A 57,671-nucleotide genomic window follows, 5' to 3' on the forward strand; every position below is an offset into this window, starting at 1 on the left:
CCCAGCGTAGAATCTATGACCAGGAAAAAATCCGGGTCATGATTATTTGATTGCCCTTTTTTTGGTTGAGATTTTTGAACAGATTTTTTTTGAGGCGTAACTTGTTTATTGTTTCCCGGCGTTTGTGTGTACCCAATGGATGCTGTACTAAAAAATAGCCATCCAAAAAGTAGCTTTAATCGTATCATATGTCTTTCAAGTTTAAAAGGTGCAGGTCAATAGCTGCTGACGGAGAGGTAATGCCGAAGTGCAGGAAATAGAATCCGTCCGCCCGGCTGACCGCTGCTGGGTAAAGATAAAAAAGATGAGGATATGTACATCGCTAAATAGATAAGGCCAAGCTGGATATGTAGCTGAACAGGGTTACTGCTGTTGAAACACGGCTTCCGTCAGCCTGTATTTTAGCAATTCGAATGTTATGTGTTCGCCCTTCATGCTGGTAAATTGAATTTAATGTCTTTATCCACCGTGGCAGGTTTTGTTCCGGAAGCGTTGGAACAAGGCAGGCTCTTTTGCAAGGTTGGCTTTTGTGTGTCCGCTTTGTGTGCTATACAAATATGCCCGACCTGGTTCGTCGGCTTTATTGAACACCTTAATTTCGGTATGTTCCACACCCCTTTCATTAAAGCATCAGCCAAAACATGGCATTGAATAGATTAAAATAGGGTACCTTAGTCGCAGAATCCTTAAGCATGCAGGTGAGCTTCGACAGAAACACAAATGACAAACTTTTATTAGCACTCATCTCAAATGGCGATGAAAAGGCATTTAATATGCTTTTTGAAAAATACCGTAACCGGTTTTATAACTATCTGGTTAAGATTACCAAGTCAAAAGAAATAGCCGAAGAAGCCACACTGGATGTTTTTTTTAAAATATGGAATGCCAGGCAAATCCTCAACCAGATTGAAAATTTTGAATCTTTCTTCTTCCGGGTAGTACACAATAAGGGTCTTGATTATTTAAGAAAGGCCAAAAAGAGCCGTCTTTTGCAACTGGAAATATGGTCTGATTTGGAAAATTTTGCCTCCTCATCAAGTGCCGATGAGGTGCTTTTGGCTGCTGAAACGGAGTATGCAATAAATACTGCAATCAGCCATTTGACTCCCCAAAAAAAAGAGGCATTTCGTTTAAGCCGGGAAGAATTTCTCACCTATGATGAAATTGCAAAAAAAATGCAGATTTCTCCAAATACAGTCCGGAATCACATCTCCTCTGCCCTTCAATTCATTAAGGGACACCTTGATAAAGGGCCGGAAATAGTTACGATTATTTCCTTATCATTAAAATTGTATTAAAAAATTATTACTTCAATTAGTACCCTGTCAAGCTTCATGCGTCTATAAAGCATGGAGCGTCTTCAAAACCTATTTCAAAAATACTTAAATAACAATATTTCGGCTGATGAATATGCTGAAATGTGGCAGTTAATGGATACTGAAGAGCAATCCGAAAAGCTTACTACGCTAATGCTTAACCTCTGGCAGGAAAATCCGAAGCATACATTAAAAGATAATGATTGGGATGATAAAATAAGACTTTTAAAATCTTCCATTCAGCCCTTGAAGCAAAAACGAACTTCTTTTTGGAAGTATGTAGCTGCTGCAAGTATTATTGTTGCTTTGGGGTCAGGTTTGTACGTCGCTTTAATTAGCAAAAATAAATCCGGTAATTCAGAAATTTCAATAAATGGAGTTGCCGCTAATGACGTTCAAGCCCCGCAAACTAACCGGGCTATGATCACACTAGCTGACGGTAGGCAAGTTTATCTGGACAGTATTTCAAGCGGTAAGGTTGCCCAGGAAGGAAATATTAACCTTGTAAAGTTACCCGATGGACAAATAGTGTATGAAACCGCAAATGGCGATGCACTAAAAGTAATGCAATACAACACACTGCATAATCCTGCTGGCAGTAAAGTGATTGATATACAACTTAATGAGGGAAGTCACATATGGCTGAATGCAGGCAGTTCCATTACTTATCCTGTTGCCTTCATCGGGAAAGAAAGAAAAATTGAAATATCCGGTGAAGCATATTTTGAAATTGCAAAAGACCCTTCTAAGCCTTTTAAAATAAGTGCTGCTGGAAAGGCAGAAGTGGAGGTATTGGGTACTCATTTCAACATCAATTCATACAGTGATGAAGCCATAATCAAAACTACTCTGCTGGAGGGCAGTGTGAAAATAACAGCTGCTGTAAGCAATAAATCACATGTTTTAAAACCTCGGGAACAGGCCCGGATACATCACACAGGCCAGTTTAGTGTGAACAAAAATGTGGATGTGGAAGAAGTAATGGCCTGGAAGAACGGAAAATTTATTTTCCAGGGATTGGATATTCAGTCAATAATGAGGCAAATCAGCAAATGGTATGATGTGGATGTGGAGTACAAAGGGGCAATAACTAAAGAAGAATTTGTAGGTATTATTTCACGAAACGTGAACATATCAGAAATAATAAAGATGCTGGCGAAAACCGGAGCTGTGCATTTTGAAATTGAGGGTAGGAAGATAATAGTAAAATAGCGCTGAAAAAAACGGGGGTGAAGCGAACACCCCCGCTATAGTCAGGCTTTTGAATAAATAAAACGCAACGGATCACTTATTCTTTAACCTAAACACTGCAAAAGTATGAAATTTCTTACTTGCAGTAAGCAGAATCATTTTGTAAAGAAAACCGGTATACGATTTACCGGGCTGCTTACTCCACAAATTATGAAACCAATGAAACTGACTTTCATTTTACTGACAGTTGCTCTGCTTCAGGTATCGGCAAAAGGCGTGTCACAAAATGTATCACTTACATTGAAAGATGCACCGGTTGAAAAAATGTTCAAAGCAATTGAACAGCAAACTGGCCTTGGGTTCCTGTATACAAAAAAAATGCTGCAGGGTGCGCCAAAGGTAAATATCATTGTTAAAAACGTACCCATCGCCGAGGTATTGAAACAATATTTCAAAGTACAGGAACTTGATTTTACTATCCAGAATAATACAATAATTATAGTTAAAAAAACTGAAAGCGTTTCTCAATTGGTAGGCATAGAAACACCATCTCTGCCACCGCCGATAACAGTTCGTGGTTTAGTAAGAACTGAATCAGGAGAATTACTGGAAGGTATTTCAGTATCTGTAAAAGGAACTAATCAGGGTACAAAAACAGGTGTAAACGGAACTTTTACTCTTGAAGGAATAGATGAAAAGTCAGTGTTGGTTTTTACAGGTGTGAATATAGAAACACAAGAAGTGGCGTTAAATGGAAAACCATCGGTTGTTGTAACCGTAAAAATCCGTATTTCTCCTTTAGATGAAATACAAATCATTGGATATGGCAAAAACAACCCGGAGATATAAAACAGGTGCAGTTGCGACTGTGAAGGCAGATGTGATAGGTCTGCAACCGGTTTCCAACCCTTTACATGCATTGCAGGGAAGAATGGCCGGTGTTTCAATAAATCAAAACACTGGTGCATTAGGAAGCGGTACTGAAATACAGATCCGGGGTATCAATACTATTCAGGCAGGTAATCAACCGTTGATTATTGTTGATGGTTCTATTCTTCCGGATCCAAACAGGGGTCTTGGTACTGCTATCGGTTCCTATATGTCATTCGGCAGTACGAATATGAATGCCATTAATCCGGCAGATATCGAGAGTATTGAAATATTAAAGGATGCAGATGCCACTGCTATTTATGGTTCAAGGGGCGCCAATGGGGTGGTGCTGATAACAACAAAAAAAGTTAAACTTGGACCTACACGATTTAATATTGATATAAGTACTTTGTCAAATAGCGCAACTTATTTGCCAGAAAGACTTTCGCTGGCAGCCTACAGACAAATGCGCCGTGATGCATTTAATATGGGCAACCATAATCCTACAACCGGCATTGCCATTAACCCAATAACGCCTACTGTAAATAATGCACCCGACTTGCTGATCTGGGATTCAACTAAAGCTACTGCTGACTGGACAGATTTTGAATATGGCAATACAGAACCATCTATAAATGCACAAGCAAATTTATCCGGCGGTGAAAAACGTTTAAACTTTTATGCAAGCGGTGGATATCAGAAACAAAAAGACATAACAAGAGGAAGCCCATTGTTTGAAAGAATTTCTGGTAACTTAAATGTGAATCATACTTCTCAGAATGACAGGTTGAAAATATCCATCAATACTTCCTACATCACTACAAAATTAAAACCCTCAAGAGGCGGCGGTTCCGGAGGATTGCTTACCAGCGCCCCACCTAATATGCCAATAAAAAACATGGATGGCAGTATCTGGTGGCCCAGTCCAACTATAACACAAAGTAGTTTGCTGATAAGCCCGCTTGCCATGGAAGAGGCAAGAACTGAGAGTAAAACAAGAAGCCTTATTTCTAACCTGGAGGTGACCTACCGTATTTATAAAGGGTTACAGCTTAAAACACTCCTGGGGTATAATGACCAGATTACTACTATAGAAACAGGAACTCCCTCCACTGCTATCAATCCGCTAAACCCGGGCAGTACCGTTCCAAATCTTAACTGGGCGCAAAGCAAATACCAGTCTTTGAATTTTGAACCACAGCTTTTATATAATGGAAAGATATCAAAAGGGAAAATAGAAGCCCTTGTCGGCAGCACATTCTTTGACAGAAAAACAAGCAGTAATGCAATCAACCTAACAGGGTATTCTTCCGACCTGCTACTCTATAGCTGGGCCGCAGCAACATCAGTAGCCAGCCGTTCTAACACATCAACATACTATAGATTTAATTCGGCTTTTGCCAGAGTAAATTACAATTGGGAAAACAGGTACCTTGTCAATCTCACTTACAGAAGAGATGGTTCTTCCCGGTTTGGCCCCAAAAAGCAATGGGGTAATTTTGGAGCTGTAGGTGTTGGTTGGATCTTTACCAACGAAAACTGGTTAAAAGAAAAACTATCCTTCCTAAGCTACGGAAAACTGCGGGGCAGCTATGGTACAACTGGTAATGATAATATAACCGACTACCAATATACCAGCTTGTATGCTTCCAATTTTTATGATGGAGCAGCAGGTCTTGCTGCAAACTACCTTGCAGACTCATCAATAGGCTGGGAAAGCAGCCGTAAACTGGATTTAGCCCTTGAAATTGGCTTTTTTAAAGACCGTGTTTTACTGAATGTAAACTGGTACCGCAACCGTTCTACCGATTTATTAGCAAGCACGCCAATACCTTCACAAACCGGTTTCAATAGTTATATAACAAACATACCTGCAGTGGTTGAAAACAAAGGATGGGAGATTGAGCTAAATACCCAAAACACTAAAATAGGAAGTAAGTTTCAATGGAAAACCAACTTCAATCTTACGTTATTAAAAAACAAGCTGGTTGAATTTCCCGGATTGGAACAATCTTCATTCGCTAACAGGCTAAAAATCGGGTACCCGGTTAACAGCCCAAGAACACTGCTTAATACTGAATGGACACAGGTATTTGAGGGGGTTGATCCGGCTACCGGATTACCTATTTTTAAAGATTTGAATGGAGATGGCCTTATAAATAATAACGATCGTACCTATATAGGGTCAGCCATACCAAGAACCCTTTGGCGGGTTAGGTAACCAATTTTCATTTAAGGGATTTGAATTGGACGTTTTCTTTCAATTTTCACAACAACTTGTTACCAACTGGATGTTCAACAGTACTTATCCCGGGCAGTTGAATAATCCTGCAGTAGCAGATTTTTATCGTAATTATTGGATGAATCCGGGAGATGTATCAAAATATCCAAGGTTGTTTAGTGGTGCCGCCTCTAATTCAACCACCAATCTTTTAAGCAGCGTTTTTCCGCTATCATCTGCCGCCTTAAATGATATTTTCTATGCCCGTTTAAAGAACCTGTCTCTTTCCTATACTTTGCCTATAGGATTTGTTTCAAAAGCAAAAATAAACAAGGCTGTTGTTTATGTAAGAGGACAGAACCTATTAACATGGACCAGCAAAAAAATCTACAAAGATCCAGAGCTTGTACAACTACGCAGTGGCCAGGTATTAAAAACCTGGACTGCCGGTATTCAACTATCATTTTAAACCGAAATCTAATTTATTATGAAACGATTAAATAAAATAGCTGCTTGTTTATTAATACCAATCATTTTTTTAATGATCGCTATTACGGGTTGTAAAAAATACCTGGAAGTGCCATTACCGATTGATCAGCTGGCTACTGATAATGTTTTCAAAACCAAACCAACTATTATATCTGCTGTAAATGGCATGTACAATGCATTTTCAGATGGATTACTTAAAGGAACCTATTACAAGATTACATACTGGTGGTCCGATGAAGGAGAAATAAGCCCTTTGCCAGGTTCAGAAATTGGAGATATTATAGGCGGAAATATCGTACCTGCCAATACACAATTGATGCAATGGGGGTTTTTTTACAGAACAATTTTCAGGGCAAATACCTTAATTGAAAAACTGCCTGCAGTTGGTACAGATATTCTAACCGATGCTGAAAAGAAGCAATTTATTTCGGCCGCAAAATATATAAGGGCAGCTGAACATTTTACATTGGTAACTTCATGGGGAGATGTTCCATTAATTACTTCAACCAGTGCAGAAGAAAATCTGAACAAACCGAGAACTCCTGCAACTGAAGTGTATAATCAGATAATTAAAGACCTGCAGGAAGCAGCGGCAGATTTGCCTGCAACTGTTAATACCAGTAATTCAAAAACGATACACAACAGATTCCAGCCACTGGCTTTACTTGCCAAAGTATATTTATACTTAGGTAGATGGGCAGATGCTGAAGCAGCAGCTACAGAAGTAATTGGCAGCAATCAGTATTTACTAGTAACAGGAGTTAATAACGTATTCAAAAGAGGCAGCAGGGAAGCTATTTTATCTCATGGGGCAACAGGAACCGGGTCGTTGTTTGACAACCGGGCCGTATTGGGCTGGATTACACTTCCTGCATCAAGCGGCAATGCCGCTTCCACTCATTGTGCTATTCCAGCTGCCATGCAATCCAGGTTTGAAGCAGGGGACCAGCGCAAAGTAAGCGGAAACTGGACCATATCCTTATTTGGAAAAGTATTTGCAAATAAATATTTGCATAATGTTACGGCATCAACTGCAACCATAAACGCCAATCCCCAGGATTTTATTTATCAGCGGCTGGCCGAACTGTACCTGATCAGGGCAGAAGCCAGGGCCCAGCAAGGTAATATAACGGGAGCAAATTCTGCTGCGACTGATATAAACCTTGTTCGTACAAGAGCAGGACTTCCAAACACTACTGCCGCCACGCAGCCACAAATGCTTTCGGCGATTGAGAAAGAAAGAGTAACTGAATTGTTTTATGAAGGTCATCGTTGGTATGACCTTAAACGAACTGGACAGTTGCAGACAGTCTTAGGTGCTGTGCCCTATAAAGCAGCAAACTACAAAGCTCATTATAACTTATGGCCTATTCCATTATCGGAATTAAACAATAGTCCCAATTTAACACAGAATCCGGGTTATTAATATAGCACATAGGCCGGAATGAAAGCAAACCATGCGGGTTTTTACTTATTAATCCTATGGTTTGCTTTTACATTTATTAAAAAAAATAATAGAATAATAATGAAAAAAATAGCAAATGTAATGCTGGTATGCTTTCTCGGTTTAGCATCATCATCTTCATTTTCCCAAAAAATAACAGTTTCTGGAAAAGTTACCGGGGATATTGCGAAAAGGGTGAGGCAGGTTCAATTTATACATGATGGCAAACTTGACAGTTTTAATCTGAAGAAAGATGATCATACATTTTCAGGCGATATTAAACTCCTGGAACCTCAATTTGTAGAAATAAGATCAGGCAACCCCAAGCCGCAATATTTTTACTTAGTACCCAATGAAAAACTTGTACTTACTATTAATAAGCCCTCATTGCAGGAAAGTAATGTAACAATCAGCAATAATAAGGTTAATAAACTACAGGATATTTTCAATGCATATTATAGTGCCCTTCAGGAAAAAGGTATAGATACTAAAAGCAGGGATTGGCACCAGCTGCTGTTCAACAAGAATGAACCGCTGTTTTTTGCAGAAACTAAACTAAATGAGCAACTAACAAAAAATGCTGCATTCATTTCCTCCATTCCGAATTTTAAATCTGATGTTTTGCTTTTCATGAAATCATTTCGAAATTATACAATGATTGATAAGATGTCTTTAAACGAAATTGAAAAAGCATTACAGGAAATAAAAGCAACAAAACTTAAAAAAACTGCATTAAACATTCCCTTTCTCAAAGAATACTTAACAGACCTGACCAATGCCTATGCCGCCAGAACACTGGAGAAATATGGAATAAGTATTGATAATATAAAACAAAAAATGTACCCCAGTTTATTGCTGCGGAAGCTATCAGCAAATACGTTTCCGATACAATTATTAAAAGCTCTCTTTTTTCAGAGAAATTGCGAATTGAATTACCAACAAATGGGCTTAAAAATGAAGAGTATGTTTCGTATTTGTATGAAAACTCCTCGCAAACCGTAAAAGACAGCTATACAGAAAAAATAGCACTGCTAAAAGCGAATAAAATACCTGATTTAAATGCAGCCCGAAAAAAAGCATTTAATTTTTTATTACATGATTCTACAGGTAAAGAATACAAGCTGGATGATTTTAAAGGCAAAATGTTGTTTATAGATTTCTGGGCTTCCTGGTGTGCCCCCTGTAAAGCACAGATTCCACATCAAAAAGAACTGGAAAAAGCCTATGCAGGTAAGAACATTGTGTTTGCCAGTGTTTCCCTTGATAAATCAAAGCCGGCCTGGCTAAAAGCAGTAAAAGAAGAAGACCTGCATGGTGTTATTTTGCATGCCAAAGGAGATTTTAAGAATGAATTCCCCAAAGCTTATGGCATTGAGTCAATACCCCGCTATATGCTGATTGATGCTAATGGCCATATCATTTCTGACAATATGATAAGACCAGAAAATAAGAAAGAGATAAGGGGTATTTTTGATGAAGAACTATTTGGCAAAAACACAGAGGAAATTCTGGAAAAACATTTCAAAGCCCTTGGAGCAGAAGTCCTCAAAACCAACGGCCTTTTAATGAATTACCGCCAGTCTGTAATTTCTTTTAATATAAATGGTAAAACTTACTATAGCTATCCCGATAAATTTAAAAATACAAACCAGTTTGAAGAAACTGAACAAATGTTAATGATTTTAGGAAAGGAATATTTTACGGAGAAATATGCAATTATGAACGGCGAAAAGGTATCAACAAATAATCCATCTTTTTCGAACTTAAAAGACACATGGGTAAACAAGCTTTTTGGACTGGAACTATTTCTACGTAAAACGGTTAATAACTCGATCGTAAAGTTTGCAGAAGAAAATGAGACAAACACAGATAGCTGTTATGTATTGAAGCTAAAATATAATAATACAGAAGAACGATATTATATAAACAAGAAGACCTATTTAATTGATAAATTAAAAATATTTACAATTAATCTTGAACCACGTAAAGGAGGAGGCTATTTTGAAACTTTTGTGAACTATGAAGACTACCGGAATATAAATGGGTTAATGATTCCATATAAAATTAACCAGGCAAACTTAATTACCATCAAAGTTCAAAATGCTGAAGTGAAACCACTTGATGAAAAGCTTTTCAATAATTGACCAGTATACCGACCTCTATTTTCAGGTCATTAATAAATAATGTGGAGAGTTTTAAAAAATATATTCAAGAGGACTCATAAAGGGAAAACAAAATGAAAAGGAGTACATTTATTTTGATTTGCACACTATGCACTGCTATTACAAATGCTCAACTGAACAATCCGGTAAACTGGACCTTCACAGCGAAAAAAACAAGTGATAAAACATTTGAAGTGCACCTAAGTGCTACTCTTCAAAAAGGATGGCATATTTATTCACAAACAACAGCTGATGGCGGCCCGGTTCCTACAACATTTACTTTTACCAGTAATCCATTATTGATTATTACTGGCATACCAAAGGAGATCGGAAAGCTGGAACAGAAACATGAACCGCTTTTTGGTGTGGATGTTAAGCAATACTCCCAAAAAGTGGAATTTGTAATTATTGCGAAACTGAAAACTGCTGTTAAAACAAATCTTAGCGGTTCTGTAGAATACATGGTATGTAATGATAAAGAATGTTTGCCCCCTAAGATTGTAACCTTTTCCATTCCTTTAAAGTAAATCAGTGAAGAAAATGAAAAAATTCTTACAGGCATCAGCCTGTATGGCATTTATTGTACTTAGCTCACATCTACATGCTCAGGATACTTTGCCTGTATCATTCAGCTTTAGCAAAGTAAACCTTAATGACACAGTTGTGCAATTAAACATCAAAGGAAAAATAAAAGCCGGAATCAGGCTATATGCCTTGCAAAACAAACCAGATGATGCGGTTTATTCAGTTATCAGATTTGATTCATCTGTACAAAAACACCTCCTTGGCAGCTTGATTGAAATCGGGAAAACATACAGCGGAAATGACAAAGAACTTGGTGCCAAAACAACTTATTATACCGATTCCATTTTATGGCAACAGACCATATCTGCGACAGATAGTACTGTTGTCCGTGGGCATATTTCTTATATCTACAAAAAAGGGGAAGAATTTATTCCCGGAGAAGTACCATTTAAGTTTTTTGTTCAAAATAAAAATGCGCTTATAGGTGCACAAACAAAAGAAACCGGCATGACCAATCATTCCTTATGGTGGATATTTCTGGCTGCATTTGGGGGCGGGCTTCTTGCATTATTGACACCCTGTGTATATTCGATGATACCGGTTACTGTCTCATTCTTTACAAAACGTAGCAAAACAAAAAAAGAGGGCATCTGGAATGCTTTATATTATTCATCATCTATAGTAGTTATTTTTACCGGACTTGGCTTTTTAGTAACTCTGCTGTTTGGGCCTGCGGCGTTAAACAACCTTGCAACCAACTGGATTGCCAACCTGGTGTTCTTTGCACTCTTTTTAATTTTTGGCTTTTCTTTCCTCGGCGCATTTGAAATTTCATTACCATCATCATGGACCAATAAATCAGATAAAAAGGCAGGTACAGGGAATATTTTGGGTATTTTTTTTATGGCATTGACATTAGTACTTGTTTCATTTTCATGCACCGGTCCTATTATCGGTAATTTATTGGTGCTGGCTGCCAAAGGCAGTTATTGGGGACCATTAGCGGGAATGTTTGGATTTTCTACGGCATTAGCTTTGCCTTTCGCATTATTTGCATTTTTCCCATCCAAATTGAATATACTGGGTAAAGCCGGTGGGTGGCTCAATGCTATAAAAGTTACACTCGGTTTTTTGGAACTGGCCCTGGCCCTGAAATTTTTATCCAATGCAGATTTAGTAAAAGGGTGGCGTTTATTAGATCGTGAAATTTTCCTCTGCTTATGGATTGTAATATTTTTACTACTTGGGATTTACTTACTGGGGAAATTAAAATTTCAGCATGACGATGCATTACCTAAGAATGACTTTGGTCTTCCTTATCTCACTGTTATCAGGCTGCTTTTTGCCATTATATCACTTTCATTTGCCGTGTATATGGTTCCAGGTTTGTTGGGGGCGCCACTTAAAGGCATAAGCGCATTTGTACCGCCAATGGGCACACAGGATTTTGTGGCCAACACACCCGGGCATTCATCATACAGCACAGTCACGTCGCATGAAAACACCTTACCGCAACCTATAAAGTACTATGAAAAAATGAAGTTATATGAGCCGGAAGTAGTGGTTACTAATGGTATGGTCACCTATTTTGATTACAATGAAGCTTTAGAAGTCGCAAGGAAATTAAAAAGACCTTTAATGCTTGACTTTACAGGCATCAATTGTGTAAACTGCCGTAAAATGGAAGGACAGGTATGGAGTGACCCAGAAGTAATGAAAAGTTTAAAAGATGATTTTGTCATCGTGTCTTTGTATGTAGATGTGCAGACTATAGACCTGCAGGAAAACGAAATCTATTATTCAAAGGCATTAGGGAAAAAAGTGGAGACACTGGGGGACAAAAATGCGGATATGCAGGTAACAAAATTTGGCGCCAACAGTCAGCCGTATTATTTCTTTTTTGATGCCAATGAAAACAAGCTGATCGATCAGGGGTATGGTTACAACCCCAGCATCACTAATTTTCTTTCGTTATTGGAAGAAGCAAAAAGAAAATTTAAGGAAAGAGGTTTGGTAAAGGTCAATCATTAAGCAATAGCTAACTGAAGATGTTTTTGAAATTCAGCTATGTAATAAAGTCCATTATAATGCTTATGATAGATGTGAAAACAAATAGAGTTCAATCAGTCGGGGTGTAGGCTGTGCGTTGGTAATTTTGGCTCTTTGCAAAGTTGGCGTTTTGTCTGGGTTTTGTATGCCTTGAAATGTACTAAAAATAGCGAAGGGTCGGCAAGGTCATGTTATTTTAATTTAAGTAGGATGCTCTTTAGGGTGACATACAACGTTTGAGTTTATGCAGTGTGGGGTATAGGAGGGCTTAAAAATGTAGCGGAGAGAAATGTTAAGCCCGACCTGCTCCGACCTGTCCAGCGTTACTGAACGAAATTAAGAAATTACTTTTTAATGGCTACACTGACCCCCCGCATTGCATAAACATTTTGTTGTTGGCTGTATGGTTTCTCCTTACTTCATTAGAGTTGTGCCAATGGTCACCTGTTAATTTAAAATACTTTGTTCGTCGTGGGGTGATGGGATTTCGGAGCCGCATCGTCAAGCTACGACTATGGTGCCAAAGATTTCTGCACCACGTCCGCTCCGCTTTGGTAAGATGCAGTTATAGATAGGCTTATAATGCTTTTTATTGCCTAACAATTTCTACTCTTCTATTTAGTATTCTCCCTGCATCTGTTGTATTGGTTGCAACAGGGCACAATGATCCTACTCCCTCTGGCATAAGACGGGAATAATCAATTTTTCCTTTTGTAACCAGAAATTCTACCACCGCTTTTGCTCTTTCTTTTGAAAGGGTAATATTTGACGCAAAAACACCTGTGTTATCTGTATGCCCTACAACGATAATTTTTACCGATTTATTCGAAACAAGATATTCAATAACAGTTTGCAGGGTCTTTTCAGATTCAGATTTGATGGTCGCCTTATTCACATCAAATAGAATACCGTAGAGGGCTATCTTACCATCCCTGTCAATGGCATCTTTCATATCTATCTTGATATCTTGTTGCATAGGTTCTGCTTCTAGCATCTCAACTATATAATTGCTGACATCTGAAGAATTACCTGCTGTAAGTTTTAGAAACACCTCCTTTCCATCAACGCTGGCCTTGAACATGGTTTTATCAGTAGAAAGTTCTACCCCTTTAACTTTCGTAATGGCATTTAAGTAATTATTGAGGATTTGTGAGCTACTGAATTTCCTTGTTTCACCTTCATTTTTAAAATATGTTATTTTGCGATATTTGACTCCCTTCTCAATTTTAATGGCCTTAGCCGGACTGCCCGCATAATATATAAAGCCGGGCTCTTTATATTCACTTTCCTCACAAGAGTTAATCCGATAACCGGGTAAACGATTCATGTAGCTGGGTTCCACGGTTTCACAGCCTTTTTTATCTTGGGCATAACAAAATGACGTACTCATCATTAGTAATGCAAAAAGTAGTTTATTCATAAGTGAGTATTAAAATTTATAATGTCTCGTCCTGAAATTAGTTGACCCGTTAACAATGATAATCCTGCATTTGGTTTACTAAGATAATTCATCCTGAAATAGGTTGAGCAATAAAGTTTGCCGTGCGTTGGCGATAAATATTTTTGTAGCCACTCAGCTAAAGAAAATATTTATTGTTGGCCTGCCGCTTATAATGTTTCCAATTTTTCCTCCTTTGTTTTACGTTTATAATAGTAGTTTTTCCATTGCTTTATTTGTGGCCCTTTTTGGCTGTGTACTTCGTGTGGTATTTGCCAGTTCAGGCTTGCGTGCCTGCGCCTGTAATTGTAAATGGTGATGCAGCGGGCAATATGCCTGGAAGCCGTATCGGCATCGCTGTAAAAACTGCTGATAAGTTCGGTTTTAAGTATGCCGTTTACTCTTTCAGCGATTGCATTTTCATAAGGATCTCCATTTTCTGTCATAGATATCATGCAGTTGTTTTTTTGGAGAAAATCTGTGTATGCTGTACTGCAATATTGAATACCCCTGTCGCTATGGTGAATAACGATAGCATCAGCAGGTTTTTGCGCCATTGCTTTTTTAAGTGCCAGTAATCCACTGCTCACCTTCATATCATCACTGAGGTTAAAACCTACAATCTTTCTGCTGTAGGCATCGGTAATTAAAAACAGGTAAGCATGCCTGTGTTTGAGGGGTATATAGGTAATATCTGCTACCCACAGTTCGTGGGCCTTCATGGGCTCAAAATCCCTTACCAGGTTGGGATACCGGCGAAAATGGTGTTTACTGTTGGTGGTGTACACATTGCGTTTTAGCTTGCGCACAAGCAGTTTGTTTCTTTTAAGCAATTCAAAGAATTTATCCCTTCCCATGATGATTTTATGTTGGGTCAAAAACGATTGCAGTTCAACAAAAAGTTTTCTCCCTCCACATCGTGGTTGCAGCTTTCTTATTGCGTCAATTTGTTGCAGTATCACACCTTCCTGCAATCCCTTTGAAAGCAATTTGTTTTGATGTTTATGATAAGCCTGTGAGGAATAGCCAAGCAGCCGGCAAATGGTTTGCAGGCTTGCAAACGGTTTTGCCTTTTTTATTTCCTGGACTGCCGGCTTCCAGACTTTTTTCTGATAGGGATATTAAGCTTTTCTTCAGCTACATTGATCATAATGTCGAGCGCATCAGCCCGGAGCTTTTCCCACTCAAGTTGCTTTTCTAAGGCAGCAATCTTTTTGAGCAGATCATCCTGGGTGATCTCCTTTTTGGGTGCTCTTTTTTTGTCGGGGTCATTCATTTCCCGAATGTAATGTTTTTCCTGTTTGTTAGTTCTAGGAAGGTCATTAACGCCCTGGTAAATTTGCACCCATTTGCAAATAGTGGTGCGACCGATGCCATACTTGGCTTTCAATTTTCTGTACCCGCAGCCTTGCTCCAGGTATTCTAAAATGATCTGTTCTTTTAAGTCCATAATGGTTGATTTTTAGTCAACCTATTTCAGGACGAGACACTATGGGGCTATCCGGACCAGGTACCCGGTTATGACCCGGATCATTGCTTCGGCAAAGCAGCGTAAATGCCGCAACCTTTTTAAAGAAGCTGTGGAATATGCAAAGCAGGTGATCGCAGACCCGGTAGAAAAAGCGGTCTGGCAAAAAAGGCTCCGTAAGCGTAACGGGGTATTCAATGCTGCCGTTAAGTTCTATATGCTGAAAGAAAAGCGGGAAAAGGAGCGTGCGTTGATGATGACGAACACGTTGCTCTGGCTGGCATTTAAAAATGCAACGGCGCAGGAGATGGCAGAGGAGCAAAGGTGTTACAGAAACCAGCAGAACAGTCCATTACCGGTAGTTTATTCGCATACAGGTTCCAGGGTTATGAACCGCGGCGGAGAAGAACATCCACCCCCATCTTAGTTATGCTCGCTGAGCATGATCGTTCCGGTCGGTGAGGACAGCAACCAGGGGAATGGGACCATGATCATTCCGGTCGGTGAAGGCCCCGGCCAGGGCGTAGGGCGTACACTACATCGGGGTTTCACGCAAGAGTCTTATTATTCAGGGGTATGCTGTGAAAAATCCGCTGATACAAAGCAGCCAAAGTATTCCGGGGAACAGGCCATTGCCGGCAGTAAACAGTTTTATGGATTCAGGGTGAGGGAAGTTTCTTCCGGTTCATCCAAACATTCCCGAAATGAAAAGGCCTTATGTTTTACCATAAGGCCTTTGTCCGGTTATATTTCCTGGTTAATTATCTTACGATCACCAGTTGCTTGACGATCCTGTCGGAGGAGGTTTCAATTATAAGTGCATAAACCCCTTCGCTGTATTTGTCAAGGTTCAGCGTAATGTTGTTGGTACCACGGTTCAGGTTCTGATCCTGTACCAGCACCCGCTTTCCAACCTTGTCCAGCAGGATGATCTTTGCCTGGATGTTCTTGTCAACAGACATATTGATGGTTACATAGCTGCTTGCCGGCATTGGCATCAGCGTAACCTGGGTCTTGTTCACCGACCTTCTTACCACCAGTACATTGCTGTATTTTATTTCACCGCCCTTACCGATCACTTTAAGGCGGTAGTAAATGATCTCATTGCTGATACCGTTTATATTATCGGTAAACCCAAAGCTCTGCTCTTCATTTAATTTTACCGGGTCGCTTACGATACCAACCCTGGTATACGTGGAATTATCAAGGCTCCGTTCCACTTCAAAGTGGTCAATGTCCTTTAAGGTAATGATCGTCCAGCTAAGGGGTACCAGGTTGTTTTGCGCAACACCCGTAAACTTAAGGATCTCTGCAGGAAGTACGGTACCTACAAAACGCCAGTCCCTGTCAGCCTGCGCAGGAATGATTTTCTGTACCGGCGCCCTGGTTCCGGGGGCTGCATCACCTAAAGTAGTACCACCATTACCCATATTGTAAGAAGTACCTTTGATATTGAGTACGGAGTTGAGCGAATCAAATCGGTTATCCAGTCCGTCGCCATCTGTATCCATGCCGGTTAAGGTCACCAGGTCATCTGCAATGCCATTCAGGTTAAAGTCATTGCCTTCAACAATATCCGGTTGGCCATCCGCATCGGTATCCAGGTCACGGTAATCGGGGGTGCCATCCGCATCATGATCATAAATGAATATGCCCGAGCCGCCAAAACCTACGGTGTTGTCATAGGGTGACATAAGCCCGTCGCCATCCGCATCCGTTGTAGTTGGTAACTGGTAACCTACGGTTGACATGCCTTCAATATTATCCGGTATACCGTCATCATCAGAATCAATGTCCAGGTAATTGGGCTCACCGGTGCCATCCGTATTCGGCAGGTTCAGTGCAGCCAGGCCTGAAACAGATGTTGACCAGCCGTTTGCAGCAATCACGCCATCCACGATACCATTCAGGTTTGCATCCGGAAGACCGGCTTCCAGCACATCAACAATTCCATCACCGTCCGCATCCATATCATAGGCATTTGGCCTGAGGTCACGGTCAAGATTTTTATTCGGATAATCGTCTGCCCTGCCATCTACAGGTAACAGGTCAACACCCGTCCTTAATAAGGCAGAGGCGGCAAAATTATTATCGCTTATGCCATCGTAATTGCTGTCTACAAAACCATCGATAAGACCATTATTATTGGCATCCGTTCCGGCTACTTCCACCACATCCGGGATACCATCATTATCACTGTCGGTATCTAAATAGTTAGGGATACCATCGCCGTCAAGATCTGGTGTGCCCCCAACCCGTTACCAGAAACACCAACACCGGTATTATTGGCATCTACGTTTTGAGAGAATCCATCGTTATCCGTATCCACATAATTATCAATAATGCCATCGCCGTCGGTCTCTACACCATATGATTCCACCGCATCAGGTATGCCATCATTATCACTGTCCAGGTCATACTGGTTGATGATGCCGTCCAGGTCCTTGTCTGCATTATCATTTACACCATCACTGTTACTATCGATAAAGCCGGGGAAGGTCGGGTCAAGGTAATTAGGGATAGCATTACCATTGGCATCGGCTCCGTAATCGAAATTATCATTTACGCCATCTACGTTGACGTCTATAAAGCCAGGATACGTAGGATCATTCCAGTTTGGAATTCCATTACCATTGGCATCCTGCAGGGCAACCGGGTTATTGAATTCAACATAATCCGGGATACCGTCATTATCATCATCAATATCAATGCAATTGTTCAATACCGTTAAGGTAACCGGGGTAGGATCTGAATAATTGCAGGAACCTGCGAGGTTCGATGCCGTAGTAGCAACCACCATCCGGTACAGATCTCCGTTGTTGGCAGGCGTGGTGGCTGAAGGAGGCAAAGTATAAGAATCCACAAATTCAAAATATCCTGATATAGGGGTCAGTGTGGCCACACCCGCAGTGCCGGCAATGTCGACCCAGTTTGTGCCGCCATCGGTACTGCGTTGCCACTTGTAATAGATATATACATTATAATAAGACCGTACGGTGTCAGAAATTGTCAGTGTTTGTCCTGCACATACCGTCGGGCTTGCAGAAGGCGAATAGACCATGTTGGGGTAACAGGTACGTATGCTGATATCATCGATCACCCAGTCGTTACCGCCACCACCCGGGGCATTATTCCGGAAAGTAACCCTGAAATTGCTTTGTGTAGAGTCTGTTTTAAATACAAAGGAACGTCTTACCCAGTTGTTCAGGGTATCGGATCCGGTTTGTGTTCCACCAAGGCCCTGGTAAACCAGTTCCCCGGTCGTATAATAATCTACCCCGTTGATCTGCATGGCGATATTGGGCCGTACACCTGCAGAGTCGCCCGCAGCTGTAGGAATATAGCCTGCCGTAGAAGCGCCCCTGCCCATGGAGTCGCAACCGCACTTGTAGCAGATATTCTTAAACCAGGCAGAAACTTCATAATAGGTTGCACCGCATGCACCGGCCGCATTGAATTCAAATGCTACGTCGGTCTTATAAGCTGAATTGATTGCCAGCATATAGCCGCACGGATTTGTTGAACTGATGGGCAGTAATGGATTGCAAGGTAGATTTCCTTTTGCGGTGTTTGTTGAACCGGAATGGTCGCCGGTTATATCCCAAAGTGTAAATACCCGTGCCGCACCGCCGGGTTTGGCCACGGTCTGGTTGGTAGAATTATTAGCACTTGTATTATTGGCTACGCCGTAGTAATAGTCCTGGGGTGCGTTCGCACCAAAAGCGGCATAGGTATAATTTGTGTTGGGAGAAGTACCCCTGTTCTGTGAACCGGGACTTGCCGCCGGGGCACCAAATGTTCCGTTGAATTCATCCCCGATAACATTTGTTGCAGAAACAGCATCGGGGCAGGCGCCGGGGCTTGCATAAATGATCAGGCTGTCGTTGGGGAAGTTGATCGTATAGAACACGCCGGTAACAGAGTCCCTGTATCGGAATGCTCCGCCGCCAAAATTTATTTTTGTATCGTATCCTGCATTTACCGTTACCCGGTAAGTTGCCATGATGATACAGGTATTATTATAAAAAGAAGGCCTGGAGCTGCTTCGTACAATACCTCCATTGGTGGGAGTGGCCCCGGCACCAATATTGATCCGGATCGCCGTGTCGGTACCAACCCCCGCAGTAGTGTAATGGCCTGGATCCGCATCCTGGGCATCTGAAAACAGGGTATATATTTTTCCTTCATTGGTCCGGGTTGCGATGGTACCTGCATTCAGGGCAAATCCCATTCCCGGCGAAAGGGTATCATAGAATGCAACGCTGTCGATGGCCCGGTGCTGGCTGGCAGCATTTTGCCTTACCACCAGGGTGGCCCTTATTTCCAGCACATCGCCTGGGTTGATGGTTCCTCCCACTGCTCCATCTGTTATATTAGCATATGTTTTGCCATAATCTATCCGGGCACTTCCGGTAGGATTCGGGTCGGTGATGCAAATATTAAAAGTATATGTACCAGCAGCAACCGGTGCTGCTAAAGTCTGTGTGGTGATCCTCACATAATATGTTGCCCCTACGGTTAAGCCGGCACCTCCCGGATTTGTTGCCGTATTTCTCGGCGAAGTAGAGCACGCACCTACCTGGGTCAAAGAGCCACAATTGCCGGAGAATAATTGAATACGCGGACCGGCTGTGGTAAGATTGGCACCTACTGAACTGAGTGTTATTACGGGGTAAGCAGACTGGGCCACAAACATATACCATACTTCAGGTGATAATGCATTGCCGCAGGCAGGTAAACCAGCCGTTGCCGTTGCATTGATCAATGTACCCGATACATTGGAACAGGCTACCGCACTGGTCAGTAAAATGGCGCCTGCACAGGCATCATTGGCCGGTGGGGCGGCGGTTCGGGTTATACAAATATTAAAATTAGCTACCGTACCTGTTCCGGAAGGATTTACGTTAAAATTGGCTATGCGTACATAATAGGTTGTGCCATTTACCAATCCCGCTTGCGTAAGTGAAGTACCGGAAACACATGCAATGGAGACCAGCGCCCCGCAATTACCCCCGTATATCTGGATTCTTGGAGCAGTAAAATTTGCTCCCAGGCTGCTTATCGTAACAGTATGCTGGGCAGCTGCCGTTGCTACAAAACTGTACCATACGTCATAGTAAGTACCTGCGGCAAAACAGCCCAAAGGAGTTGCTGCATTTGCTGTAGCCAGGTCGAGTTTTCCGGCTGTGTTAACACAAGATGCACCAGGGGTTAATGCTATGGCTCCCGCACATTCGTTATTGGCCGGTGGCTGCTGCACACAGATATTGAAATTCCAGTCGCTGGTGGCTGAAGCAGTAGGGTTTGAAGTTACATATACCCGTACATAATAGAAAGTACCGATCGTTAATCCCGCAATGGTCATCCGGCCATTGGTAACGGATACCGCCTGGCATCCCAGTGATACAAAACCTGCACAACCTGCCCCGCTCAGCATTTGAATGTAAGTTGATGCGGCTGAAAGGTTAGAACCTAAATTGTTCACGGTAACTGCATGGGTAGTTGAATTGGCCTGGAAGCTGAACCACACATCGTAGGTGGTGGTTGCCGTAGCTCCGCCGCAGGCTCCGGTAGGAGCCGAGTTGGTAGCATAACGAAGATTACCGGTAATGGTATTGCAATTGGAAGCCGATGTTAAAAGCGTGGCCGTATTGCAATTATCGTTGGCCGGGGGAGGATTCGGGTGCGTTATACAGATATCAAAATTTCCGTTGGAAGTAACTGCAGCGCCTACATGGGAAACACGAACATAATAGGTATTGCCGATCGTTAAACCGGTTGCGGTTACGGTTGATCCGGTTGCACAGGCTACCGAAACCAACGCAGCACAGGTACCGCTGAATATCTGAACTTCCGGGTTAGTAAAATTACTTCCCCGGTTACTTATTGTTGCCGTATGTGTGGTACCAACAGCCGTAAAGCTGAACCATACATCATAATGGGTGCCGGCAGAGCAACCGGCAGGAACACCTGCGCTGGCCGTTGCGTTCCGGATGGTATATCCATTATTGTTACAGGAAGTGCTGGATGTACGGGATATGGCATTGTTACATTCGTCATTGGAAGGTTGTGCAAATACCACCGTTGATAAGAATAAACAAAATGAAAACAACAGTACTGTTTTTCTACAGGACGTATAGTTGGATAGAATTGCTTTCATAAATGGATTTTATTGTTTTAATCAGGATATATGGATAATAACAGGAAATAAATACATTTAAAATTATATACGTTTCATATATAAATTCAATAATGTGTTTTATTCTTTACATAACGGATTATCATATTTTTTATTGTAAATCATCCGCATTCGTGTAATCAATATGAAAGTCAGGAATCATTGGATTTTTTTCCGGAAGACTACAATAATTTTCAGAATTAACAGTTAACTACCTTGTTACGTGTATGATGTATACTATACCCTGGTAATACGTCTGTCCAATAATATCCTAAATTAACCATTCATGAAACCAACAGCTACTCGCATTACCCTTTCCTTGCTTTTCATTTTATTTTTTGCCGGAACACTGTTTGCACAGCCGCCCAATAACAATTGTGCCAATGCCTCGTTGATCACAACCGATTCAGCCTGTGTTACCGGAACAAGCCGGCTTATCAATCAAACGCTGAGCCTGGCAACGGGTGACGGGGGTACCATCACAACAACTTGTACAGCCGTTGCCTCTCAGGATGTGTGGTACAGGTTTGTGGCCAAAACCCCGCAACCGACCATTACGGTAAGCAGTTTAGGCAGCAGTTGGGGCACCACGTTAAAAATACAGTTGTTATCGGGGTCATGCGGTGCTTTTACGGAAGTAGCCTGTGCCAACAATGCACCGGTTACACCTTCACTTGCCAACCAACTCATACCCGGCAATACCTATTATATAAGGATCCATAAGAACAATACTACAGCGCCAAGTGGTTCTAATTGGGGATTTACCATTTGTGTTACCGACCCCCTGTCAAGGGGCGGACGCATAAACGAGGTTTTTTCCCGTACGATCCTCTCTGCAGCTTCTGTGCTTAATTATCCCTGGGAAGTAACTTATGGCCCTGATAATAACCTGTGGGTTACGGAATCAAAAGGATACAGGGTTTACAGGATCAATCCCACTACCGGGGTAAGAACAACGGTGCTGGATATTTCGCAGAACAGTACTTTTCTTCCATTGGCAGACCGGGTATTTAATTGCCAGTTTGCAAACGGGTCAGGTGCCCAGGGCGGATTGGCAGGATTAGCAATCCATCCAAAATTTCTGGACCCGACCACACCGGAGAATTATGTTTATGTCTCTTATGTATACAGTTCCAATGGGGGTTCATCGCCAACCGGAATATTTTTTACAAATCGCCTGGTCCGGTTTACCTATAATACAGGAACAGGGCTTTTAGAGTCACCGGTTTCTTTGTGTGATACATTACCCGGCAGCAGCGACCATAATTCACAACGGATAATCATAGCCCCGGTTACCCCGGGCGGAACCAATTACCTTTTTTATGCATCCGGTGACATGGGATCCGGCCAGTTTGGAAACAGGACCCGCCCGCAAAGGGCGCAGAGCCCTACTTCCTATGAGGGGAAGATACTGAGGTTTAACGTGGCACCTGATGGGGATGCTGGATTGGCAGCCTGGATACCCAATGACAATCCTTACTCTGCTACCAGTGCGGTATATAGTATAGGAATCAGGAACAACCAGGGTTTTGCCTATGACACGGCATTGAATATACTTTATGGAGCCTCCCATGGCGCATACAGCGACGATGAAATAAATATCATAGAAGGTTTTAAGAATTACGGACACCCATTGGTACAAGGATATGCAGCCGACGGAAACTATAACGGCAACCCGGTTCAGGGCACCAATACCAGTGTTTCTGCCGGTGCGCCTTTCCCCACCAGCAGCGGTGTATCCAGTTGTCCGCCTGTTGGCAATGAAGCAAATAACGCAATAGCCATAGATGCCAGCGGAAACGGGCTTTACAAAGACCCTCTTTTCTCCGGTTATATTTCCACACCCGCCAACATTTTAAATATCTGGCAAACGAACCCGGGCAATGCAGGCTGGCCTTCCGAAGGCTGGTCGGGTCTTGATTTATATTCGAACAAGTACATTCCCGGTTGGAGAAAATCATTGATGACCAGTGGATTGAAATGGGGGCGTTTGATAAAGCTCAGGCTCGGGTCAGCAGGTACCACAACCCTTCCCAGTAATCTTTCTTATGGTAATACAGGCGATACGGTCACCTATTTCCAAAGCACGAACCGTTACAGGGACCTGGCATTTGCACCGAATGGAAAAGATATCTTTTTGGTCATGGACAACAGTTCTGCCACATCCGGACCTGGTGTTGGAAACCCCACGGTACCCGCTTGCCCCGGATGTGTGTTGAAATATACTTTCCTGGGTTATGCAGATGCAGCCGGATTCAGTACGATACCCAAATCCATCGGCGTTACCGATGGGCCGGTAAATACCTGTAACCCGGGTACTACGATAACCATTGATGGTACTAATAATTATTTATGGGTGCCTATCACGGGCCCGGATGGGAATATCCTGGCAGAAATAAATGCCATGGGGCAAAACCTTGGCCAGGTCACTTCCTCTTTTTATAAAAATTCCGGTGGGATCCGTGCCAACGGAGGGGTCCATTACCTCGACAGGAATATTACCATTACGCCGGCGGTTACAAGTTTTGGCACACCGGTTAAAGTAAGGCTCTATATTTCCAAAGCCGAATTTGATGCACTCGTGGCAGATCCGTTAAGCGGTGTTGGAGCTATCGGGCAACTGAAAGTGCTGAAGAATGACGATGCCTGCGGTTCTGGCATTGCTTCATACCCTGCTTTGCTGAACCCTACCAATACCGTTCTTTCCGATCTGCAACACGGCGCCGATGGATATGTGCTGCAGGTAAACGTTACCGGGTTCTCTTCTTTTTATTTTGCTGCAAGCAATGCAACCCTGCCGTTCAGCCTGATCACATTCACCGGTTCGCTCGAAAATAAAACCACCAGCCTGCTGAAATGGAAAACGGCGAATGAGACCAATACATCCAGCTATGTGGTTGAACGGAGTGCCGACGGACAGAATTTCAACCCGATCGGAACCGTTGCAGCCAGTGGTAATGCATCAACAGAAGCCAATTATAATTTCAGGGACCCTGAAGTTGCCAACGAGCAATCCCTGAACGTTTTTTACCGGTTGAAGATGTTTGACCTGAATGGCACGTACCGGTATTCAACTGTTGTAAAAGTAACATTGCCTGGTATTCAAAATGACATGACCATCTCTCCAAACCCGGCTGTGACCGATGTGAAGGCAAGTGTGACTTCTGCAGAAGAGTGCGATGCAGAATGGCAGGTGATCGATGCCGCCGGCAGGGTGTTGTTGAAAAACTCCGTTTCATTGCGGAAAGGGAATAATGACCTGAATATAAATATGAGCCAGATACCTTCCGGTACGTATTACCTGAAGATCAAAGGAACCTGCATCGAATTAAGGAGCAAGTTCCAGAAATTATAGACCCCGCCAGGGTTGAATTAAAATGCAGCCGTAAAAGATCTTTTGAGAGGCCTAACCCTCTCAAAAGATTTTGGCTCATTTTTTAAAAAAACAAAATAGCTTCGCTAACTAACCAGCTTCCATGAAAAAGATTACACATGCCTTATTTACCCTCCTTCTGTTGCATCAATATTCGATTGCACAGGAAAGACCGGGTACAGACTCTTCCACAACGCTTAACGAGGTTATTATAACCGCCTTTGAACAAAACAGGGTGATCAATAGCGGCACCATCGTGAAGGTGATCAGTAACAGCAATGCCGACAGGTATAATAAATCATCTCTTGTAAGTGCATTTAATACAATAGCCGGGGTCAGGATGGAAGAACGTTCCCCGGGAAGTTACCGCATCAATATGCGGGGCAGTTCACTCCGGTCGCCTTTTGGGGTACGCAATGTAAAAGTTTACTGGAACGATATTCCCATAACCGATGCCGGGGGCAACACCTATTTCAACCAGTTCGCCTATAATAATTTTTCTTCCATCGAACTGTTTAAAGGCCCCGCAGGCAGTATGTATGGCGCCGGTACCGGCGGGTTGCTGCTGATGCACAGTTTTGACAATGCCTGGAAGCCTTCTGTGAGCCTGGAATACATTACCGGCAGTTATGGGTTACAGAACATATTTACTTCGGTTGGATTTGGAGAGAAAAATTCCCAAAGCCTGCTTACCTATGCCCATAATCAAAGTGATGGTTACCGCAACCACAGCTCAAGCAAAAGAGACAATGTGAGTTTTGTCTCCCGGTATAAGATATCCGGCAGGCAACAGTTAACGGCGGCTGTTTTATACGACAATTTATTTTATGAGACCCCGGGTGGACTGACGAAAGCGGAATACCTTGCCAATCCAAAACAGGCAAGGCCTGCTGCGGGTAGTTTTCCCAGTGCAGATGCTTCAAAAGCAGCGATCTACCAGCAGAACTTTACGGCCGGATTAAATCATGCGTACAATTTTACCGCTGCATTTAAAAACTCCACCTCTGTTTATGGCTCTTTTGCCCAGGTAAAGAATCCCACATTCCGTAACTATGAACGCCGCAACGAGCCGGGTTTTGGGGGAAGAACTTCGTTCATCTATGATAAAAAGCTAAAGGACGCTGATCTGAAAATAGTAGCGGGGGGAGAATGGCAGGCAGCTTATTTCAATACCCAGGTTTCTAAAAATAAGAATGGGAACCCCGATACGCTTCAAACCAATGACGATATTCAATATTCGGCTTACAGCCTCTTTACACAGGCCGATATCAGCATCAGGGATAACTGGATCATTACTGCAGGGGTCAGTATCAACCGGTCGGAAGTGGATTTTACCAGGCTGAATCTGTACCCGTTAACAGAGCAGGGACGTACCTATAAAAGTGAATTCTCACCAAGGATATCGGTGCAGAAAAGGATAAAAAGCAATCATACTGTCTTTGCGAGTGTTTCAAAAGGATTTTCTCCGCCTACTATTTCCGAGTTGCTTCCTTCTACCGGGGTGATCAGTACCTTCCTGGAGGCAGAAAAGGGCATCAACTATGAAATGGGCGGAAGGGTAAGCTTATTGAAAAACAAACTGCGTATAGAGGCTACCGGATTTTATTTTAAACTGGATAATGCATTGGTAACAAGGAAAGACAGTTCCAATGCGGATTATTATGTGAATGCCGGGAATACCAGGCAAAAAGGTCTGGAAATAAGTGCTGATTACTCCACTGCTTTTTCCCGGAGTTCATTGCTGGAACAAATAGGAATTAAAACGGCCTGGGCACTGAACGATTTTAAATACGGTGATTTTAAGAAAGGCAAAACTGATTTTTCCGGCAAGCGGTTGCCGAGTGTACCCGGCAACACCCTCTCTGTTATGGGAGATGTACGGTTTAAGAAGGGTCTTTATTTTAACTGCACGTATTATTATGCATCAAAAATATTCCTGGATGATGCCAATGCCGTGGCCGCAGATCCCTATCATTTAGTTGGCTGCCGGGCAGGCTGGAAGCCCGCTGCCATATCAAAAGTTAAATTAAATATTTACAGCGGGGTTGATAACCTGCTGGATGAAACCTATAGCTTGGGCAACGATATCAATGCCGCAGCCGGGCGTTATTACAATGCTGCACCAAAACGGAATTTTTATGTGGGCGTTTCCGTTCAGTGGAACTATTCGAAAAAAAACTGATACCTGCAGGCTGGTATGAACCGGATGGGTGCCCGGTAAAAAATATTCCCCAAATACATGAAAGGGTAGTGCATCTGTTTTAAAAAATAGTTGTCAGCCTGAGCTTGTCGAAGGCGATTTAACAGTACGATAAGCTTCTACATCCCCATAGTCATCGGGACAGCCTGACACGATTTATGGTTCAACATTTTCAAACGGATGCACTTCCATGAAATGCCCCCCGGGACCGGGGGGCATTTTTACTGTACTTTTGCAATGAATGTATACACATAAAAAATCACTGGGTCAGCATTTCCTGAAAGATGAGAACGTCATTAAACGGATCATCATGGTTTTAAAGGAAGATGCATTCAATAAACTGCTGGAAGTAGGGCCGGGCGCCGGGGCATTGACAAAATACCTAATGGATATGCCCGGGGTTGAACTCAAGGCGGTGGAACTGGATGAAGAGAAAGTGATATACCTCTCAAAGAAATATCCTTCCCTGAAAGATAAACTGATCCACCAGAGTTTCCTGGAAATGGATAAGCCATTTGATGGACCGTTTACGGTGATCGGTAACTTCCCGTATAATATCTCCACCCAGATCCTGTTCAAGCTGCTTGAATGGAAGGATGACGTGCCCTGTATCATCGGCATGTTCCAGAAAGAAGTGGCAGAAAGGGCGGCGTCAAAAGAAGGCAGTAAGGTGTACGGGGTGTTGAGTGTACTGGTACAGGCTTATTATGAAGTGGAATACCTGTTTGCCGTAAGTAACAACTGTTTTGATCCGCCCCCGAAAGTGCAAAGCGGTGTTATCCGGTTAAAAAGAAAAAGATCCCCCCTGGGTTATAAGAGTGAAAGGGCTTTTTGGGTACTGGTGAAAACCGCTTTTAACCAGCGGCGTAAAACCATGCGTAATGCGGTAAAGTCCCTGTTTGATGCAGCAGTATTGCAGGATGAATTGTTTTCCCGCCGGGCAGAAACACTAAGCGTGGAAGAATTTGCTTCACTTACGTTTCGTATGAAATAAAAAGCCGCCTCGCTTTTGGCGAGACGGCTCTCCTGTTTTATCATCCTCATGCCTTATTTTTTCAGATTCATGCTCCGGTTAATGGTAAAGCCAAATGCAAAATTCCCGTCTTTCATCCGGCTGTTGTTCCTTGCCAGCTGATCAATGGCAGATGCATCGGTTGTGTTGCCCACATAAAACTGGAACAGGTGGGTGCCGGTACTGATCTCAACGCCGAGAGAAAGCAGGTCGGGTTGATAGTTGGTGATCGTGCCGTTCTTACTGATCAGGTTCTCGTACATGTTAAACTGCCTGGAATATTCCATGGTAATATTCAACTTGCTGGTTGCTTTGTATTTCCCGGCTATGCCCATGGAGAATACCTCATTGCTGTTGTTGATGCCGTAGGGAACCACGTTGAAGTGTATCCAGGTAGGCATCAGTTGCAGGGAGAATTTATTGGAGAACTTCCGGGCTATCAGTAGCTGGTTCATGAATGCAAACCGGTTGGCACTGAAATCAATATCCGGGTCCTTGGCGGTATTCACATGGGCCATGGAATACCATGCGACAGAAACGGGGATATTCTTTAAGCCTGTTTGCTGGCGCAGAATCCTGAACTTAAGAAATCCTTCATACCTGGACCTGCCGGCAGCAGCCACCCCAACATTCAGCCAGTCCAGCGCTGAATAATCAAAAGACATATAGGTATTTGCTACCCCGGAGTTGATACCGAAAAGCTGCGCAAGGTTTTGAGAACCGGCGTCTTTGTTCCACAGGTAACTGAAGTGGTGCGAGATCAGGAATTGCAGGTTGCCTTTACTTACGGACTCCACGCTCTGCATATTGATGATCTTGGTGGCGTTGAATGTTGCCCTTGCGAATTTTTTTGCGGGAGCTTCTTTCTTTTCTGTTTCGGTTACTTCCTGTGCCAGCAACTGGGTGAAAAGGCCAAAACAAAGAACAAAGGCCGCTAATATCTTTTTCATAATGATTTTATTTACGTTAATTATTGGTATGTTTCATTACTGGTTACCGTTTTACTGAGGCTGTCCCTGGGCGATCCACTCTTTGATCTTGTTGGATGTACAGGTGGTTAAGCTCAACGATCCTCCTTTATGACCCTGGGCGCCACCGGTATTTGCCATAATGGTCAGGGCATTTTTTTCTGCCACCAGTTTGTTGTAGTCAAGAGCCAACGCAATGCCTCCGTGGCAGGTTGCGCCTTTACAACTGGAATTATAGATCGGTAATATGTCCCGTGTATAGGTAATGGTTCCTGTTACGGTACAGCCTGAACCATCATCGTAAGGATCTCCCTGTGCGATCCACTTCTTGATGATATCCCTTTCGTTGGGTGCAAATTCAATACCGCCGCCTCCGGGGTGTTTGCCTACGAGTCTCGACATGGTATCCAGGTATGCCCTTCTGCCCAGGATAGCATCATAAAAGATCACGTTGTTTTTCGGATCAGAAAAAAGCACGGCACGTATGGTTGCACCGGACGTGTTATGGCATCCGCAGGGGGCAGCTGTTACAATGGGAACCACTTCCTGCCGGAATGAAACCCTTGGTACCGCTAAAATGTCTTCTTTATTTTTATAGCAGGATGACAGGAAATAAATGGTCATCGAGAAAGCCATGGCTGCTAATATGATTGTTTTTTTCATAAACTGAAGTTTTTGAATGATTTGATGTTGATCATGGTTTGATGAAGTTTCCGGATTTTGCGTATTTGAAGATGCCGGCATTTGTAGGTCCGTATTTCCAGACATCCGGAATATTCGGGTCAGCAAAGTACCAGGCTTTTATCAGGGCAACTTCAGATGGCTTGGCACCTCCGTCATCATATGCCATATTACCGCTCTTACTTTGTGCCACACCCGTACGTACGTTGTGGTAGATAAGCGTTGAATCCATGCGCCGGATGAAATTATCATTGCTGTTCAGGTAATCGCCCTTAACATAGTATTGCTTCAGTGTGACCGGGTCGGTGTATTGAACAGAAGTATTACTGCGTACACTTTTTGGATACAATATATCCAGTATGATATCGTCGTAACTCTGTAACGGACCCCGGGTGCTTTGTGATGATACAGGAGTGGTATAGGTTTTATAGGGCCTGAAACTTGCGAAAGCCACTGTATCAGAATAGAATTTTTTAACACTGTCCTTGTAGGATGTCCAAACCTGGTCTAACAGATTTTTATTGATAAGCTGGCAATAAATGGTCGCTACACCGGTTATGGGATTGATATAAACGTATTGTGAGGTATCTGCTGCGGTCAAACCGGGCACCAAACCTTTCCTGGCCCATCCGCCGGCTGCGGTAGCCTGGCTGTGGCAATTGGCCGATGCACAGCCATCTACGATCATCCGTATGGCAGCAGGCCGGAAGTCTGCCAGGTTGGGCTTCTCTTTTGCCCCGTTCCTGATCCAGTTATAAATAATTCCTTTGTCGGTTGTGTTCAGCTCATGGTTGGAATTTACCGGCGGCATTGCTTTATCAAAATCATTGGTGGTGATATAGTCCCACAGTTTGCTGCTTTCCGGGCTTCCGGGGCTTACATACTTCATGATGTCGGTATACGTGTCGAATTTAGGGGCGATCGGCCCGCCGTGACAATTGGAAGTGCCGCAGTATTCATGAATAATGGTTTGAACCCCCCTGAATTTCATCACGTCATTTACATCAGGTGTTGCATCGGCGGGGTTAACGGTATTCGACTCATAAAATGCAGCAAAGACCGTTGAATCGGCAGTGCCTGTAAATGACCTGTTCAGTCCTTTGATTATGTCACCTTCCTTTTTGCACTGCAAAACAGATGCAGAAACAAACATGACTATAAAAAAGAGTGTGATTGATTTGATTAGCGAGATCTTTTTCATAATAATTAGTTTACTTATTGAATGTTGATACAGGGATGATTTTTGCTGTAATCAGGGTTCAAATCTATCAAGGGACACTTTACAATTTCATGACAATACACCATGGGCAGGATGATCTTAATCATGGGGTGAATAGTTTAAAATCATGAAATCAATAATAAGGTCCAGATAAATTGCACTTGTTTTTTTTACCAGCAAGTATTGAATTACAAATAAATATTTATTTATATGCGAAAAAATAAAAAGACGAGTGATAAATCCCGCCGGTGGTTTTTATCGCTGTTTACATTGTCTGATGACAATGCGGGAAATAGTGAAAAAGTAAAAATGCTTACAGCGGATGGGAAACTGGTGGAGATAGATAAAGCTGTTTTGGAGGAAGTGTCTAAAAAACAAAAGTCTACCAATAAGGAGATCTACGACTGGATGCAAAATCCTTCAAAAAGAAAATTATAGTTGATCCTTTCAAAACCAACTGAATCATGAAAGAACAAGACAATATACAGGATAATGGCAGGCGGGGATTTATAAAAAATGTTGCTGTTGCAACAGTGGCAACAGCTGCTTGCGGCAGTTTATCCTGTTCCTGCAATTCAAAAACACCGGTAATACCGGAAAAGGTAAAACTGCTTTCACCCGATGGCGAAATTGTTGAAATTGATTCTGCGTACCTCAATCACCAGGAGAACATGGCCGTTTTATCGCAGCATGAACAAAGGGTTGGTATGCCCGGAAAGAAATTTGTGATGGTGGTGGACCTGGCCCGTTGTAAAAATGCACGTAAATGTATTACTGCCTGTCAAAAACACCACTACCGTTCAGAAGATAAAGAATGGCTTACTGTAAAACTGCTAAAGGATAGTGACAAAGGCGCTCCGTACTGGTTCCCCAAGCAGTGTTTTCATTGCGACAATCCTCCCTGTGTGAAGGTTTGCCCGGTGGATGCCACTTATAAAAGGCAGGATGGGCTGGTGCTGATAGATAACGAAAGATGTATTGGCTGTAAATTCTGTATGGCAGCCTGTCCCTATTCTACCCGTGTATTTAACTGGGATGAACCCGAAATATCCTTTGATATAAAGGATCTTCCATACAATGCAGAAACAGGCGTGCCTGCCAAAGTGGGTACCGTTGAAAAATGCGATTTCTGCCCGGACAGGTCAAGAGAAGGATTACTGCCACCTTGTGTGGAATCCTGTCCGAACGGAGTTTTTTATTTTGGAGATGTAAATGAAGATGCTGTTTGTAATGGGGAAGAGACGGTAAGTTTTACCCAGTTGATAAAAGACCGTGCCGGTTACCGGTTTCTGGAAGAACTGGGAACCAAACCAAGGGTTTATTACCTGCCTCCGAAAGAAAGACAGTTTCCTGTAGAACGGGGATATGAAGACCTGCCTGATGACATTAAAGCAAGGTTTAAAGATATCATGGAGGCTGAGAAAAAATAATCCTGCAAAAGGATATTATGATCATTATAAAGTGAAAATTTTATGGAACTCAATACTTACCAGCAGAAAGCTTTCGACTACCAGCGCCCTAATATTGAAAAGTTTGGAAAAAAGAATTTGATCTGGAGTATTTTCTTTTTGATCTGCATACTGGTTGGCCTTTATGCTTTGTACCTGCAAATTGCCAAAGGGCATGGTGTAACCGGTATGCGGGATAATGTAGTGTGGGGGCTTTTCATTGTAAACTTTATCTTTTTTATAGGGCTCAGTTATGCTGGGGCAATCATCGGGGGGGTACTGCACCTTTCAAAAGTGCCCTGGGGTAAGCCCATTGTGCGGCTTGCACAAATGATGACACTTATCTCTGTAATAGTAGGCCCCATATTTATTTTATTATGTGTAGGCCGTTTCGACAGGTTGCATCACCTCTTTATTTATCCACGCATTCAATCTCCCATGACATGGGATGTGATGGCTGTGCTTACTTTTTTTGCCGGCGCTGTATTGTTTCTGTACATGGCCCTCATAAAGGATTTTGCCGTATACCGCGATGCCAAAATGAATATTCCGAAATGGAAACAAAAACTGTATAAAATTTTAGCCATCGGTTACCGCGGAGCAGCCAGCCAAAAAAGGCATTTGATCATTTCGCAAAACCTGCTGGCCATAATCATGGTACCCTTATCTATAATTGTATCATCTATTCTCTCCTGGATATTTGGAATGACACTGCGGCCTGGCTGGCATAGTACCATCTTTGGCCCTTACTTTGTTTTAGGAGCCCTATATTCCGGATGCGGAGTTTTGATCGTTGCCATGTGGGTGTACAGGAAAATGTATAAACTCGAAAACTATTTTACAGATAAACATTTCTCCTACCTGGGTTACGGTATGATGGTGCTTGGAGCCGGCTATGGCTATTTTACTTTTTCAGAATATTTTACAAATTGGTTTGGCTCTGCTAAATGGGAGAGTGAGGTAATTAATAAACTCTTTAGTTTTCATGAATACGGCGGATGGACATTATTTGCCAATCTTGCCGGTATCGCCTTACCGATAATGATCGTAGCAATTCCTGCCACCAGGAAACCTTTATGGATAACAATAAGTGCATTTGTGATGGTTATTGCACTGTGGGTTAAGCGTTACCTTATTATTGTACCAACGCTTGAAACACCGGCAGTACCCATACAGGATACCAGGATGGAATTTGTAAAATACAGCGCTACCTGGCCTGAATGGGCGCTTACCATTGCCGGAATTGCATCATTTCTTTTATTTTTTACAATCATCTCAAAATTTGTAACAGTGGTGCCGGTATCTGGCCTGGAAGAAGTTAATTTTCCGCATGAACCTCATCATCACCCTGTTGATACCTTGAATGATGAAACAAAACCTGCTTAAAAGAAATTTTATGAAAGAAGAACGTATAAAAAACAGAATCAGGATTATACTGATGTTTGTAATGTTGATGTTGTTGTTTACCCCGGTAACGGTTATTGCCCAAACAGACAGTACAGCAATTAAAGAAGCAACTGCTAAGGAAGCAGCAGCTTTAATAGCCCCGGCCCTTGATTTTATTGTGGTGCAAAAATCTGACAGCAGTATAGATTTAAAAGCAGCAATACGAGCTAAAATAAAAGGATCAGCTGTAAAGTTTCCGCTTTTAAAGGTTAGTTTTTTCCAGGTAAGTGATACTGCTGAAAAAAATCTTGGTTTTGTAATAACTGACAAAAACGGCAAGGCCGTACTTAATGTGAAAGAAACCGCATTAATTATGGCTAAAGACGGCAGTTTGAATTTTAAAGCCTCTTTTGCAGGAAATAAACAAATGGAACCGGCTGATGGCGAAATGACCGTAAAAAGAGGAATGCTGCAGATAACACCGGTGAAAGAAGATTCGCTGTTAACGGTTAAAGTAAATTTCATTTCTCCGGTTGTTGGGATAGATTCAGCGAAAAAGGACCTGGTAATCGGCATATTTGTAAAACGTACCTTCGGGCCATTGAAAATTGGAGAAGGTACTACAGATGAGAATGGAGAAGTGACTGTAGAGGTGCCCAACAACCTGCCGGGAGATGATAAAGGCAATATTACATTACTGGCAAAGCTTGATGAAAATGAAACTTTCGGAAATATGGAAGCCAGCGCTGTTCAAAAATGGGGCTTGCCTGTATCTGTAAAAATAGAGGAACAACCCAGGGCTTTATGGAGTGCTCATCCCCCGATATGGATGCTGGTTACATTTATTGTATTGATGGTTGTTGTATGGGGCCACTTTATTGTAATTGTTTATGAATTGTTCAGGCTCAGAAAAGAAGAACCTGAGCTGGAAAAACCGGTAACCAACCATTAACAAAAGTTCTTGATTTTTTATATACCTTTATTTCTGATTAACGACTAAATTTAAAAGCATGAAAAAGAAATTTTCAGTCATCCTTGCAGGTTTTTTGGGTCTATTCCTAATGGCTTTTGTTACAAAAGAATCTTTTCAGAAAGAATGGAAAGTGCCTGATGCAGACAAAAATAAAGTGAATCCTCAAAAAGCCGATGCAGCCTCTCTTGCAAATGGAAAAACATTGTATAATACGCATTGTAAATCATGCCATGGCAACAAAGGGAAGGGAGATGGACCCAAAGCTGCACAACTGGATACAGAAAGCGGAGATTTTACGTTGGCCTCTTTCCAGGCACAAACCGATGGAGCTTTATTTTATAAAACCAAAGTTGGCCGAAAAGACATGCCTTCTTACAAAACTAAAATACCGGATGCCAATGATATGTGGGATGTTGTAAATTATATGAGAACATTTAAATAGCCCGGTACATTTTAATGATTGATTGCTAAAAAAAGTTCACCTGCAGTAAACAGGTGAACTTTTTTTTGAGAGGCATGCAGCAATCCGGGTAAAGATGCAATCTGTAAATCTGCAATCCGGGGCTGACCGCTTACTTTAAAATGCACAACATGAAAACTGGTGCTTTTTCCATTTTAATTCTTATTTCAATACTGGCTTTTGCTGCATCCTGCAATACACCCAGGTATATTTACAGTCCTTCTGCCCATAATGTGCCGGTACTCACCAAAAAGGGCGACAGCAAACTGGGTGCTGTTTATTCCACCAACTTAACCGGTGAAGAAAAGCGGGATGGCGAACTGTTCGATAACCGCAGCCGGGGCGTGGATGTACATGGTGCTGTAGCCATCACCGAGCATTTTGCCATACAGGGCAGTTATTTCTACCGCTGGGAAAAAACCACCGGTGGCAGCGATACGTCAACGATACGATACAACAGGAACCTGGCCGAGTTGGGACTTGGGTATTATATCCCGATGAATGAAAGAAAGAATGTCATTTTCCAGTTATTTGCAGGGGCAGGCCTGGGAAAATTCAGCATTGCAGACCGGTCCATTTACGGGTACTATTTTCACGACGTAAACATTACGAAAATTTACCTGCAGCCGGCATTCATTTTCCGCAGCAAGGGAAGTTTCAGCAGTTCCATCTCATTGCGGAGCAGCATCCTGGAATACAGTAAAATAAGAACCAGTTATTCTTCCAGCCAGTTGAATGATTATAACCTGGACAGCCTGAATAACCGGGCCAAACTGTTTTTTGAGCCTGCATTTACCGGCAGTTTTGGTTTCAAAGACCTGCCGGGCCTCCGCATTGAATTCCAGGGAGGACTTTCCTTCCTGGCATCCCGTAAATACATCGACTACCGGATCGTGAACTTTTCGGTGGGAACCTGGATCGACATCGGCGCCATGGTCCGGGGAAACAAGTAATAGCGGTACCAATCCCGGTTGACTTATTCCAGCCTTTAATTTGTAATTTTACCACCAGATCGCCGGCTCACCCGCTAAGGGGAAGCGGAGAAAAACTGCTGATTTATGTCTTACACTCCCCGGAATAAAGTACGAATTGTAACCGCTGCCAGTTTATTCGATGGCCACGACGCCGCTATCAATATCATGCGGCGTATCATGCAAAGCAAGGGTGCCGAGATCATACACCTGGGCCATAACCGGAGTGTGCTTGAAATTGTGGAATGCGCCATTGAAGAAGATGTGCAGGGGATCGCCATTACCAGCTACCAGGGCGGGCATGTGGAGTTCTTTAAATACATGAAGGACCTGCTTGACCAGAACGGATGCGGCCATATTAAAATATTCGGCGGTGGTGGGGGAACGATCCTTCCTGCGGAAATTGAAGAACTGCATACCTATGGCATCACAAAGATCTATAGCCCGGATGATGGCAGGAAGATGGGGCTGGAAGGAATGATCGAAGATGTGGTCAGGTCCTGTGACTATGCCCTTAACGGGAACGGGGAATATAAAAAAACAATGACCCTTGGCGAAATAAAGGATGTACGGAGAGTGGCCCGGCAAATAACCAATGCGGAAAACGGGATCCCCACTGCTGCCAACGGACAACAGCCAACGAACAACAATATCCCGGTGTTGGGTATAACCGGAACAGGTGGTGCCGGAAAATCTTCCGTTACCGATGAGATCGTCCGCCGCTTTTTAAATGCCTATGCCGGTAAAACAATTGCTGTTATCTCAGTTGACCCATCCAAGAAAAAAACGGGGGGCGCTTTATTAGGCGACCGTATACGGATGAATTCCATTTCTTCACCCCGGGCTTATATGCGCAGCCTTGCTACCCGGGAAAGCGATAAGGCGCTGAGTGAGTATGTGCAGGAAGCGATCGATATCTGCAAAGCCGCCGGTTATGATTTCATCATCCTGGAAAGTGCCGGTGTGGGGCAAAGCGATGCCTCCATTTTAGATTACGTGGATATCAGCATGTACGTGATGACACCCGAATATGGCGCTGCATCGCAGCTGGAAAAAATAAACATGCTGGATTATGCCGATGTGGTTTGTGTAAACAAATTTGACAAGGCCGGTGCACTGGATGCCCTGCATGATGTACGCAAGCAATACAAACGCAACCATGGGTTATGGAATGCAAAAGATGAAGAATTGCCGGTGGTGGGAACCATTGCAGCACAGTTCAACGATGCCGGGGTAAATGAACTGTTTGAAAGGCTGATGGAGAAAGTGGCCGAAAAATGCAGCGTACGATTCCAGGGCGAGATAGTACATCATGCGCACACAAAGGATACGGCCAGCCAGTCAATGATCATTCCGCCAAAAAGGGTAAGATACCTGGCGGAAATAGCTGAAACCATTTCGGCTTATGATACATGGGTCATCGAACAATCGGCCATTGCAACAAAGCTTTACCAGTTGGAAGGCACCCTGGCATCGGTTTCAACCCTGTCGGCAGTTGCCAAAGAGGAACTGGAAAAAATAAAAGGATCATTTGAAGAACAACTGCATGCCGAATGTAAAAAACTGATCCGGTCCTGGCCGGAAACGTTGAAGCGGTACCAGAAGGAATTTTACGAATTCAAAGTGAGGGATAAGGTCATTAAACAACCCCTCACGTATAAAAGTTTATCAGGTACCAGCATTGCGAAAGTCATTCTTCCAAAGTACAAAGACTGGGGCGACATACTGAAATGGCAACTGCAGGAAAATGTGCCTGGCGAATTCCCTTATACCGCCGGTGTATTTCCTTTGAAGAGGGAAGGGGAAGACCCCACAAGAATGTTTGCCGGGGAGGGCGGGCCGGAAAGGACCAACAGGCGTTTTCACTATGTAAGCCTGGGCCAGCCAGCCAGGCGGCTCAGTACGGCATTTGACAGTGTTACCTTGTATGGCGAAGACCCGGATCACCGCCCCGACATTTATGGCAAAGTGGGTAACAGCGGGGTAAGCATTGCAACGGTGGATGACGCAAAGAAACTCTACAGCGGTTTTGACCTCTGCGATCCAAAGACCTCGGTGAGCATGACCATCAACGGGCCTGCACCCATGCTGCTCGCATTTTTTATGAATGCAGCCATTGACCAGCAGTGTGAAAAATATATCCTGGAAAATGATTTACGGGATGAGGTGAACAGGATCATCGAATCAAAATACGGTATCGACTCATTGCCGAAATACATCGGTATAGACGGGAAGGCCATCACCCCGGCAAAAGGAAACTTCATGGGTTCGTTGCCAGAAGGGAATGACGGGCTGGGCCTGCGCCTGCTGGGGCTGAGCGGGGAAGATGTATTGCCTGCCGATGTGTATGCACAGATAAAGGCCAGGGCGCTGGCCACCGTGCGGGGAACCGTGCAGGCCGATATATTGAAAGAAGACCAGGCGCAAAACACCTGCATCTTCAGCACCGAGTTTGCACTGAAACTGATGGGGGATGTGCAGCAGTATTTCATACAGCACAAAGTGCAGAATTTTTACAGCGTAAGCATCAGCGGTTACCATATTGCTGAAGCAGGGGCCAACCCGATCACCCAACTGGCATTTACGTTGTCCAATGGATTCACCTACGTGGAATATTATTTAAGCCGCGGCATGCACATTGATGATTTTGCTCCCAACCTTTCTTTCTTCTTCAGCAATGGCATGGACCCTGAGTATAGTGTGATAGGCAGGGTGGCCCGGAGGATCTGGGCAAAAGCCATGAAGAATAAATACGGGGGCAATGACCGCAGCCAGAAACTGAAATACCATATTCAAACCAGTGGCCGCAGCCTGCATGCACAGGAAATTGACTTCAACGATATCCGCACAACCCTGCAGGCGCTTTATGCCATCTACGATAACTGTAATTCTTTACACACCAATGCATACGATGAGGCCATCACCACGCCTACTGAAGAAAGTGTACGCAGGGCAATGGCCATCCAGTTGATCATAAACCGGGAACTGGGCACGGCCAAGAATGAAAATCCCAACCAGGGTTCCTTCCTCATTGAAGAACTGACCGACCTGGTTGAAGAAGCCGTGATGACCGAATTTCACCGCATTACAGAAAGAGGCGGTGTGCTGGGTGCCATGGAACGCATGTACCAGCGCAACAAGATACAGGAGGAAAGCCTTTACTACGAAACACTCAAGCATACCGGCGAATATCCCATTGTGGGGGTGAACACATTCTTAAGTAAGAACGGTTCGCCTACCATACTGCCAACGGAAGTCATCCGCAGCACTACGGAAGAGAAAGAGAACCAGATCAATGCATTAAAGACATTCCACCAGCGTCATGCTGATAGATCGGCTGCCATGCTCAAACATTTGCAGCAGGTGGCTGTCAGTAACGGCAACCTGTTTGCCGAACTGATGGAGACGGTAAAGTGCTGTTCTTTGGGCCAGATCACGAATGCCTTGTATTCGGTGGGAGGCCAATACCGGAGAAATATGTAACCAAAATTGAGTTTGATGCCTGACAAAGCATTTACCGGTTTATGGATTGGTAATAAAAAAACCGGAACAAATTGTCCCGGTTCATTTGAAAAAGTTTTTATCTGCTTAAAGGTATTATCATCGAAATTTTAAACTGCCTGGTACGGTTATGTACAAACCCGTTTTGTAAACCCGGAATTGAAATATTCTCTGTAGATGTTTTTAATTTCATTCCCCTGGCTTCCCGTTTCAGTTCTCTTGCTTTTTTAGAGAAATGGATACTGGTTAATGCAAGGCCCAATCCAACCACAGTGCCAACAGCACCAACAACGATTTCGGTGGTATATTTTTTATCTTCATAACCTATGATATACCCGTTGTTATCATAAATTGCCCATCTATCTCCCAAATCATTTTGAATCAATCCGTAAATTAAAGTACCAATACCACCGGCAGCTATAACAGGGCCGGTTGCAACAAGCACCGTACTTGTAGTTCTGGCTTTGCGGGATTTGTTCATTAATTCATCATAATCGCTCCCGTTTTGTGCAAAGCTTACAGCGGTAACCAGTAAAAGGGTCAGAAACGTAAATAAAGTTTTCATGTGTGTATTTTTTGTTTAAAATACAAAGGTATATGGAAACCTGGTCAACTTATTAATCGGATAAATATGTAATTACAAAGGTTTCCCGCTTTCCAGTGTTTTGATGGCGTCTTCAATTATCTTTTTAACACCTGCATTAGGTGCCTGCACAACCGCCTTTCTTGCATACATTAATGCTGTTTGCAGATCACCCATGGCAGAGTAGCCCCTCGTCATACCTGCAGCAGTTGGCCAGGCGCCATTGGTTTTTTATTCCAGTTCCTGGCAGAAAAAACCGGCATTGACCAATAGTTGTTCAATTTCCCCGGTGGAGATATTTTCCGAAACCACCCGCAGCACATTGTCCCGGTCATGCAGGTCAACATTCCACTGCAGTATCTGCGGGTGATGATCCAATGCAGGCATCACACTGCTGATGTGGGCTTCATTGCAGAGGTTGGTCTTAAAAACAAGTATTTCCATAGCAGTTACTTTGCATACCGGTTATATATAGCTCAGGTGCCGGTCATTCTGAGGCCATGCCGGATGATCGTGTTTCGGAAGCGGATGGCATTTTCCACCTTCCGCCGCAGCGGTTCTTCCATTCGGCTTTGAATTTTTCACGTTCCTCGGGGGTCATGGTATCCCAACGCTGTTTCATTTTCTCTTTCCAGGCCGGGCTGCCCCTCCAGCGGCCCCCTCCGCCAAAACCGCCGAACAGGATCTTACTCAGCAATAATATTCCCAACGCCTGTATGAATGTGATGGATTTAACCCCCAGCACCGCCGGTAAGATGGCATTCCATAAGCCCATAACGAGCAGGCCGAATAATACCACCGCAACGCTGCCGAATAGTAATATCAACAATCCTTTTTTGATCCAGAATTTTTTCATTGTATTTGTTTTTGAGCCACGAATTACACGAATGATCACTAATGAATCCGCGTTAAATATTCGTGTTCATTTGTGCTATTAGTGGCTGATTTTTTTAATAGTTTAATAATTCGTCCTTCAGTACCTGCAGCCGTTCCCGTAAATGCAATACCGCATACCGTTTGCGGCTGATAAGTGTGGCCACACTTTCCCCGGTTTGTGCTGCTATATCTTTAAAAGGTATTCCTTCAATTTCGTTTTGTACAAACACGTCCCGTTGGGCAGGGGGCAATTCATCCAGTGCCTGTTGCAGTTCTTCCCAGAAGAGATTCCGAAGGTATTCGGTTTCGGGGGTGGAATCGGCAGGCAACAGCATTTCCCTCCCGTCAAAATGGTCTTCCTCTGTTTCGGCGCCATGCAACACATCATCTGCCAGCGGAAGTTTATGCTTGCGGTAATTGTCGATGATCTTATTCCGGGCCACCCGGTAAAGCCAGCTGGTGGTCTGCTCGATGGGTTCCCGGTTGCCTGCAAACTGGTAAAAAACCTCCTGCAGTATGTCTTCTGCATCCTCGGTGCTGGCCACCCGCTGCTTGATAAACCCAAAAAGCCGGTTGCTGATTGATTTGATGGTGTTGGTAATATTTTTATTACGCGCTGCAGCCATTTCCATTGCTATCGTCATCTCGTTCCCTGTTTATATGTCCGGAGACGAACGGAAGACGCTTATATTTTAAGGAGGGACGATATTTTTAAAAAAACATCAGTAGGTTGTTGTCATGTCCTCGTCCACGCAAATGATAAAATCGGCCTTGCCCTTATTTTCAGCCAGTAACGCTTTTATGTTCTTCTGCGATACGGTGCTGATGGTGGCAATATTCAGTTCCGGCTTCTTTTTTTTCAGGTACCAGTTGATGCCATCGAAATTATCTGAATGATAGGCCCCGTTGTAATGAATGAATAAAGCGCCGGGTTTAAAATTCTGCAAAATGAAATAAGCCATAGTGGCATCCTTACTTGCCTGGGCCTTGGGCATATTGGCGCTGGCATGGCCGCCCATCATCTTCAGCATGTTCACATAGCCAGGCAGGGTGGAATCGTAGTCCATAGGCAGGGGTGCCATCCACGCTTTTTCTTTTGCCGGTAAAGTATCCAGGGCCTCAAATCCTTTTTTAGAAACCAGGGAAGCATAGCGCCGGGGGATATTCGTGGCAATAAACGGCGCTTTTATCTCTTTGGCAAAATTCACAATGGGAGCATAATCGGTTTTGTAATTGTTCCAGAGCCGGGCAGTGGAATCAAGCCCTTTGGCCGTGATCCTTCCCTCCAGGTAATTATTCAATGCGGGCTGGTTATCCGCTTCAAACATTTCGGCGCCAAAAATGAGCTCTCTTTTTTCCTTCAGGTCTTTTGCCACCGTTAATTCAAGCCAGTGGGAGATCGGGTTGTTATGAAATTCGCCAAACAGTACAATGTCTTTTTTGGCCAGCTGCTTCATCATTTTTTTGTAGGATACTTTTTTACCATCAGCATCATACAGCACGTATGCAGGTTTTTGCTGGGCAAAGAGTATGTTTACCGTCAAGAGCATCGAAAGGAAAAAGAAGTATTTTTTCATACATGGGATTGAAACGGAAAGGTAAAGAGAATAGCTTACTTGGCCGGGAATAAATGCTGAATTTGTTGTGTAACTTTCAGCTTCAATAATAATGATATATGCTTTTTAAAAAAATGATCCCTGTTTTCCTGCTCCTCTTACTGGCCAACGGCTGCAGCAACAAATATGCACCTGCCAACCGCAGCTATAAAAAGCAGGCAAAGGCTTTTGCCAGGGAGCTGAAAAAGCAACCGGCACATATCGACAGTGTACTGATGGCTTCCTCCTGGGTGGGTACCACCAATTTCGGAATGCGTAAACCAAACTTTGTCATCATCCATCATACCGCACAGAATGCATGTGACTCTACATTACGGACCTTTACCCTGCCCCGTACCCAGGTAAGCGCCCATTATGTGATCTGCAAAGATGGTACGGTGCATCACATGCTCCATGATTACCTGCGGGCATGGCATGCGGGCAGCGGCCGGTGGGGGAATGTAACGGATGTGAATTCTTCTTCCATCGGTATTGAACTGGACAACAATGGCTTTGAACCTTTTGCCGAAGCGCAGATAAACAGCCTGCTGCAGGTTTTACGAACACTCAAAAAAAATTACAGCATACCTGAGGCCAATTTCATCGGCCACGCCGATATTGCACCAAAAAGAAAGGTTGACCCTAACCGCTACTTTCCGTGGCAGCAGTTGGCAAATAACGGTTTTGGTTACTGGTATGATACCGCCAATGTAAAGCTGCCGGAGAATTTCAACGCCATGCAATGCTTACGGATCATCGGGTACGACACCAAGGATCCGGTTGCGGCCATCAAAGCCTTTAAATTACATTTTATACAACAGGATTCCGTGGCCATACTGAATGATGCAGATAAAAAGATCATTTACGACCTGTATAAGAAATATTGACCAGGCCAAGGTCCGCAGGACCGGCATTTTGGTAATGAACAAAATAATAGATACTGAATTTTCAATCAGCGGTTGAAATATTTTCCTACCACCGGCAACTTAGCCAGTTCCTTCGCTTCGATCCTGGCCACGAACCAGGCGAAGAGTATAAAAAGCAACAACCCGGTGCTTATGGAGAAAATCAGCGAGCCGGAAATGAATTTTAGCAGGCCCAGGTGAACCAGGTAGATGAGTACCACCAGCGTTAAATAGGCAATCAGTTTCTTTACGGCATAGGGTACCGGGTAATATTTCTGTCCCAGCAGGTAGCTGCTTATCATCATGAATAAATAGCAACTGAAAGTGGCAATGGCTGCACCGGTATAATGCATTACCGGAATGAGTACGATATTCAGTACGATGGTGATCACAGCGCCAGCCACTGTTATGACAGCCCCATACGTATTTTTATCCGTAAGCTTATACCATACGCTGAGGTTATAATAAATGCCCAGGAAAATATTGCCCAGGGCCAGCAGGGGCACTACTTCCAGACCCTCTGCCCAGCGTGGATCTGCAAAGGTCGTAAAGATCCAGCGGAATACATCCAGGAATAACCCGATGAACAAAAACATAAAGCAACAGGCGATCACAAAGAATTTCATCACCCGGGCATAGGTCTTTTGGGCATTCTCATCTTTGCTGTTGTTAAAGAAGAAAGGTTCTGCTGCCATGCGGAATGCCTGAATCATGATGGTGATGAGCAAGGCAATGCGGAAGATGTTGGCGAAGATACCCAGTTCATGATTGGCCTGTTGCATGGGAAGATCGACCACGTGGCGGTAGATCAGCCGGCTGAGCACATCATTGATCATTCCTCCCAAACCAACAATGATCAACGGCGCACTGTACCGCATCACTTCCTTCCACAGCCTGGTATCGAAATGAAAGCGGACCTGTTTTATCTCTTTGGAAAGGATCAGCAGCGTAAAGAGGCTCCCGCAAAGATTGCCCAGCAGGTAATACCCCAATCCAAAGTCCTTATTGTAAATGAATTGAAGAAAATGATCCGGGTTTGAACGTACCATTACGGGTACGATGCCCAAAAAGAAAATAACAACAAACAGGTTGATCACAATGCCCATTACCCGGGCAAATGCATAACGCCTGGGCCGGTTTTCCTGCCGCAGTTTGGCAAAGGGCAAAGTGTTCAGGTTATCTACGGCGATGATGGCTGCCATCCACAGAATATAATCGGGATGTTCCTGCAGGTCGGTGGCCGAAACCAGCACATCCTTGCACAGGACAAGCAGCACCGTGAAAAATATACTGCTGAATAAAAGGGATAGCGAAAGGGTGTTGTAGAGCTTTTGTTTATCGTGGGTTTGGGAAAAACGGAAATACGCTGTTTCCAGGCCGTAGGCATATAATACATTCAGAAAAGGGATGATCGTGTAAACCTGAACCAGGTCCGCTGTTTTTTCCGGCAATGCGATAAAGAACGGCAATGCCATATTCATCAGGTAACCGAGGAAGCGGCTGGCAATGGTGGGTATACCATACCATAAAGTTTGCCCTGCTAATTTTTTAATGCCGCTCAATGATGTCTGTGATTTAAGTTCAAATTTACCTTTATAATTTCAATTCAGGCAAATTACAAGGAGGGGTTCTGTGATAAAATTTATCTTTGACAAAAGTAATTACCATGAAAAGAATACTTGTATGTATAACGCTTCTTGTTTTGAGCGGAGCCAGCATCGCTCAATCGTCCGTTACTACCGTTGAACATCAGAAAATGACCCGGGAGGCCATTGTGAATGATGTTCCGTTTTCAGAAGACGTGATTGTGGAAGCCATCAAAGACACGCTGCAGAAACTGGGTTATAAAGGAAAGGACAGTAAAGGGTTCACGGTTTACCGCGACGTTAAATTACCTGCATTGGGAAGCGATACCTACGACCTTTACTTTGTGGTTGATAAGAAAAGTAAAAAGGAGAAAGAAGTATCCCGGGTTACCATGATGGTTTCGAAAGGAGCGGAAAATTTTATCACAGAAAAAGCGGACCCGGGGCTGATTCATAATGCGAAAAACTTTCTTAATCACCTGCATTATACCGTAGCCTCCTATCATCACTCTCAAAAATTAGCCGGGCTGGAAGAAGTGGTGAGTAAGATCGAGAAGAAGATAGCCATCCTGGTAGAAGAGGCCGATGACCTGGAGAAGAAAAAGAAAAAGCTGGAGAAGGAGATAGAGGACAATATCAAAGAACAGGCCGATCAGCAGAAGGAACTGGAAAAACAACGCCAGGTACTGTCAACGCTTAAAGGAACGAATGGGTAACCGGGATCCTGGAAACTGTCTAAAAATGCCACATGGGTTTTCCGGTTGCAAATATGGCCGGTGTCCTCACCGGCCACGGCGGTCTGCTACGGTTAATGTCCCCGGGATTTTAGTGCGAGAAATACTTCACTTTCTCTGAGAACCGTGGATCACGGGTCATGGTTGTATCGGTGAGGGTGTTCAGGAAATAGATCAGTTCATTCTTTTCCTTGTTTGAGATGGCAATACGTTTTACCAGCAGGCTATCCAGTGTTGGCTGTGTGGTCAGGATGCCATTGCGGTAATGGTCTATTACAGCCCCCAATGAAAAAAACCTGCCGTCGTGCATATACGGGAAGGTGAGCATCACATTCCGCAGGCTGGGCACTTTGAATTTCAGGGAATCGGCTTTTTTGCCTGTTATCCTCATTCTTCCAAAATCATTTAAATAAGGGCTCACGGACAGGCCGTTGTTGCGAAAGCTGTGATCGGTGAACAAGGGTTCTTTATGACAGGCCGCACAGTTTGCTTTGAAGAAATTATAACCATTCTGTTCGCCGGGTGTAAAACTGGCTTCGCCCCGTTGCACTTTATCGTATTTGGAATTGGCAGAAATGATCGAACCGGTGAATTGTGCCAATGCCTTCAACATCCGCTGGCTGTTGATCTCAGAGCTTCCGAATGCGGCCCTGAACAGCCTTGGGTAGGCGGTATCTTTTTTCAGTTTCCGCAGAACACTGTCTAAGTTCTCCGCCATTTCATTGGGTGCAGTAATGGGGGAGAGCGGTTGCACTTCAATATGGTTTACACCTCCATCCCAATGAAATTTTGGCATCCACGCCAGGTTGAAAAGTCCGGGTGCATTGCGTGTGGTGAATGTGTTATTATACCCGTGGCTGAAATCATGATCATACGTGGCAAAGGCGCCAAACTGCTGGTGACAACCGGCGCAGGGGAAATTTCCATCCTTGCTTAAGCGGCCGTCATAGAATAATTTTTTGCCCAGTTGGAAGCCTTCTTCAGATAAACGGTTCCTGGCAAAGATATCTGTAGGTGGTTTGGGCCATCCTGCCGGTATTTTGAATTCGAGGTAAGTAGGTTTTGGACCCGGGGTTTGTGGTTTACGGCCTGCTCCCACAAATAAGGCAAACAATGCAGTGCCTGTACAAAGCAATATGATGATCCTTCGTTTCAGGATTAATGATTTATGATGTTCTTTATGATAAACATCTTGCTGTAGTTATCAGCAATTTTTTTTGCCGGTTCGCCCGGTGTGGTGCATACGGGGGTTTCGGATATTTTCAGGTCATTCGGATGCTGCCACCATGTATCAAGATCTGCTTCAATGATGATCTCGCTGGTTTTGCCTTCCCGTATATCCAGTACCATGCCGGCGGGAAAACCAAGCTTTAATTTCTTTACTACATTGTGTTCTCCCGAAAAACCACCAATATGGTATTCCACTTTGTTGTTAACCACTTTTGATTGCGGTGACCTGCCTTCCATTTTTGCCATCACATAACCGCTGTTCCAGGTCCAGAACATATCGTTCAGGGGATCCAGCGCCCCGGTTTGTGCCCCACTAACATTTTTCAGGCTATCCACACCCAGCGTGAATAAAAGGGAATGGTATGTATTTACGGTTGTCAAAAAAACAAAACTTAAAGAGACGGGGTTGCCTTCATCAACCAGGTGATAGCTGTCGGTCTCTTTAAAAATGCCGTCCGGAAATGCAACGGCCATATTACTGATGTAATACTTGAATTTTGTTATGGTATACGTTTCGGAGAAGGGGTTTGTATATACGGTGCTGTCCAATTGCACCGGCTTTCCCTTAACCGTATTTATAAAACGGATCTTCAGGGTGCCTGTTTGATAAACGGGCATGCCTGGTTTTTGAAAGCCGCTTAAACTCAAAACAACCAGCAGTAATAAGGGTGTGGAGCGGAACCTTTTCATTATACGTATTTGTTTACCAGCTTTCCCGGCTTACTTTTTTCCGGAAATCCTTCAGTGCACCGATCTTCTTTTTGATCTCGATCCGTTTCTCTTTTGATTCTTTGCTGGGTTTGGTGGCTTTCCTGGGTTTGGGTTTGATGAGGGCTTTGTTCACCAGCCCGTTCATCTTTTTTATCACCTGTTCCTTGTTGCTTAATTGCGAACGTTCGGTCTGGCTTTTCACCTGCAAAAACCCCCGGGCATTTATCCTGTTGATGAGTTTATCCTGCAGCATCATTTTCTGTTCATCCGTAATGAGCATTGAAGACCCGATATGCCAGTAACCTTCCACCATGGTCTCCACTTTGTTCACGTTTTGGCCGCCTTTTCCGCCGCTCCGGGCTGTTTTAAATTTTATCTCGTCAGATATGTCCGTCATCTTGTCAAATTTACGCAGAAAATGTACGATTTTGGGGCTGTATCCGTTTTATTTAAGGTTAATATTTCTGTAAGAACCAATTTTTGTACATTTTTGCAGGTAACCAACAGACAGGAAATGATCAAAGCCATTTACCAATCATTAGCAGAGCGTAAACAGCAGCATAAAAAATCATTTGCCGTACTCATCGACCCCGACAAGGTGAACGACAGCAATATGGAAAAACTCATTGAGCTTGCTGTGGATGCCCGGGTAGATTATTTGCTGGTGGGCGGAAGCCTGGTCATCTCCAATTACCTGGATGAATGTGTTCAGTTCATCAAACGCAGTTGCGGTATCCCTGTTATTCTTTTCCCCGGTAGTCCCAGCCAGGTGAGTAAATATGCCGATGCGTTGCTGTACCTGTCACTCATCAGCGGCCGCAATGCCGACCTGTTGATCGGGCAGCATGTTGTTTCTGCCCCCGTTGTAAGACAAAGCGGGCTGGAAATTTTACCTACCGGCTATATGGTGATCGACGGCGGGGCGCCCACCACGGTTTCTTATATCTCCAATGCAACTCCCATACCGGCCGATAAAAATGAGATCGCTATGTGTACGGCCATGGCGGGCGAAATGCTGGGCATGAAACTCATTTACATGGATGCCGGCAGCGGTGCCAAACGTGCCATATCGGAAGAGATGATCCGGCAGGTGGCAAATGTCATTGAAGTTCCATTGATCATCGGTGGTGGCATCGTTGAGCCTGAAAAAGCTTACCTCAACTGCAAGGCCGGCGCCGACGTTATTGTGGTGGGCAATGCCATAGAAAAGGATCCCAACCTTATAAAAGAAATGGCCGCTGCGGTGCATAGTGTACCTGTGAAGGCATGACCTGGTTTTTTACCTCCCTGTTTTAATCTTAGTGAAATTTATTTATCTTGGTATGCGGTTGACCGGTAACGGCTTCGCCATTTTAAATACGATTACTATGACTTATCCTGCTTCTGTAAATACTGCTGTGGTACAGCAATGGGTGACCGATAAACTCAACATCGAAAAAGTGAAAGAGCAGCTGGCAGCCCTGGGCTATGATGAAGAAGCGGTTTCCCTTCACCTGAAGGAGTTTAAAAAACTCAGGTATGGTAAAAGGCAGTTCACTGGCTTTGTATGCCTGGCTGCAGGAGCCTTTCTTGGTTTCATAAGTTGCGTACTCACGTTGATAAATCCTGTACCGGAATTATACAACTGGATCCTTTACGGACTTACTTCAGTAGCTGTTGTGGTGATCGTTCTGGGCTTATATTACCTGCTCGAATAGAACGAACTCATTATTACAGGCTCCTCCATACTTCCTTGTTATCCCTCCCGTCTCCCTTATCGGAGTCCCCACCCACCAGGTCTCCCTTGTCGGTATTCCCCAACACCGGATCCTCTGGTCGGTGTCCCCACCGACCGGAATGGTATAAGACCATATGACTGAATGAATTCATTGAATAGATCTGGTTTTTTATGCAACGCCCTCATAATTCTCACCAAAATTGAATGATATTTTTCTCCTAATCCGATGTCCCGATCAACGGGTGAGTATTTAATCAGTCGCCTAATTTTATCTCCCTGGCCGGTGTCCCCGCCGCCCGGATCGGAATTTTCATCAATGACCAACTTTTGTTTATAATGGGTATTGCTTCATACCAGGGACGGCGCAATTCATACACGGAATTAAACGAGGTTTATTTCTGGACGCTCACCATTAACCAATGGATCCATCTGCTGGGTACGGATGAGTACAAAATGCTGATCATGGAAAGCCTTAAGTGGTTGCACGCGAAAGAACTGGTCCGGATCTATGGATATGTAATAATGCCTAATCATATTCATTTGCTTTGGGAGCAATTAAAAATGAACGGGAAAGAGTTTCCGAAGAACAGTTTTGAAAAGTTTACTGCACACCGGTTTGCTAAAAAACTGGCGGATGAAGATATTTTCTTACTGCAACGGTTTTATGTTAAGGCAAGCGACAGGGCTTTTAATTTCTGGCAGAGAGATCCGTTGGCTATCCGGGTATTCAGCAGGGAGATGGCCGTTCAAAAATTGAACTATATGCATTATAATCCTTTGCAGGAACAATGGCGGTTTTGTATCTCACCGGATGAATACAGGTTTTCATCGGCTGGGTTTTATGAAAATAAGGAAGATGAGTTTGAGATATTGACCCATTACATGGAAGTCTTTTAAGGGTATTGTTCCGGTCGGTGGGGACACCGACCAGGGAAGTGGATGAGTTTGAGATATTGCCCTATTATATGGAAGTGTTTTAGTGATGTCATTCCGGTCGGTGGGGACACCGACCAGGGAAGTGGATGAGTTTGAGATATTGACCCATTACATGGAAGTCTTTTAAGGGTATTGTTCCGGTCGGTGGGGACACCGACCAGGGAAGTGGATGAGTTTGAGATATTGACCCATTACATGGAAGTCTTTTAAGGGTATTGTTCCGGTCGGTGGGGACACCGACCAGGGAAGTGGATGAGTTTGAGATATTGCCCTATTATATGGAAGTGTTTTAGGGATGTCATTCGGTCGGTGGGGACACTGACCAGGGAAGTGGATGAGTTTGAGATATTGCCCCATTATATGAAAGTGTTTTAGGGATGTCGTTCCGGTCGGTGGGGACACTGACCAGGTAAGTGGATGAGTTTGTGATATTGCCCCATTATATGAAAGTGTTTTAGGGATGTCGTTCCGGTCGGTGGGGACACCGACCAGGGAAAATCGATGAGTTAGTGATATTGCCCTATTATATGGAAGTGTTTTAGGGATGTTTTTCCGGTCGGTGAGGACACCGACCAGGGATCCTTCAATTCAGGCAGGCTCATCTGTACTTCTTACCTTTGCGGAAACAATCATTTTAATCTCCAGGCACCATGATCCGTCAATTATTTACAGCAGTAACAGTTTTTTTAAGCATATCCGTTTCCGCACAGGTAACCGATCACAAACCGGCCCAGTATAATATAAGCGGTACCCTTTGGCAGCAACAGAGTGGTGAATACAAGGCATTGTGTTACCAGGCATTCAACCTGGCCCGGTTGCGGCTGCAGGAGATCCTGGTGACCAATAAAGACAGCATGCCGCTGGCAGTTATCACGGATGTGGATGAGACAGTACTCGACAACAGCCCCAGCGCTGCACACGATATTTTAAACGGGCACACGTTTGCCGACAGTTCCTGGAACCCCTGGGTGGATCTGGCCAATGCCAAAGCAATGCCGGGTGCCGTGGAATTCTTTAACTATGCGGCACAGCATGGGGTGCAGGTCTTTTACATAACCAACCGCAGGGAAGCACAAAAAGCAGCTACCATGCGAAACCTGCAGCTGCAGGGATTTCCGCAGGTTGACAGTATGCACATGATGATGAAGGGTGCTGTCAGCGACAAGGAACCCCGCCGGCTGGAAGTGGCAAAACGATACAACGTGGTATTATTGCTGGGCGACAACCTGAATGATTTCGACGACCTGTTTTACGACAAAGCTGCCTTTGAAAGAAATGCCAATGTGGATAAAGTGCAGTCATACTTTGGCAGTAAATACATCATGCTGCCCAATGCCACTTACGGCGACTGGGAAAATGCCTTGTGGCATGGACAGAAACTGAGTGCCGAAGAAAAGGATAAGGTGAAGTGGGCATCATTGATCGGGTATTGATATGATCAACAGCAGCAGGCTAAGATCAGGCATGGGAGGTGGATGTGGGATACTGGCATCCAGTACCTGGTATTCTGCATCCCGAATGCAACTTCACCCCGTTAATTATCCTTCTTTTTTAAAAATGCTTTGGCAGCCTGCAATTCCTGTCTGACTGCCGTACCTGAATTAGTGATAGCCAATAGTTGCTGGTAATAAAGGTTGCTTTTTCGGAGTTGTTATTCCTTTCGCTTGCTAAAGCGGCACCATATAGGCCATTGAAGCGGTTGGGATGTTTTTTGAGGCTTGCTTCATAAGCAGACAGCGCTTCGGCAGGTTTATTCAATTGTAATAACATATCGGCCAGCAATTCCATGGCAGGTAGTACTTCACCCGGAGTTACCGGATGTTTTTCGGTTTTATTTTCCATGCTGACGGCAGCCTTCATACTTGTAAGCGCTTCCTTGCTTTTTCCTTCTTTCAAAAGTATCCATGCCTCGCCGGTCTTTACCTGTATCTGCACCTGCCCTGCCTTGTAATCATCTTTTTGATCCATCAATGCCTGCCGGATCTCGGTAAGTTTTTTTAATTCTGCTTTGGCTGAATCGAGGTTGCCGGTATGAGCAGACCCAAGCAGCCTGGTAAAATGAATGATGGCCTTTTGCCAGGTAAATTTTTCCCAGGGAAGGTGCAGGGGAGGCATGGGTAAAGCAGCGGCTTCCTTCCACAGTTTATTTTCCAGCACATACCTGGATGGAATGGCAGCAAATGCATACAGGACCTTAAAGTTAACCGGAGAAACATCCTGCATGGTATTTAAATAATCCCATTGTTGTTTTGCAAGGCTGTTCTCCCCTTTTTGCAAATAACCATATACAAGGTAGTCGAGGGCGTGCAACTCCTCATCCCAATGGCCCTTTAGCCCCGCAGATTCTGCATAGCATTTGGCCGAAGAAGCAGCGGCGATATTTGACCCGATGCATTCATCCCATAGACCCAGCCGGGTGAAAATATGTGATGGCATATGCTGCGCATGTGCCGATGAGGGGGCGATGGCTGCATATTTCCTGGCAGCAGGCAGGGCCAATAACGCCAGTTCCGGATAATCGTACGTATGAATAATATAATGCACGATGCCCGGGTGATTGGGGCCTTCCGGGAACAAACTGGTGAGGATGCTGCCGGCTTTCCGTTGGTTGAAAAAAGTTTGATCAGCCGGATCAGCCGTTGCCACCAATGCCAATGAATAAAAGATGGCGGCTTCTTTACTGGCCGGGTATGTTTTAAAGATATTTTCCATTGCCTTTTCATAGGCCAGGCTCCGGGGGCGGTGATCGGTCGTAGTCCAGTCTTTATAAAATTCGGCAATAGCATTGATAAAACCAGTTTCCATTTGTGATCCTTGCGTTTTTCCAGTTCGGGTTGGGTGGGGGGCGCCCAAAGCGGGTGATAATTGCTCATGGCTGCTCCCCAGTAAGCCATGGTACAGCCTGGTTCATCATCTATGATCTTTGCAAATACCTTTTCAGCTTCGTCGTATTCAAAGGAGTGAAGCAGCGCTACAGCCAGGTCAAAATCCTTCTTGACATTGTCCGGGCAGGATGTTTCAAATGCAACGGAGCCAAATTCTTTACCGGGCGGGCCACAGGAAATTATATCCCCCCTTTTAAGGCCGATCTCATTTATTGCGTTGCTTTCCGGGGCCTTCTTTTTTCTCTGGCATGAAACAGGGAACAGTTATAAGCAGAAAAGAAATACCTGTGCAACCCGTACTATTTTTTTCATGTTTACCCGATTAAAATTATTCAGGAGGTTTTAGCAGGGTGATGACAGGGCAGCACATCAACGAATGGCAGCGGTCAGCATCCTGTTGTCAAAAGTACCCGGATTAAAGATGCGGTTTTTTTGTTTAGAATGCAAAGCGTCCTTTCCCTTTTATCACAGCCTTGGTTCGTGGGCCAGGAACCGGGGCGGAGAAACTGAGCGTTTTCCCGTCAAACCCCAATTACGTCAAACCAATGCTGCCTGTAGTTGATTGGTTCTTTAGAGTTTCATATGGTCGATCGTTTTGACAAACCGGAATATTTGCCAATTTTCCCCTAACCCCCACCACTCATTTGAATATTTGTCTTTGTCGTAAAAGTTTTAATGGTTTTAAGTGAGTCGCATGGGGTATAAACTAGAAAGATTGGATACTTAGAAGGCCAATTGGTCTTTCGGGAGTACCAGTTTGTAACCTTGTTACACATATGTGAGGAGGCATCTGTAATTCCGACTTTCTTAAGTATATTATATTCGTTTGCATAAGAATCTTTTATGTCTGGCAAGCCGTTATATGGGCCTATTCGGAATAATGAGTCAAGTTTCTTATCACCCTTCAATTTTGTAATGAGAGAATCTAAAGTTGGTTTATTTTGAAAAAACATTTCAGCCAACTCTTCATGAGTTTTTGTTCCATGACATCCTCCTAGTATTAAAATGGATAAAATTGAAATCAAAGTACTGGAACGTGTCATTGGTGTGTTGTTGAGAATTGCTGCCAACATCTGTGTTTCCGCTAATATACACTACTGAAATGCGGTAAGCAATTTTTTAACCAGGTAATAAAAAAACGCTACCTCAATGAGTAGCGTAAATACATTTCAGTAGTTACTATTACTTCTTTTTCTCCACCCGCGTCGGCGTATCCTTTCCGCTCACGATCGTTTTGCTGCTGAGGGCAATGGCTTTAATGATCTCGGCCATATTGTTCATGTTCTTTTCTCAGCAACGTTTCTCCTGTGATTTGTGTGCTGGCTGACGGGGACGTTGCGTAATTTAAAAAACAAATTCGTTGACACAACGTCCCTTGCAGGAGAACGTTGCTGGGAAGGGATATTTTGCTAGGGAACCGGAACGACATCTACCCCGGTTTGTGCCACTGACCGGGGCGGATGGATACTGTGGAAATTGCTTTTATATCCGGAGTTGATATTTTATGTTCCTTGTTTTTGATTTTTGTTTATGGTAAAGTAGGCAAAAAGGGAGAATGAGAAAGTCAGGACAATTCTGAAGATCATCGCACCTATAGTTTTGTTTTCATGCACTCGGCCAGATTGGATATAGAAAAGAAAACCAATAAATGCAATGGTTAAAATTACCGTTGTAAGTCCCAGCGTTTTGTAGGTCCAGGTTTTTACCGTAAGAAGACCGTAAACAGAAAAAAGATAAAATAAACTGCTGATGAAATTTGTCCAAACAATAAACAGTACATAGTTGCCTTCTCTTACCCGGATGTTGAACAGGTCAAAAATTACTGATGCGCTTAGGAATAATGTCAGCAAACCAAAACCAGTCAAAACAGCCGCTGCTAAATAACGTATGCCTTTTTTCATTTTTGTGTCAGCTGTTTCATTTTAAGAAAGGCCAAGCCAAGCCAAACTATAGACAAGGTCATTGCAACAGCACCTACCAAAACCAAAATCGGGGTAAACCCAGGTATACTTCAGATAAAATTCCGATTGGCATCAATAAACCTGCTAAAGCCAGCCAGGAAATGGCTTTTATATATTTTATTTTGTCAATAAAGTGAAGTAATAAATAACCAATAAGAATATTTAAAAAGGCAAAGAGGTTTCCGTGCACATGTGCAAGCCGGGCTTCAAAATGCTTTCCAATACTGTACGAGTTTGCCCATTCCGCTTTTCCGGGTGCAAAGTCACGAAGATAAATAAGCAAAAAGCCATAAGCCATAAAAAAGCCCATGGTCAAAAAACCTATTGCTATGTTGTTTTTCCCGTTCATAATCTGATATTAAAATAATATGATAGAATGTTTGGGTAAGGTACTGTTGATGCCTTATATTAAATATGACTGGCGTCACATTTTTGCCTCGCTGGATCCGTCTGCCGATACGGTAGCCGGAAATGTATTGCCGGTTATTGGTTTTGCAGGTAATAAAAAAGCGCTACCCTCAATGAGTAGCGCAAATACATTTCAGTTGTTACTATTACTTCTTTTTCTCCACCCTCGTCGGTGTATCCTTTCCGCTCACGATCGTTTTACTGCTGATGGCAATGGCTTTAATGATTTCGGCCATATTGTTCATGTCCAGCGTGCCGATCTCATCGCTTTGCTTGTGGTAGTTGGGCTCGTTATTGGGCGCTTCTTCCATTTTAGAGGTGGAGATGGTATGGGCAGGCACACCCAGTTCGGCCAGGGTGGCATTGTCGCTGCGGTAAAATAAATTCTGCTTCGGATAGGGGTCGGGCTCAAAACGGAATCTGGATCCTTCCAGGTTGGCCTGCAATATCTTTCCCATATCGCTTTTTTCGTACCCGGTTATGTAGGCACTGTTAGTGCCCCATTTGCTTTCGGTGCCGATCATTTCAATATTGAACATGGCCATCACGTTGTCCGGGTTCATTTGTTTGCTGAAGTAACGGCTTCCAAATCCCCCGATCTCTTCGGCGGTAAAGGCAACAAATACCAGTGTACGTTCATTGTTCTTTGCCTGGCTGAAATATTTTGCCAGCATCATTACGGCGGTTGTTCCGGCGGCATCGTCATTGGCGCCGTTGAAAATGCTGTCCTGGTTCTTATCGGGTTTGCCAATACCTAAGTGATCGTAATGCCCGCTGAAGACAACGTACTCATCTTTCTTACTCTTGCCCGGAATTACGCCCACTACATTCTTCAGCTTCTGGACCGTTTGTTCATTTTTAACGTGCAGGTTAAAAGAAGCGGGATTGGGGTTGGTGGTCAGCACCAGTACCTGCGAAACACCGGAAGGGAATTTGGCATTGCCGGCAAAGCGCTGCATGCTTTTGAAGCGGCGGGTATGGGCCGTATCCACCAGTATCAATACATTCTTTTCCAGGTCAAACAAAGGGAATACCACTTTATTAAAAGTGTCTGTTGCTTTAACCATGATCACTTCATAATCTTTCAGTGAAGTGATATTCAGCTCCGCCGCTGTTGTAATGGCCGCAACATTATCTGTTGTAAGCGGTTCGTTATCAAGCATGCCTTTTACTTCCACGGGCTTGTTCCGGGTCATGGCAAATTCCTGGAAATAGGATTTTGCACCGCCAAAGAATTGCAGTTTGCTTTTTGCAAATTCTGATGCAATGAATTCCGCCGCTTTATCTATGCCCGGCGTAAATGCCCGGCGACCCTGCATGTCATCGGCAGAAAGGATCCGTTCAATACGATCCACTTCCGCAGCATTGATGATCTTATCAATGTTCTGAGCAAAAGAAAACAGGCTTATCAGGCCTGTTGCAATAGTTAAAAGTAGTTTCTTCATTATTGTTTATTAATTCTTAATAAGATAATATGGTTCAATGAACGATTGAAACATTTAAACGTCTTCAACCCTTCAACGCTTTCTACAAACTCATCATCTCCTTGAACTTCACCGCCTGTCTCCGGCTCACTTCGATCTTTTCGCCGCCCTGCAGCTCCAGCAAAAGCCCGCCATTGAAATAGGGCTCTATCTTCTCGATCATACGCAGGTTAACGATGTGCTTGCGGTTGGCCCGGAAGAAGACTTTTTCATCCAGCCTCTCTTCCAGCGCATTCAGCGATTTTAAAATGAGCGGCTTGTATGTGCTGAAAAATACCTTGGCATAATTGCCCACACTCTCAAATAACCTTACTTCGCCCAGTTTAACAAACCAGCAGCGTTCGCCGTCCTTTACAAAGACCTGGTCATGTTCGGTTAATATGCCCCGGTTGATGCCGGCCATAGCAGTGGCCATTTCCTTTTCTTCCGCCAGTTGCAGTTTGTGAATGGCATCGGCCAGGCGCTTGGGTTCAACCGGTTTCATCAGGTAATCCAGGGCATTCACTTCAAATGCCTT

The 57,671-nt window shown here is 43.7% G+C and carries 51 protein-coding genes and 2 pseudogenes (2 of these 53 cut by a window edge); 27 read left to right on the top strand and 26 right to left on the bottom strand.

Going from position 1 to position 57,671, the window contains the following annotated elements; all coding sequences use genetic code 11:
* On the bottom strand, window positions 1-188 hold the beginning of the coding sequence (locus IPJ02_10870; protein ID MBK7376036.1) for a PQQ-like beta-propeller repeat protein. 1,225 nt of this gene lie to the left of the window's left edge; only the first 188 of its 1,413 coding nucleotides appear in the window; the start codon lies at window positions 186-188; its stop codon lies off the left edge, out of view.
* Window positions 189-692: 504 nt separating this feature from the next.
* Here IPJ02_10870 and IPJ02_10875 point away from each other — a divergent pair.
* From IPJ02_10875 to IPJ02_10920, 10 genes are all read left to right on the top strand, one after another.
* On the top strand, window positions 693-1,298 hold the full coding sequence (locus IPJ02_10875; GenBank protein MBK7376037.1) for an RNA polymerase sigma-70 factor: 606 nt from the start codon (window positions 693-695) through the stop codon (window positions 1,296-1,298).
* A gap of 51 nt (window positions 1,299-1,349) precedes the next feature.
* Window positions 1,350-2,528, top strand: coding sequence for a FecR domain-containing protein (locus tag IPJ02_10880; protein MBK7376038.1), 1,179 nt, complete (start codon window positions 1,350-1,352; stop codon window positions 2,526-2,528).
* Window positions 2,529-2,633: 105 nt separating this feature from the next.
* Entirely contained in the window at window positions 2,634-3,356 is a 723-nt protein-coding gene (locus IPJ02_10885) for a secretin and TonB N-terminal domain-containing protein (protein ID MBK7376039.1), read from the top strand.
* Entirely contained in the window at window positions 3,331-5,598 is a 2,268-nt protein-coding gene (locus IPJ02_10890; protein MBK7376040.1) for a SusC/RagA family TonB-linked outer membrane protein, read from the top strand. Before IPJ02_10885 ends, IPJ02_10890 begins: the two co-directional genes overlap by 26 nt.
* A gap of 97 nt (window positions 5,599-5,695) precedes the next feature.
* On the top strand, window positions 5,696-6,067 hold the full coding sequence (locus tag IPJ02_10895) for a hypothetical protein (protein MBK7376041.1): 372 nt from the start codon (window positions 5,696-5,698) through the stop codon (window positions 6,065-6,067).
* A gap of 18 nt (window positions 6,068-6,085) precedes the next feature.
* Window positions 6,086-7,513 carry a RagB/SusD family nutrient uptake outer membrane protein gene (locus IPJ02_10900; protein ID MBK7376042.1) on the top strand — a complete coding sequence of 476 codons (1,428 nt, stop codon included), beginning with the start codon at window positions 6,086-6,088 and terminating at the stop codon, window positions 7,511-7,513.
* A gap of 99 nt (window positions 7,514-7,612) precedes the next feature.
* Entirely contained in the window at window positions 7,613-8,533 is a 921-nt protein-coding gene (locus tag IPJ02_10905; GenBank protein MBK7376043.1) for a hypothetical protein, read from the top strand.
* Window positions 8,452-9,675: a redoxin family protein gene (locus tag IPJ02_10910; protein MBK7376044.1), complete on the top strand. Its 1,224-nt coding sequence runs from the start codon at window positions 8,452-8,454 to the stop codon at window positions 9,673-9,675. The genes IPJ02_10905 and IPJ02_10910 overlap by 82 nt, the downstream gene beginning before the upstream one ends.
* A gap of 92 nt (window positions 9,676-9,767) precedes the next feature.
* Window positions 9,768-10,220: a hypothetical protein gene (locus tag IPJ02_10915; protein MBK7376045.1), complete on the top strand. Its 453-nt coding sequence runs from the start codon at window positions 9,768-9,770 to the stop codon at window positions 10,218-10,220.
* Between the two features lie 13 nt (window positions 10,221-10,233).
* On the top strand, window positions 10,234-12,249 hold the full coding sequence (locus IPJ02_10920) for a thioredoxin family protein (GenBank protein ID MBK7376046.1): 2,016 nt from the start codon (window positions 10,234-10,236) through the stop codon (window positions 12,247-12,249).
* A 607-nt stretch (window positions 12,250-12,856) separates the two neighbouring features.
* Here the strand turns inward: IPJ02_10920 and IPJ02_10925 are convergent.
* The 3 genes from IPJ02_10925 to IPJ02_10935 form a co-directional block, all read right to left on the bottom strand.
* The gene (locus tag IPJ02_10925) at window positions 12,857-13,687 is read right to left on the bottom strand and encodes an OmpA family protein (protein ID MBK7376047.1); all 831 of its coding nucleotides are present in this window, start codon (window positions 13,685-13,687) and stop codon (window positions 12,857-12,859) included.
* Between the two features lie 188 nt (window positions 13,688-13,875).
* On the bottom strand, window positions 13,876-14,784 hold the full coding sequence (locus tag IPJ02_10930) for an IS3 family transposase (protein ID MBK7376048.1): 909 nt from the start codon (window positions 14,782-14,784) through the stop codon (window positions 13,876-13,878).
* Window positions 14,781-15,155: a hypothetical protein gene (locus tag IPJ02_10935; GenBank protein ID MBK7376049.1), complete on the bottom strand. Its 375-nt coding sequence runs from the start codon at window positions 15,153-15,155 to the stop codon at window positions 14,781-14,783. Before IPJ02_10935 ends, IPJ02_10930 begins: the two co-directional genes overlap by 4 nt.
* Window positions 15,156-15,225: 70 nt before the next feature.
* Here IPJ02_10935 and IPJ02_10940 point away from each other — a divergent pair, with 70 nt between their 5' ends.
* On the top strand, window positions 15,226-15,600 hold the full coding sequence (locus IPJ02_10940) for a hypothetical protein (protein ID MBK7376050.1): 375 nt from the start codon (window positions 15,226-15,228) through the stop codon (window positions 15,598-15,600).
* A 334-nt stretch (window positions 15,601-15,934) separates the two neighbouring features.
* Here IPJ02_10940 and IPJ02_10945 read toward each other — a convergent pair whose 3' ends face one another.
* Window positions 15,935-17,344 (bottom strand): hypothetical protein, encoded by a 1,410-nt coding sequence (locus IPJ02_10945; protein MBK7376051.1) that lies wholly within the window; start codon window positions 17,342-17,344, stop codon window positions 15,935-15,937.
* Window positions 17,345-17,379: 35 nt separating this feature from the next.
* Window positions 17,380-21,333: a hypothetical protein gene (locus tag IPJ02_10950; GenBank protein MBK7376052.1), complete on the bottom strand. Its 3,954-nt coding sequence runs from the start codon at window positions 21,331-21,333 to the stop codon at window positions 17,380-17,382.
* A 304-nt stretch (window positions 21,334-21,637) separates the two neighbouring features.
* On the opposite strand from IPJ02_10950, the gene IPJ02_10955 reads away from it, so the two are divergent.
* From IPJ02_10955 to rsmA, 3 genes are all read left to right on the top strand, one after another.
* Window positions 21,638-24,706, top strand: a complete 3,069-nt coding sequence (locus IPJ02_10955; GenBank protein MBK7376053.1) for a PQQ-dependent sugar dehydrogenase — start codon at window positions 21,638-21,640, stop codon at window positions 24,704-24,706.
* 121 nt (window positions 24,707-24,827) lie between these two features.
* Complete coding sequence (locus IPJ02_10960) at window positions 24,828-26,906, top strand: TonB-dependent receptor (protein ID MBK7376054.1); 2,079 nt, start codon at window positions 24,828-24,830, stop codon at window positions 26,904-26,906.
* 259 nt (window positions 26,907-27,165) lie between these two features.
* Window positions 27,166-27,918 (top strand): ribosomal RNA small subunit methyltransferase A, encoded by a 753-nt coding sequence (rsmA, locus tag IPJ02_10965; protein ID MBK7376055.1) that lies wholly within the window; start codon window positions 27,166-27,168, stop codon window positions 27,916-27,918.
* Window positions 27,919-27,971: 53 nt separating this feature from the next.
* Here the strand turns inward: rsmA and IPJ02_10970 are convergent, their stop codons facing one another.
* Genes IPJ02_10970 through IPJ02_10980 form a run of 3 tightly spaced genes read right to left on the bottom strand, consistent with a single transcriptional unit; the run spans window position 27,972 to window position 30,786 of the window.
* On the bottom strand, window positions 27,972-28,886 hold the full coding sequence (locus IPJ02_10970; protein MBK7376056.1) for a hypothetical protein: 915 nt from the start codon (window positions 28,884-28,886) through the stop codon (window positions 27,972-27,974).
* A gap of 51 nt (window positions 28,887-28,937) precedes the next feature.
* Window positions 28,938-29,567 (bottom strand): hypothetical protein, encoded by a 630-nt coding sequence (locus IPJ02_10975; GenBank protein ID MBK7376057.1) that lies wholly within the window; start codon window positions 29,565-29,567, stop codon window positions 28,938-28,940.
* 31 nt (window positions 29,568-29,598) lie between these two features.
* Window positions 29,599-30,786, bottom strand: a complete 1,188-nt coding sequence (locus IPJ02_10980) for a hypothetical protein (protein MBK7376058.1) — start codon at window positions 30,784-30,786, stop codon at window positions 29,599-29,601.
* A 228-nt stretch (window positions 30,787-31,014) separates the two neighbouring features.
* On the opposite strand from IPJ02_10980, the gene IPJ02_10985 reads away from it, so the two are divergent.
* The 7 genes from IPJ02_10985 (at window position 31,015) to IPJ02_11015 (ending at window position 39,525) form a co-directional block, all read left to right on the top strand.
* The gene (locus tag IPJ02_10985; GenBank protein MBK7376059.1) at window positions 31,015-31,242 is read left to right on the top strand and encodes a hypothetical protein; all 228 of its coding nucleotides are present in this window, start codon (window positions 31,015-31,017) and stop codon (window positions 31,240-31,242) included.
* Window positions 31,243-31,268: 26 nt separating this feature from the next.
* Window positions 31,269-32,234, top strand: a complete 966-nt coding sequence (locus IPJ02_10990; GenBank protein MBK7376060.1) for a 4Fe-4S dicluster domain-containing protein — start codon at window positions 31,269-31,271, stop codon at window positions 32,232-32,234.
* Window positions 32,235-32,276: 42 nt separating this feature from the next.
* Window positions 32,277-33,638, top strand: a complete 1,362-nt coding sequence (nrfD, locus tag IPJ02_10995; protein MBK7376061.1) for a polysulfide reductase NrfD — start codon at window positions 32,277-32,279, stop codon at window positions 33,636-33,638.
* A 10-nt stretch (window positions 33,639-33,648) separates the two neighbouring features.
* Window positions 33,649-34,590, top strand: a complete 942-nt coding sequence (locus IPJ02_11000; protein ID MBK7376062.1) for a hypothetical protein — start codon at window positions 33,649-33,651, stop codon at window positions 34,588-34,590.
* Between the two features lie 58 nt (window positions 34,591-34,648).
* Window positions 34,649-35,053, top strand: a complete 405-nt coding sequence (locus IPJ02_11005) for a cytochrome c (GenBank protein MBK7376063.1) — start codon at window positions 34,649-34,651, stop codon at window positions 35,051-35,053.
* Window positions 35,054-35,202: 149 nt separating this feature from the next.
* Window positions 35,203-36,024 carry a hypothetical protein gene (locus IPJ02_11010; protein MBK7376064.1) on the top strand — a complete coding sequence of 274 codons (822 nt, stop codon included), beginning with the start codon at window positions 35,203-35,205 and terminating at the stop codon, window positions 36,022-36,024.
* 105 nt (window positions 36,025-36,129) lie between these two features.
* A complete protein-coding gene (locus tag IPJ02_11015; GenBank protein MBK7376065.1) occupies window positions 36,130-39,525 on the top strand; it encodes a methylmalonyl-CoA mutase family protein in 3,396 nt (1,131 codons plus the stop codon).
* Window positions 39,526-39,622: 97 nt separating this feature from the next.
* On the opposite strand, the gene IPJ02_11020 is transcribed toward IPJ02_11015, so the two are convergent.
* From IPJ02_11020 to IPJ02_11045, 6 genes are all read right to left on the bottom strand, one after another.
* Window positions 39,623-40,108 (bottom strand): hypothetical protein, encoded by a 486-nt coding sequence (locus IPJ02_11020; protein ID MBK7376066.1) that lies wholly within the window; start codon window positions 40,106-40,108, stop codon window positions 39,623-39,625.
* Between the two features lie 72 nt (window positions 40,109-40,180).
* Window positions 40,181-40,324, bottom strand: coding sequence for a hypothetical protein (locus IPJ02_11025; protein MBK7376067.1), 144 nt, complete (start codon window positions 40,322-40,324; stop codon window positions 40,181-40,183).
* Between the two features lie 33 nt (window positions 40,325-40,357).
* Entirely contained in the window at window positions 40,358-40,570 is a 213-nt protein-coding gene (locus IPJ02_11030) for a hypothetical protein (protein MBK7376068.1), read from the bottom strand.
* A gap of 43 nt (window positions 40,571-40,613) precedes the next feature.
* The gene (locus IPJ02_11035) at window positions 40,614-40,982 is read right to left on the bottom strand and encodes a hypothetical protein (protein ID MBK7376069.1); all 369 of its coding nucleotides are present in this window, start codon (window positions 40,980-40,982) and stop codon (window positions 40,614-40,616) included.
* Window positions 40,983-41,076: 94 nt separating this feature from the next.
* The gene (locus IPJ02_11040; GenBank protein MBK7376070.1) at window positions 41,077-41,628 is read right to left on the bottom strand and encodes a sigma-70 family RNA polymerase sigma factor; all 552 of its coding nucleotides are present in this window, start codon (window positions 41,626-41,628) and stop codon (window positions 41,077-41,079) included.
* Between the two features lie 96 nt (window positions 41,629-41,724).
* Window positions 41,725-42,579 carry a ChaN family lipoprotein gene (locus IPJ02_11045; protein ID MBK7376071.1) on the bottom strand — a complete coding sequence of 285 codons (855 nt, stop codon included), beginning with the start codon at window positions 42,577-42,579 and terminating at the stop codon, window positions 41,725-41,727.
* A 98-nt stretch (window positions 42,580-42,677) separates the two neighbouring features.
* Here IPJ02_11045 and IPJ02_11050 point away from each other — a divergent pair, with 98 nt between their 5' ends.
* Complete coding sequence (locus tag IPJ02_11050; protein ID MBK7376072.1) at window positions 42,678-43,484, top strand: N-acetylmuramoyl-L-alanine amidase; 807 nt, start codon at window positions 42,678-42,680, stop codon at window positions 43,482-43,484.
* 65 nt (window positions 43,485-43,549) lie between these two features.
* On the opposite strand, the gene IPJ02_11055 is transcribed toward IPJ02_11050, so the two are convergent.
* Window positions 43,550-45,064 (bottom strand): polysaccharide biosynthesis C-terminal domain-containing protein, encoded by a 1,515-nt coding sequence (locus IPJ02_11055; GenBank protein ID MBK7376073.1) that lies wholly within the window; start codon window positions 45,062-45,064, stop codon window positions 43,550-43,552.
* A gap of 104 nt (window positions 45,065-45,168) precedes the next feature.
* Here IPJ02_11055 and IPJ02_11060 point away from each other — a divergent pair, with 104 nt between their 5' ends.
* The gene (locus IPJ02_11060) at window positions 45,169-45,804 is read left to right on the top strand and encodes a hypothetical protein (protein MBK7376074.1); all 636 of its coding nucleotides are present in this window, start codon (window positions 45,169-45,171) and stop codon (window positions 45,802-45,804) included.
* A 109-nt stretch (window positions 45,805-45,913) separates the two neighbouring features.
* Here IPJ02_11060 and IPJ02_11065 read toward each other — a convergent pair whose 3' ends face one another.
* Genes IPJ02_11065 through arfB form a run of 3 tightly spaced genes read right to left on the bottom strand, consistent with a single transcriptional unit; the run spans window position 45,914 to window position 48,160 of the window.
* Complete coding sequence (locus IPJ02_11065) at window positions 45,914-46,936, bottom strand: cytochrome-c peroxidase (GenBank protein ID MBK7376075.1); 1,023 nt, start codon at window positions 46,934-46,936, stop codon at window positions 45,914-45,916.
* Between the two features lie 44 nt (window positions 46,937-46,980).
* Window positions 46,981-47,742, bottom strand: coding sequence for a hypothetical protein (locus IPJ02_11070; protein ID MBK7376076.1), 762 nt, complete (start codon window positions 47,740-47,742; stop codon window positions 46,981-46,983).
* A 13-nt stretch (window positions 47,743-47,755) separates the two neighbouring features.
* Window positions 47,756-48,160 carry an aminoacyl-tRNA hydrolase gene (gene arfB / locus IPJ02_11075; protein MBK7376077.1) on the bottom strand — a complete coding sequence of 135 codons (405 nt, stop codon included), beginning with the start codon at window positions 48,158-48,160 and terminating at the stop codon, window positions 47,756-47,758.
* Window positions 48,161-48,277: 117 nt separating this feature from the next.
* Between arfB and IPJ02_11080 the strand changes: the two genes are divergently transcribed.
* Both IPJ02_11080 and IPJ02_11085 read left to right on the top strand, forming a co-directional pair.
* Window positions 48,278-49,033: a geranylgeranylglyceryl/heptaprenylglyceryl phosphate synthase gene (locus tag IPJ02_11080; GenBank protein MBK7376078.1), complete on the top strand. Its 756-nt coding sequence runs from the start codon at window positions 48,278-48,280 to the stop codon at window positions 49,031-49,033.
* Between the two features lie 97 nt (window positions 49,034-49,130).
* Window positions 49,131-49,460 carry a hypothetical protein gene (locus IPJ02_11085; GenBank protein MBK7376079.1) on the top strand — a complete coding sequence of 110 codons (330 nt, stop codon included), beginning with the start codon at window positions 49,131-49,133 and terminating at the stop codon, window positions 49,458-49,460.
* Window positions 49,461-49,473: 13 nt separating this feature from the next.
* Here the strand turns inward: IPJ02_11085 and IPJ02_11090 are convergent, their stop codons facing one another.
* Entirely contained in the window at window positions 49,474-49,632 is a 159-nt protein-coding gene (locus IPJ02_11090) for a hypothetical protein (protein ID MBK7376080.1), read from the bottom strand.
* Window positions 49,633-49,816: 184 nt separating this feature from the next.
* Here IPJ02_11090 and IPJ02_11095 point away from each other — a divergent pair, with 184 nt between their 5' ends.
* A complete protein-coding gene (locus IPJ02_11095) occupies window positions 49,817-50,377 on the top strand; it encodes a transposase (GenBank protein ID MBK7376081.1) in 561 nt (186 codons plus the stop codon).
* A gap of 689 nt (window positions 50,378-51,066) precedes the next feature.
* Window positions 51,067-51,849 carry a 5'-nucleotidase, lipoprotein e(P4) family gene (locus tag IPJ02_11100; GenBank protein MBK7376082.1) on the top strand — a complete coding sequence of 261 codons (783 nt, stop codon included), beginning with the start codon at window positions 51,067-51,069 and terminating at the stop codon, window positions 51,847-51,849.
* A gap of 101 nt (window positions 51,850-51,950) precedes the next feature.
* On the opposite strand, the pseudogene IPJ02_11105 reads toward IPJ02_11100, so the two are convergent.
* The 6 genes and pseudogenes from IPJ02_11105 to IPJ02_11130 all read right to left on the bottom strand — a co-directional run.
* A pseudogene (locus IPJ02_11105) lies at window positions 51,951-53,565 on the bottom strand (hypothetical protein).
* Window positions 53,566-53,927: 362 nt separating this feature from the next.
* On the bottom strand, window positions 53,928-54,344 hold the full coding sequence (locus tag IPJ02_11110; protein MBK7376083.1) for a hypothetical protein: 417 nt from the start codon (window positions 54,342-54,344) through the stop codon (window positions 53,928-53,930).
* A gap of 459 nt (window positions 54,345-54,803) precedes the next feature.
* Window positions 54,804-55,202 carry a hypothetical protein gene (locus IPJ02_11115; GenBank protein MBK7376084.1) on the bottom strand — a complete coding sequence of 133 codons (399 nt, stop codon included), beginning with the start codon at window positions 55,200-55,202 and terminating at the stop codon, window positions 54,804-54,806.
* Window positions 55,199-55,611 (bottom strand): annotated as a pseudogene (locus IPJ02_11120) (hypothetical protein). The gene IPJ02_11115 and the pseudogene IPJ02_11120 overlap by 4 nt, the downstream one beginning before the upstream one ends.
* 205 nt (window positions 55,612-55,816) lie before the next feature.
* A complete protein-coding gene (locus tag IPJ02_11125) occupies window positions 55,817-57,115 on the bottom strand; it encodes a M20/M25/M40 family metallo-hydrolase (GenBank protein ID MBK7376085.1) in 1,299 nt (432 codons plus the stop codon).
* A gap of 82 nt (window positions 57,116-57,197) precedes the next feature.
* Window positions 57,198-57,671: the 3' portion of a response regulator gene (locus IPJ02_11130; GenBank protein MBK7376086.1), read on the bottom strand. Its footprint extends 258 nt past the window's final position; the window shows 474 of its 732 coding nt (coding positions 259-732); its start codon lies off the right edge, out of view; the stop codon is at window positions 57,198-57,200.

The organism is Chitinophagaceae bacterium, from assembly GCA_016710165.1.
Classification (GTDB): domain Bacteria; phylum Bacteroidota; class Bacteroidia; order Chitinophagales; family Chitinophagaceae; genus Ferruginibacter.

Bases quoted from the DNA above. Each gene is read 5' to 3' on its own strand.
- IPJ02_10875 (MBK7376037.1), top strand. From the start codon at position 693: ATGCAGGTGAGCTTCGACAGAAACACAAATGACAAACTTTTATTAGCA.
- IPJ02_10880 (MBK7376038.1), top strand. From the start codon at position 1,350: ATGGAGCGTCTTCAAAACCTATTTCAAAAATACTTAAATAACAATATT.
- IPJ02_10885 (MBK7376039.1), top strand. From the start codon at position 2,634: ATGAAATTTCTTACTTGCAGTAAGCAGAATCATTTTGTAAAGAAAACC.
- IPJ02_10890 (MBK7376040.1), top strand. From the start codon at position 3,331: ATGGCAAAAACAACCCGGAGATATAAAACAGGTGCAGTTGCGACTGTG.
- IPJ02_10900 (MBK7376042.1), top strand. From the start codon at position 6,086: ATGAAACGATTAAATAAAATAGCTGCTTGTTTATTAATACCAATCATT.
- IPJ02_10905 (MBK7376043.1), top strand. From the start codon at position 7,613: ATGAAAAAAATAGCAAATGTAATGCTGGTATGCTTTCTCGGTTTAGCA.
- IPJ02_10915 (MBK7376045.1), top strand. From the start codon at position 9,768: ATGAAAAGGAGTACATTTATTTTGATTTGCACACTATGCACTGCTATT.
- IPJ02_10920 (MBK7376046.1), top strand. From the start codon at position 10,234: ATGAAAAAATTCTTACAGGCATCAGCCTGTATGGCATTTATTGTACTT.
- IPJ02_10925 (MBK7376047.1), bottom strand. From the start codon at position 13,687: ATGAATAAACTACTTTTTGCATTACTAATGATGAGTACGTCATTTTGT.
- IPJ02_10935 (MBK7376049.1), bottom strand. From the start codon at position 15,155: ATGGACTTAAAAGAACAGATCATTTTAGAATACCTGGAGCAAGGCTGC.
- IPJ02_10940 (MBK7376050.1), top strand. From the start codon at position 15,226: ATGACCCGGATCATTGCTTCGGCAAAGCAGCGTAAATGCCGCAACCTT.
- IPJ02_10950 (MBK7376052.1), bottom strand. From the start codon at position 21,333: ATGAAAGCAATTCTATCCAACTATACGTCCTGTAGAAAAACAGTACTG.
- IPJ02_10955 (MBK7376053.1), top strand. From the start codon at position 21,638: ATGAAACCAACAGCTACTCGCATTACCCTTTCCTTGCTTTTCATTTTA.
- IPJ02_10960 (MBK7376054.1), top strand. From the start codon at position 24,828: ATGAAAAAGATTACACATGCCTTATTTACCCTCCTTCTGTTGCATCAA.
- rsmA (MBK7376055.1), top strand. From the start codon at position 27,166: ATGTATACACATAAAAAATCACTGGGTCAGCATTTCCTGAAAGATGAG.
- IPJ02_10970 (MBK7376056.1), bottom strand. From the start codon at position 28,886: ATGAAAAAGATATTAGCGGCCTTTGTTCTTTGTTTTGGCCTTTTCACC.
- IPJ02_10975 (MBK7376057.1), bottom strand. From the start codon at position 29,567: ATGAAAAAAACAATCATATTAGCAGCCATGGCTTTCTCGATGACCATT.
- IPJ02_10980 (MBK7376058.1), bottom strand. From the start codon at position 30,786: ATGAAAAAGATCTCGCTAATCAAATCAATCACACTCTTTTTTATAGTC.
- IPJ02_10985 (MBK7376059.1), top strand. From the start codon at position 31,015: ATGCGAAAAAATAAAAAGACGAGTGATAAATCCCGCCGGTGGTTTTTA.
- IPJ02_10990 (MBK7376060.1), top strand. From the start codon at position 31,269: ATGAAAGAACAAGACAATATACAGGATAATGGCAGGCGGGGATTTATA.
- nrfD (MBK7376061.1), top strand. From the start codon at position 32,277: ATGGAACTCAATACTTACCAGCAGAAAGCTTTCGACTACCAGCGCCCT.
- IPJ02_11000 (MBK7376062.1), top strand. From the start codon at position 33,649: ATGAAAGAAGAACGTATAAAAAACAGAATCAGGATTATACTGATGTTT.
- IPJ02_11005 (MBK7376063.1), top strand. From the start codon at position 34,649: ATGAAAAAGAAATTTTCAGTCATCCTTGCAGGTTTTTTGGGTCTATTC.
- IPJ02_11010 (MBK7376064.1), top strand. From the start codon at position 35,203: ATGAAAACTGGTGCTTTTTCCATTTTAATTCTTATTTCAATACTGGCT.
- IPJ02_11015 (MBK7376065.1), top strand. From the start codon at position 36,130: ATGTCTTACACTCCCCGGAATAAAGTACGAATTGTAACCGCTGCCAGT.
- IPJ02_11020 (MBK7376066.1), bottom strand. From the start codon at position 40,108: ATGAAAACTTTATTTACGTTTCTGACCCTTTTACTGGTTACCGCTGTA.
- IPJ02_11025 (MBK7376067.1), bottom strand. From the start codon at position 40,324: ATGACGAGGGGCTACTCTGCCATGGGTGATCTGCAAACAGCATTAATG.
- IPJ02_11030 (MBK7376068.1), bottom strand. From the start codon at position 40,570: ATGGAAATACTTGTTTTTAAGACCAACCTCTGCAATGAAGCCCACATC.
- IPJ02_11035 (MBK7376069.1), bottom strand. From the start codon at position 40,982: ATGAAAAAATTCTGGATCAAAAAAGGATTGTTGATATTACTATTCGGC.
- IPJ02_11040 (MBK7376070.1), bottom strand. From the start codon at position 41,628: ATGGCTGCAGCGCGTAATAAAAATATTACCAACACCATCAAATCAATC.
- IPJ02_11045 (MBK7376071.1), bottom strand. From the start codon at position 42,579: ATGAAAAAATACTTCTTTTTCCTTTCGATGCTCTTGACGGTAAACATA.
- IPJ02_11050 (MBK7376072.1), top strand. From the start codon at position 42,678: ATGCTTTTTAAAAAAATGATCCCTGTTTTCCTGCTCCTCTTACTGGCC.
- IPJ02_11060 (MBK7376074.1), top strand. From the start codon at position 45,169: ATGAAAAGAATACTTGTATGTATAACGCTTCTTGTTTTGAGCGGAGCC.
- IPJ02_11070 (MBK7376076.1), bottom strand. From the start codon at position 47,742: ATGAAAAGGTTCCGCTCCACACCCTTATTACTGCTGGTTGTTTTGAGT.
- arfB (MBK7376077.1), bottom strand. From the start codon at position 48,160: ATGACGGACATATCTGACGAGATAAAATTTAAAACAGCCCGGAGCGGC.
- IPJ02_11080 (MBK7376078.1), top strand. From the start codon at position 48,278: ATGATCAAAGCCATTTACCAATCATTAGCAGAGCGTAAACAGCAGCAT.
- IPJ02_11085 (MBK7376079.1), top strand. From the start codon at position 49,131: ATGACTTATCCTGCTTCTGTAAATACTGCTGTGGTACAGCAATGGGTG.
- IPJ02_11090 (MBK7376080.1), bottom strand. From the start codon at position 49,632: ATGAATTCATTCAGTCATATGGTCTTATACCATTCCGGTCGGTGGGGA.
- IPJ02_11095 (MBK7376081.1), top strand. From the start codon at position 49,817: ATGGGTATTGCTTCATACCAGGGACGGCGCAATTCATACACGGAATTA.
- IPJ02_11100 (MBK7376082.1), top strand. From the start codon at position 51,067: ATGATCCGTCAATTATTTACAGCAGTAACAGTTTTTTTAAGCATATCC.
- IPJ02_11110 (MBK7376083.1), bottom strand. From the start codon at position 54,344: ATGACACGTTCCAGTACTTTGATTTCAATTTTATCCATTTTAATACTA.
- IPJ02_11115 (MBK7376084.1), bottom strand. From the start codon at position 55,202: ATGAAAAAAGGCATACGTTATTTAGCAGCGGCTGTTTTGACTGGTTTT.
- IPJ02_11125 (MBK7376085.1), bottom strand. From the start codon at position 57,115: ATGAAGAAACTACTTTTAACTATTGCAACAGGCCTGATAAGCCTGTTT.